This is a genomic window from Sphingobacterium sp. LRF_L2 (assembly GCF_965644235.1).
Lineage (GTDB): Bacteria > Bacteroidota > Bacteroidia > Sphingobacteriales > Sphingobacteriaceae > Sphingobacterium.
On record NZ_CBFFRI010000007.1, the window covers coordinates 310,119 to 367,789 of the forward strand.

A 57,671-nucleotide genomic window follows, 5' to 3' on the forward strand; every position below is an offset into this window, starting at 1 on the left:
CTCCTTCGTATTGTATAAAAGACTCAAATAAGGTAGTGCCGTTTCGTATCCCAGATCATTTACGGAGTTCCAAACCGCATCTTGAACCATTGCCACATATTGTCCGCCATTCAACATCGGAATTGTTTCCGCTTCCTTCTTCACATCAATTTTACTGGAAAAAGCAAATTGTGTTTTACCCTTACGTCCTTTCTTCGTTGTAAACAACAAGACACCGTTTGCTCCTTTAGACCCCCAGATTGCCGTAGCTGCAGCATCTTTTAATACCTCTATGGATTCGATATCATTTGGAGAAATATTTACAAGTGCTCCGAAATCCTCATCATTGGCCGTTGAAAAATTGAAGTCGTCGCCAATAGACGTTGGGTAAGGCACACCATCCACCACAATAAGCGGTTCGGAATTTCCATTCAACGAAGATGTACCACGGATCCGGATAGAGCTCCGTGCACCGGGATCTGCACTCGATATGATATCCACATTCGCGAGACGTCCTTGAAGACCACTTTCGATAGAAGCAAATGGCATTGTTTCCAACTCTTTCATTTCAAACTTCTCGGTGGCGGAGACCTGATTCCGGTAGGATATCCCCATACTATTTTTCGTGTTTGCGCCTTCACGTGTGATGACAACTTCTTCAATAGATTTGTCGTCACGGACTAACACTACATTCACACTCGGCTGTCCCGTATAACTAATACGTGTTGACTTATAGCCTATACAAGCAATAACAATAGTCAGATCTTTCTCTGCAGGAACTTCCACGCTATATTGCCCAACGTTATCCGTTGATGCTCCTTTTAAGTTTCTATTGTCTTTGTTTTCCACAAACACAGAGGCTCCGTGCAGTGGTTGATTGTTCTCCCCCTTAACCAAGCCTATCAATACCTTCGATTGTTGACCAAAGGCAGAGAAAAAGACTCCAAAACAGGCAATTAGGGTTAATAGATGTCGCCTCATTTACTCTTCTTTTTAAATGATATTTCTAATAATTTAGTTCTAATGGTTTACTTTTTCAGCAACGTACTAATCTGATAAACAGCCCCATCAGCAAACACCTGAGGCAATACGCTTTGCACTGGAATAACGGTATCATCCTTGTCTTTTATCGTTAGATTGGTACCATTATCCGTCAAGGTAAGCTGTCGATATTCATTGTAACCGGTTCGTAGTGCGGTATTCCACGTCCCCTGCACGCCAAATCCAGGAAATGGGTAATCGCCTAAGGAGTTATCAGGTACAGATACAAAATAGGACTTTAGATACTCGGCCAGTGCCGCATTATCTGTAGGAATACTGCCGTTGGACAGACCATCCAACACTGTTTGATTATCCGGCGCAAACAAAAGAAAACGGTTACCAAATAAGAACGATAGCGAGTTGCCGGTTACCATCAATCCCGCCTTTGCCAACAGTTTCGAAAACTCGGCATATTTATTCAACGGATTACTCGCTGTCTCTGCACCGAGAAGAGTAAACTTAATTGTTCCTGTCTCTCCTATCAAACTAACTGCAGTTTCATAACTGCTACCATTGTACCAGTTGCCACTGATGTTAGTCACATTCACTCCTTCACCTGTATTAAATGCGGCTGTTGAATAAACTTTTCCATTGCGGACGTAGAGATATGAATAATTATTCCGCGTACGGTATACGTCGGTTCCCTGCAATGATGTTATTTTGCCGTAAGCAATATGATCGGATACAAATAGTTCTTGCTGTCTTTGCGATAGTTCGACATAAACCCCATCTGTATTTAGGATAAGAACAGATTCATCCCCAAAAATCAGTGGGTTACCTTCTGTCCAAAACATGTAGCTATCAGCATACAAGGTATTTAAAATCACCTCGTCGGAGGGTATAAACAAAGTAAAGTCAATATTCTCACTGGCTAACGTTTGATACAATCCAGATTTATACAACATATACATAAACATCTTGTATTTTGGATTGCGAAATGCAGGTCCGGTGACACTGTTAAACATCTGTGGTACCAATACCCTATCCAATCCATAAAAGGCACCATTAGAGGCTAAGGCTTTACTTTTGACATCTGCTTGTGGGTCAAATACGATCGGTGAACCAAACGACGTTTTAATATCTGGATTCTTTCCTATTTCCGATGGAAAAACAACACTACCGGTATACACGTGATTATACATCAACATGGCCAAGGGCAGCAGATCGACATCGTGCAACGATTTGTAATAGGGCGAAAAATATGTATTAAAGAATGCCTGCAAGGCCTGATTGCTTGGTGCAAAGACATTAAATGCACGATAAGTTAATCCTGCAAGATCAAAATAATCATAGGACCCTGTAAATCCAAATGTTGTCCATTCGGAAGCAATACTTGGCAAAATGCCGTGACTCACGTTAAATAAAGAGTCGCCCACTGCCGCATAGTTCGCACTGGTCTGTTCATCGTAGGTAAACGTGCGATAACGATCATAAACACCTAGAAAGTCCCGGTATTCCGCATTTGCATTAAGCGTTTCATAAACTGTCTGCAAAGGTTGTAACACCTGATCTATAACATAGACATAGCCATTATCTGCAGGAATAGCATATTCCGAAACAGCAGCATTTGCCACATTAAACCCACCACTTCCCTTCCAACTGCCTGCTCCAAAGAAATATTCATAGTTCGATGTAGCGTCAATGCCTTTGGTCTGAAAATGTATATTCGACAATACAGGAACAAATCGATCTTTATGATAGACTTTTTTGGTTTTTCCATCCGATTTATCTAATTCCAACGAAATACTATCTTGACTTCTTGAGCGGTGCTTGTAATAAAGTCCCGCTAAATTAGGTTCTACATTATCGCTTCCTTTTGGCTGATAATCTTGTAGCTTTAGCTTGTCATAAGAGTAATAGATCAAATGATAACCTATTAATTTCTTGAGCTGTCTTAGGGGTAGTTGGTCGATATCGGTAGCGCTATTTTTGGAAAGATACTGTAAAAAAGCATCATCAGTAGGGGCAAAAATCGTGGTGATTGTTTTTCCATCCAATACTTCTCTAAAACCGGCGCGCTCCACCCCCTTCAAAAACTGCGTAAAATTCCCCCGGCCTTCCAGCACTTCCCAGGCATTACCTTTGAGCCAATCGGGACGTTCGTAATGGGAAACCAGCTCTTTTTTAGAACACGATACGAAACCGGCCAAAAATACACCGATAATGTATATAAAGAGTCTTTTCATACAATTGATTAGTTTATCTAACTTGGTTAGCTATTTATTTTAATTTCTTTAGATTTCTCTATGGTTATGACAATAATACGAAACGCAACCGGTTTCATTATCCTGTACTATCCTGCTTTTACTGTTAGGTTTATTTACTTCCAACTGTAGCGAAGTCCCACATCTATACCTTGGCTACCTATGCGGCTGACGCGCGATGTAGGTGTCATATAGCCTACCTGGAGCTGGAAGCGGTGAACACGGGTTGACAAACCTAGACTTAGCATATTTTCCGTATTATATACAGCATATAAAGCGAATAAGTCATTCCAAGAAACAGAGGTTCCAAAGTCGTATACATCGCCGGTCCCTTTCATCCGCCGGTACGCAGCCATCGGTGTTATTGCAAGATCCTGAACAGGGATTACATATTTCATATTCGCATACCAGGAAGGCGTAAGTTGCAATAGGTAGTCATCCTTCGCGGTAAATAAGTTATTTGCAGCGACATTCACAGCAAACCTTTCGGAGGTATAAGCCAATCCCAAGTTTAGATCAAAACGATCTCCTTTACTATTGTAATAGGCAATCATTGGGTCGTTTACATCACCAACGATTTTGTTCATATCAATTTGATCCTTTTCATATTGTGCAGCAGTACCAAAGCTCAACAGTTTCTTTTCACCATCTAAAGGTAAATGTAATGCATAGGCCATGCCTACCTCTGTGTGTTTGAACGCACCGTTTGCATTTGTATTGAAGCCCAATCCTACACCATGTCGGTTAAATCCATACATACCATATATGTAGTTCTCCCGCATAATATCTTTATTCTGTCCGATAGGCCTCCGTAATGAAGCATCCACCGCTTTCAATTGCCGATTACCAACCAACGCCGGATTAAAAAGGTATTCTTGTTGAAAGAAGCGTGATACGATAGGTGCGTGTTGACCATAGCTCTTTAGCAGTAAACAGCAGAAAACAAACACACAAACAACCCTAAGTTTAACGATTTTCATAATTTTTTTAGATTTAATCTATCCAATGGTGTATACACGAGGTAACATACTCAGAAAACAGTTACCCCGTGTGCTATACGCCTCTCCCAATTAATTCACAATATTTAATGTTCCGGAATATTGCTGTCCATCCACCACGACACGGTAGAGATAAACGCCGGTCGCTAATCTGTTGCCCGATGTCGTTCCATTCCAATCATTTAGATAGTTCCGTTTCTGAAACAAAAGTTGTCCAGATTGATTGTAGATAAACACCTCATTTTCATTGAAGAGCTCTAAATTTTCAATCATCCATACGTCATTGACTCCATCGTGATTTGGTGTCAAAAGATTACCCACCTTGATCGCTATATCTTCGTCGCTAGTTATAGCAGTAAGTTTTGTAGAGGCCATCACTGTGCACCCAAGAGGCGAACTTACCTCCACACTATACAGTGCATCTTGTTGCGCCTGAACCACAACAAAAGCTTGCTCTCCAATCAACTGACTATCTTTATACCATTTATAGCTATAATTCGCTGGGAATGCTTCTTCCAAGGATAAAGTAACTTCTTTACCTGCCATAGTTCGTGGTCGACCATTCTTGCTAATATGAACTGTTGGAAGAGAATTTACATTTAAGATTAAATCTGTACTATAGGAATCTACGCCATCATTTTGCACACCACCATTGTCCTGCGCTTTTATAACAAATTTGACTAATCCCTGTACATTGTCCATTAAGCGGTATCGTACGCGTCGCTCTGTCGCACTTACCGAATCGAGCTCCAACAAGTTGAACAAAAATGGTTGGACGGTGCTGAGCGTAATTTTCACTTTTTGTTCGCTTTCTCGTCCAGGGTTGACATTAGTAATCAAAAATTCCTGCTCTTCACCTGTATTACAAATGGCTAAACTTGATGGCAACTCAAAAGATGGTGCTGTATTGACGGCAAGTATATGGATGGAAAGTGTGGTACTATCGCTCCAATTATCTCCATTGGCCACTTGTACATCAAATGTAAATGTATTCCCTAAGAGGTGATCAAAATCTTCCCGATCCTCTACATACAGCGTACCGTCTACTGGATCTATTCGGAGAGGAGAAACACCATTTCCATTCGGATCATCAAATCGGACGATTCTCCAATTTTCCAACACACCTCCAGTGATAACGTCAGCATGTACCTGACCAAGTAAGGCCCCCAATGCGACATCTTCACGTACCGACAAAGCGAGATCTTGGATCAATGGTTTTTCTCTATCCTTACTAGCCGTTTGGAAAGACCATACATCACCTTTAGCTACTTCCCCATCACGAATAGCATCAACACGCCAGTAATACGTCGTTTGCCCTTCCATTCCACTCATAGTATAACTGCTCGCCTCCGAAAAATCCTGCTTATGAAGCATCTGATCGGCCGTATTTCCGACATACAAGCTATATCCATCTTCTTCTCCTTCCCAAGAAAGTACTGTTTCTGGGTATTCAATCCCCGTTGATTGATGAGCAGGGTTCGGATTTGTCGCTTTGAAAGCAGGTACCTCTTGCTGAAAGACATTTTTCACTTCATCATCGGTAAGCGCATAATTATACAGCTTGAATTCGTCCAATTGATCGCGATACGATTTATTCTCAGCCGAGTTCCCTATAACGAGTGGTTTAGAAGCATCTCCTATCACAGTCGTTATGACACCTGTTTTTGTTGCAGCCCTTACACCATTTACATACAATAATATAGACTGCGAATCCGCATCACGAATAGCGACAAAGTGATTCCAGCTGTTATTAAAAATATTATTGGTTGCGATACTTGCGCTGACATCCGTCTTTGTCACGTTATCATCGATCGCAAATACCAAGTTTCCATTGTGACTGACCTGTAGCCCATACCATAAGCCCGGATTGCTAAATGTTCCTTTGTGGAAAATATAGGTATTGTTGGCTGAGGTTGTGTAGGTGTTACTCGCGCCCTTCATCCAGAAAGAAACAGAGAACGACTTCTGATCGAACAGGTTTTGTTCCGTGGCTGGAATTTCCAATCGTTTCGTCGTGAGAGTAGCATCTGTTGCGTAATTAATCGCACCACCTTTCTTTCCACTTGCTAAATAGGGCGTTGCCGGAAAATCATACACCGTTCCATGATTTGCATATTTACTAGCATCTTCTCCGATACGATCCGGATTGTTAAAATGATAATGACCAACCAACTGCCGGTCTGCAAATTTGGTCGTGAACGACCACACATCCCCACGTACAGCCTCCCCATCACGAAGAGCGTCCACGCGCCAATAATATACTTTGCCAGACGACAAGCCGCTTAAAGAATAGCTATTGGTCAGAAAGTCCTCTTGTACCAAAGTCAATTGATCGACACTTTCACCAACATATACATTGTAACTTTCTTCACTACCTTCCCAAGCCAAATCGACGTTCTTGTAATCAAGATCAACCGCCTGATTTAAGGGGCTAACATTGACTACTTTAAATGCAGGAACTTCTTGGCTATATACATTCTTTACCTCTTCATCCGATAATGCGTAATTATATAATTTCAACTCATCCAGTTGGTCTCTATACGACTTATTCTCAGCTGAATTACCGATCACTAAGGGCTTAGAAGCATCTCCAATGGCTTCTGTAATTACATTCGTTTTCGTTGCAACACGGACTCCATTCACATAAATAACCAACGATTTGCTTTCTAGATCACGTACAGCAACTACATGGTTCCAAACATTGTTAAAAATAGTATTTGTAGCAATATTCGCGCTAACGTCAGTCTTGGTCACGTTATCATCTACTGCAAATACCAAGTTACCGTTATGACTTACCTGTAAACCATACCATAATCCCGGGTTACTAAAAGTACCTTTATGGAAAATATAACTGTTCACATCCGATGCCGTGTACGTATTACTCGCTCCTTTCATCCAGAAGGAAACCGAGAAAGAGTTTTTGTCGAAGAGATTATTGTCTTTTGCGGGAATTTCCAAACGTTTTGTTGTGATAACGGTTCCCGTTGCGTAGTTGATACTTCCATTATATTTGCCCGATTCGGCATAAGGCGTACTCGGGAAGTCCAATGCCGTGCCGTGATTCGCATATTTACTCAAGTCTTCACCAATATTTGCAGCATTGTTGAACGGATAGTATCCAACTAATTCACGTTTTGCGGCAGTCGTTGTAAATGACCAAACTTCACTAGATTTCGTTTCCGTACCGCTTATAGCATCCACACGCCAGAAGTAGGTTGTACCAGCTGTTAATCCTTCAAAAAGATAAGACGTAACACTTGTTGACAGTTCTGCAACCTGCGAAAGCGCCGTCGCATCTGTTCCTTTGAAAACGCGAAATTGAGTTGCCTTTTCCCCACCTTGCCAAGAAACCTGCATTTCGCTATCCTTACTGGAGACAGCACCACTTGAAGGCGTAGGGGTATGCGGCGCTGTTAACCCCATTTCGCCCATATACTCAGCCTGAATCTGCTCTGCTGTTAAGGCATAATTGAAAAGCTTGACTTCATCAAGCTGCCCCTTATAGGGTGCAGATGTTGTTCCCTGTTTTAGGAACTCCAATGAGCCTATATTCCCGAGGACCAAATCAGAAGCTTCACCTATACCAGATAGCGCTTTTGTTATAGTCGCTTCTTTATCCAGCTGTCCATTGCGGTATATTTTTAGCTTCTTATTTTCCGTATCTCGAACAATAGTCAAATAGGTCCACTCTCCATTATAGTAAGGTATAGAAGACGTAGACAGTTCATCTTTACCCAAGGCATCATTATCTATAGCAAAACGCAACGCATCTCCCTTAACCTCAATATTAAACCTATTGCCCGTTGCTCCGGTTTCTGTATTTTTAGTGATCGAACCTTTACAAACGATGTAAGCACTTTCATTCGTACCAGGCTTTAATTCAGCAGCAGCTTTCATCCAAAGCCCCATCGTAAACGAAGAATTATTCAACAGCATGTGGTCGCCGTGTGGAACGCTGGCCGCATAAGATGAAAAATCTGCCTGTGCTAAATCAATCGCTCCACCCGATATACCGGCATTGTTTCTTAAGTTGGCACCCTCTGCTGGCCTGTGGAGCAATTCGCCATTCATATGAAAAGTTGACTGGTCAATTAATACCGTTTGATCCTCATCCAACGTCTCGTCAAATTTCCAATGCCCTATAAGTTGGGGTGGGTAGATTTTCTCCGTCTTGAAGCTCCATACTGTACCTGTTGCTATCCCCTTATCATTTATAGCGTCAACACGCCAATAATAAGTTCTATCATCTGTTAACGAAGGAATTGTCAGGCTTCGCGCGGTCAACTGTCCCGTGGATATTTTGCTGAGATTTGCAGCATCTTCTCCAAAGAAAACCTCATAATATGCGGTATTGTCACTTCCTGTCCAACTCAACAACAGACTTCCTGCATTTAATGTGACAGAGGAAGCTTGATGAGCAGGGGCAGGTTGACTCGTTGCCACAGGCGCAGTTGGTATTGCTGGAGTGCGGAATGATAACTGTGCGTACACAGACTCTCCCTCTTCGTTTTTAGCTTTCAGTCGGTAGTAATATAATGTATTCGGCACCAAACTTTGTTCATCCGTATATTCCACAGCATTTTGTGCCGTAGTTGTCAACAACAACCACGTCTGTTGGTCGGAAGATCGTTCAATAACAACTGTATTTTCCTGTGCATTTTTCCAGCTAAGCTTTACATGACTGTAGGGCGTCTCTGTTTCAAAAGACTCGCCTGTCGCTGTCAAGCCCGTCACAGGGCGTACGAGCGCATCCTCTTGTTCGCCAGCCAGTAAATTTAAATAAACCTCGATATTTAAGTAACCGCTATACTGCGGATCTTGACTCAATTGTAGGGCATCGCTTGCATTCGACTTATCCAAACCAAGCCTTTCTTCCCAACTATCGGGAATACCATCGCTATCTGTATCATCCTCCAAAGGAGCGGCATCCATTCGACCGAGACCTCCATTGATTAAAGGGAGATCAGACTCACGATAGGTGTAAAACCCTGCCGTACCTTTGCTTGCCAGTTCCGTTACAAAGAACTGGTCGACCTCATCTCGTCTTGGGCGGGTAGCACCAACATTGTCGATAAGATATTGGTAAGCCTGAGTTGCACTCATGCTAGGCGAAATGCTGGGGTAATCGGAATAATCGGCCGCTGTTTTGAAGTTAGACAACTCCAATCCGGGATACCAGGAATCGGTAGGCTGAATTAATGTTCCATCCAATTGTCCATTTTGGTTATTATCGTAGTAATTCCCACCTTCATACAAATTGAAATTGCCATTCCCTCGAGAGAAAGGAGTAGACTTCGACTGTGGTGTGGAAGGCCCACCGACAAAATAATTATTAAGAATAATCACATTCGACTCGCCACTGGATTCACCCCCTAAGATATAGGCATCAGCTGAAATGGCATGATCGGGATACGTGGTGTTTGCATTGCCAAAATTATACACAACGTTATTCACAAACTCGTTGATTCCCTTCACTTTGGGATTACGGGTTTTGTTACTGTGGTACAACGATTTAATAATCGAGATCTTTCCACTAGTCTGAATAAGCCCTCCTGCCGAGTGATTATGCCTATGCAAACCTTGACCTATAATACTATTTTGGATAGTGATATTATCAGGCTCATTCCCCTTGTTATCCCAATTGATCGAAAACACTTCATCAAGTCCCCATGTAAAAGACATGTGGTCCAATATGATGTTTTGACCATTTGAAATACCCGAAGCATCATCATTTTTTCCTGCACCTGCATTGACTCCCAAACGAAGTCGTAAAAAACGAGCAATGGTTTCATTGGCACCACTAAATGACACCTTTCTTCCATAGAGTACCACGCCATCTCCAGGCGCAGTATGCCCAGCAATTGTGGTATTGGCGGCAATTGCTAAATTGCTCTGTAAGTTAATAATACCGCCTACTTTGAAAATGATAAATCGCCCAGGCTGACTAACGGCGTCACGAAAGGATCCCGGACCGCTATCGGCCAACGTCGTTACAAAATATACACTAGGACTGGCATGTCCTCGCGCACCTTTTGCATAGCGGCCAAAGCCTTCCGCACCAGGGAACGACAAGAGTGCTTGTGCTTGTACAGAACAGTTGAATACAACTAATAATAGGATAATAATCCCTCGAATTAGGTTTAATTGTTTCATTTTGGTTAGCTAAAATTTCTTAGGTTACATCAATTCGAAAACAGGAAGTCCTACCTTCATTAACTGACTTAAACAAATATCTAAATTGCAACCGGTTTCATTATCCTGTACTGTCCTGCTTCACAACCAGTTAAAATCTATTAACACGTTTTAGCAAGATGTTTTTTAAGCATCCCAAAGTAAAATTTTATTGATTTTTTTTCTTTATCAGCTCACTATATACATTGCGTTATTTTGAAACAAAGTATGGTAATTATTCGTATGTGAGTAATTATCTAGGAATGTTAGATTCGAACAAAATTCCCTATAAAACAAACAAGCCTGTGTCTCTTTACAAGAAATACACAGGCTTAAAAAAAGAATTTTCTGATTAATTAGTGCACGAGCTGAAATATTTCACTTCCAGCCAATAGCACACACCCCAAGCCATAGTCCTCAAAATCGGGGACTTTGTCTACAGTAACAGGCTGACCGTCTTTCGGCTCTTTACCCGTAGACTGTACATATCCTAAGAATCCATTCGCCTGGATTGCCTCCTCCACAATTGCTTCCCATCCTTTTGCGATAATTGGCTTATACTGTTTGGCATCCAGAATACCATGATTTACTCCCCAACTCATTCCGTAAACAAATAATGCTGTTCCTGAGGTTTCCTTTCCACCATAGTTGTTGGGATCATGTAAACTCACATTCCAAAAGCCGTCAGTCCGCTGTAAAGGTGCGAGAGCTGCAGCCAAACTTTTAAAATCGTTCAGGTATTCTGCATAGTGAGGATCAGATTTTGGAAGCTCTTGCAGAACCAGCGCTAAAGCCGCCAACACCCAACCGTTGCCTCGTGACCAATAACAATCCTCACCATTCGGTTCTTGATAAGGTGGAACAAAATCCTTATCTCGCCACCATAAACTGTCTTTGGGATTATAAAGACCATTTCCACCTTCAACATATTTAATGTGCTGATACATTTTGTACATATGATTAAAATAGGTCGTATCTTTTAACGTTACACCTAATTTCACATAGATAGGCATCGCCATTTGTATGGCATCAATCCAAGTCCAATCAGTCGATCGCCCGCTTTTTATGACAGATGTTATGTTTTTTTGCACCGCTTCCAACCTTACGGGCTGTGGATCTATACGATACAAATCAATATAGGTCATCCCGCAATTTTGATTGTCCGCGTGACGGGTATAAATTTCTCCTCGAACAGGTTTCCAATCGTGCTTCTCAGCCCATTCTACAGCATAATCATAATATTTTTTTTGGGGGTCAATGTGATAAAACGCCATCAATCCTTCATAGTAAACCCCACGTGTCCATATATTAGCAGGCCGTTCTTTGTTTGTTACGATTGTTTTGGAAGGATCAGGCCATTTTTTCATGAAGTAATCGTTGACAAGCCGCAGCTGTTTTAACACGTCTTGTTTTGTCGTAAAATCTTGTGCATAGGCAGCAGTTCCCAAACTTACCGCCAATATGAATACCAGTAATTTCTTCATGCTAATCGATTAAGGCATTTTTTTAAATCCTTCTTTCTTGATCGTCCAACTTCCATCTTTTGGAAAACCAGGACATTCCCCCTCAGATGCATCCCAACCTTCCAACATCATGGCAACAGCGGTAAGTATCCCTCCGTTTCCGGGTAAATAAATACGTAATCGGCCATCTTGATAATTATGCCCATTCTTCAGATAAGTATTGGTCTGAATATCCATAAATAAAGCATCTAATGCTTTCTCTGGTAAATTCAACCGTGCAGCATTCATTGCCGTCATCGGAAAATCCCATCCCCAGGTATGATCCCAAGTCCATTTTGCCCAAACGGTGTCCAATGTATTGCGCATGATGGCTTTGTCCAATTTCGGAGATTCGGGTACCATTCCTAAAGCGCCCAGTACTGCTGGGTGATCTGTCATCCACTTCGGAAAAGTATAGGAATCTGTCGCTGTCTCTGTTGCTAAATACACATCGCCCTGTACAGGCAGAGGAGCCAACTTCTGAATAACATCATCCCATTTATCAACTCTTGTCTCACCTAACCGCTCTTTCCATTCTTGTGCAATACGGAGAGCCCAGTCCCAATACGCCACTTCATACGTCGGATTTCTCGTTTCAGCAGCCTTGAAAACCTCCTGTGCAGGAATAACGCCCAAGCCTAGATTATAGCGATCTTTTGTTTTATCATAGTAAGCATAGTCTGCCATGAACTCGGCTGTAGCAAAAACCAAATCTTTATATTTCTCCAGCACCTTCTTATCTTTTTTATCCCGATAAGCAAGTTCTGTCATGTAGATAATATGTGGCTGTTGCCAAATCAGAAATGCAGCAACAGATGAAGGGCTTTCATTACCTTCATTATCGGACATTTTAATCCACCTCACACCTTTGTATCCTTGTCTTTCAGCCAATGCTTTTGCTTTTTCAAATGTTCGAAAGTAATACGTTAACGTTTGTTCCATAATTTCAGGACGTCCCCAAAGCGCATAATGTACACCATGCCACCAATGCATCTCGGTATGAGGCTTTCCATACCAACTGTTAAATGTCAAACCCGTTTCCTGCGGAGGGTTACTTCCCCCACATTGTACTTTTGTCAAATATTGAGACAACACAATCCGGCGTTCCAGTTCATTCGCTCTGGGGTCTGTACTACCAGCAAAATCAACCGCAGCACCACTTTTCCAAAAATGCTCCCATGCCAGAGTATTCTCTTTTTGTACATCAGCAAAAGCTGTGCTGTTTCCAAATTTATCTTCAGGCGCAAAAGCAAAGGAAAATTCGACACTTTTCAAGTCCTTTGAAGGGACATAAGTAAAGTAGTGCTTTGCTGCTTCCTTTACAACTCCTGGCGAGTAATGTAAACTCGTAAAATAGGTACTACCCGGTAATGTATGTTTAATTAAAGCCGACGCATTGTTTGATTTTGTAAGGACAGTTTGGTGTTTGTCCTCTTCACCAAAATAAGCAGCTTCGTCTAGAAACTTACCCGTAGGAAAAGGATAACGCACGAAGACTTTTATCCGTTCTTTTGCCATCAATGCTGATGTGATTTTAACAGAAACCCGATCCTGCGTTGGGCTTGCAACAGTCCAGACTTCAATAGGTTCATTCTCTATCGTAAATTTACTGTGAATCATCCCAGACCATAACTCCAACGTTTGGTCCACATTTTTAATATCTTCAATGCCAGCGCGTTCTCCATTTGCCAACAAAATCTCCAGTCCTACATTTCCCAACTGTAAACGATGCGGATTGACGCGATAATACTCGGTAGCTCCCTTATGCCGATCCCCTTCTTTATATTGAATGCTGTATTTCGCGTCTCTTCCCTCGTGATTAAAATCATAAGATCGCAATGTCTCATCAAACCGGTAATGTTCATCATTTGGAAAGCTGTTCCATCCCCATTCCGATTGGGTCCCCAATGAGACACCATTTTTATAATATGCTGCAAAAGATTGCATTCCTGTAGCATCCACAGTGTACGCAAACACACCGTTACCCACGGTGAGGGAAGCTAAAGTATCCATCGTATGGTTGACCACATTGTGTCTACTGACAACAGCCTGTCGATCAATCTTACTCGTTTGCTGTGCTTGGCAGGAAGCCAAGACCAACAATGCAAAGCCTAAAATCAGATTTATATCTCTTCTCATCATTTGTAATTAGTTAAAATACATATTCAGCCACTTACCTTGCCCATAAAGTCGCAGCAATAAGCCCTACAACGACATCATTTGCTTCGGTCATCAGCGTAAGCGATTGGAGTGTTTTTGTAGCATCGAGCGGAAGGTCTACTATGGTAGCTGCCCCACCATCTACTCCACGATTGGAAAAACCTTTAATATCGCTATATTTAGCGAGTTGTCCTCCTTTATACAATTCCCCCGTTTTCAATTTCACCCGATACGGAACAAGATCATCCGGAATCTCAAAAGCATAATTATCATCCAGGTAATCCTGTTCAATTGGCCACCAGTTTGTAGGATTTTTCAACGGCAGAAGCGATTCCTCGCCATCCGTATAGCGCACCCGAACATAAGCATTGACCAATTGTGACTGCATAGGATTGGTAGAACCAGCCATTAACAGATACACTTTCTCTGCCTTTCCCTGCAATGGTACCGTTATAGACGTTGGGTAATTGTCCCATTGACTTGTGAACAGCACATTTTTGCTATTACCAGAGATTAAAAATGGGATCTCCAAATAAGTGACGACATCCTTCTTACGAGCGGCCATCAATCCCGAATCGTCTATAGACGCTGTAACCAGCGGATAACACCAGTTTCCAATGCCCTGCCAAGGCAGTTGTAAAGTAGGGCCTTCTGGACGAGGAGAGAGATACCGCTGTTCAAAAATCTGTTGGACACGCGCATTATAAAACGACGATAAATCGGTCTGTATATACCCCTCATCCTGTGCAATATCCCAACTGTAGTAATCTACTGTCCACCTGATTCCATCAACGCCAAGCTCGTACCTATTTGTTCCCTTCGATAAGGTATGCGTTGGTATTTCAATCTCGGCAGAATCGCGTGAAGATAACGTGATATCCTCCTTCAATCGAGGCGCCTGCACCTGTACTACGATAGATCTATCGGTATTGTTTTTCAGGCAGAGCAGGTGCTTGTTTTCCTTTCGTTCGAAACGATGCGAAACAGGCTCCACAAGTTCCATATTCACCGGATGCCACCAATTCATCTGTCCTTCCTTCAATTTCAAGAAAAAGGTTCCAGTATGTTTTTTTGGAGCGAATCGAAATTGATTTCCTTCTTGACTTTGCACCATTTTTTGAGGATCATACACATCCAATAGCTCCTGTCCATCTTTTAAAGAGAACACCCAAGGTTCGGTATAACGCTGTACTACAGCATCGGACGACGCTAATTCCAACTGTCCTTCACCAGCAATCTCAATCGAAAAATCATGTTCCACAGCCCCTTCAAAGACAAGAATCGGCTGATGGATAGATTGTTCCTTTATGGCCCAATCGATCTGTTTTCCATTAATTTTAACAGATCGAATACGTGTATAACTGATAGGCACTTCCATCTTCAATTTGACAGGATTTTGGTAGCTCGTATGAATATCAAATTGCACCCTGTCTTTCTTCTTTTTATAGGCATAGCGCCATTCCGGTAATGCTATTTCTGCGAAATCCCAAGATGCAGGAAATCCAGGTTTAACCAGAATTTCCTTGTCCAACAGCTGCGGATACATACCAAACAGGCCTTCTACTAATGTACGGGAGGCAACGCCAATAGGATCCGCAAAATCCCGATAAAGTTCACCTCTGAAAGCGTCGTAGTGAGACAGCTGTTGAAAATTCCCGGGACTGATCCCATGGTACATACTTTCAATAAGATTGCTCTTCCACAATACATAAGCATCCTCATTGCGGCCCGATTGCCAATATGCGAGGGCTGTCTGCAGATTCTCAGCCAAAGCCACATTATTGACGGACCAAGTGTACGGTTGCCAGTTTGTCGTTGCAAGCGTATACAGTCCTTCATGTTGCATACCGGTAACACTGATCGGTATTTTGGGTGAGTGATTTTGCACATATTGAAGATTTTGATAACTCTCAAATTCATCCAATAGAAAGGCATCCGCTACATGATAGATCGTCCAGAGTCCGGGTTTATCATGCAATAATCTATTCCCTAGTGCATCCTGATATTCGGCAAAATAGCCTTTCTCCGCCAGCCATAGTCTATCCCGTAGTGCCCGACCTATTTTTTCTGCCTCCACTTGATAAGGAGTACTGTCCTCGCCTAGTAAATCTGCTATTTTTGCAGCAGCCCTATTTGCTCTATAATTATAAGCACTGGTATGTGCCACATCACCACCTGCATATTGCAGCCCATCACTCGCCCAGATAGCACAATAGGCATCATAGAGACCATCCGCATCGCGATCAAAATTTCTTTTCTCCCAATCCAAATGTCGCACAATTGTCGGCCACATCTTCTTCAAGTAAATCCGATCACCTGTATAATCAAAATGAGAAAACAGCTGATCAAAAAAGACCAGATTCATGTCGTAGTGATGCGGTACGGTATTGTTGTTCGGATTGCGGGAGATATAACCACTTGTAAATACGGAAGTCCCCATTTTCTCCAGATGACGTGCTAAATGGAGTGCTGTATCCATTACCACAGGTCCTTGGACAGGCTCAAGTACCTGCGAATTTGCGTAACTACTAAAATGTGCTTTTGCACGCTCATGCCAACCGAGAGCATCCGCAGTATAAGCACCACGCCAAGCATTTAACCGCATTCGCCAAGCGACAGCACCATGCAGAAACGTTGGATTTTCCCAAATTCCATCGGCTGCAATGGCTAAAGCCGCTCCAAAATTATTGATGTAACGGTCGGGGGTACGTAATTTTATCCGGTTACTTATTGCCAATCGAGCCTGATCAGCTTCAGCGTATAAAGCTGATAAATCTGCTGATGAAGCATTGTTGTTATAGCCCTTAGACACTTGCATGTAAATCGGCTTATCAAAACGGGTGTATTTCGCATAAACAATAGGACTCCCTTGTTTGTTCGCATTTTCCAACGTAGACAGGGCAGAAAGGGCATGTGCATCACTCAACCCTACGGTTCCCCCTGAGGTAAAGCTTCCATTGACATAGAGCTCTTCTTCACGTTTACCGAGATAGCGTAGCGAAAAATTATTCCTATCGAGCGTAAAACTATTGTATATAGCATAGGCCGGCAGCAGGTAGAATCCAGATTCTGGATCAGCACCAATATCGCCGTTTCTACTAAAGGTTTTTCCACTTGCTCCTCCATAAATACAATACACAGCAGTCGATTTTGGGAGCCCTTTAGCCTCCAATTTAACCACCATCCCTTCATTGTTTGCCTGTGCGAGCACCGTTAAATGAAGGTATCCTTTTCCAAGAACAGGATCCTGAATTTTATACAACATCGCACCAGGCCTGTAACGTGTTTCGATATGCTTTGCTTCGATAAGTTTTCGAAACACATCGCCTTGTTGAACAACAAACTGAAGATTACCGGCCATTCCGGGGAGATAGAGTGCAAATTCTGGCAAATCTCCTGCTTCAACACGAGAAGCTCTATTATCACCATAGAGCGCACGATTAAACCTGTACTTTCCATCCACTAACAGAAAATCACCTTGATCTTCTGTGTAATGCAATTGGCGATCATTTTTTTGCCAATGCCGAGATTGTGCTGTTAATAACCCAATGGAAAGGTAAAAAAGTAAACAACAAGAAAATAGACTTTTACCACGCATAATTAGTCAAATGAAGTCGTATTCTTACCATTGATAACGACATTTTTGAGGGTTACATTCTTTAAATAATCTACACGGTAAGGTTCTTTAACACCGTTAATCTGGCAATTTATCATGGTAAAATTCGTAACTGGAGACGATTCATAGGCGTTGGATAAAACCGCGTATTTCCCTCCCCCTTCGACCTTTAGGTTCTCTACCCAGATATTACGAATGGTAGGGATATGATTTCCTGGCTTTTCATAAAACATATTAAATCGGACAGCCGCTTCTTTGTATTGTCCTACCTTCGTATTGTAGAAAAAGACATTTTCGATTATTCCGCCACGACTTGAGCTCGTCTTAATACGCAGCGCTCGATCTAAATTAGGACTATCCATCACATTATTCAGCGAATAAATATTCCTTGCCCCACCTGCAATTTCACTACCTATAACGACACCTCCATGTCCATCCTTCATGATGCAGTTTTCGATAATATGATTTTCAGCAGGCCTACCGATATTTCGTCCATCCTCATCGCGTCCCGATTTAATCGCAATACAATCATCGCCAGTGTCGAAATAACAGTCTTTAATCCAAACGTTCTTACAAGCTTCTGGATCGCAACCATCATTATTCGGCCCATGACTAATGACACGAACCCTTTCAATCAGTACGTTTTCACAAAGAACGGGGTTTAAGTTCCACATAGGCGAATTCACCATCTTTACATCGGCAATCCATACGTTCTTACAGAGATAGGGTTGTACAAAATTAGGCCGTAAAAAATGGCCATCACCATAAATTCTTGTCTTTGCGTCTACCTCATCTGCCATTTGTTGGTGTAAAACGGCCCGTGCAGGCTTCTGCTCGCCTGGGCGATTTTCATTCCAGCCGTATTTACGCGCCCCACACCAGTACCACCAATGATCGTTATCCGAATTGCCATCTAGCGTTCCTTTACCAGTAATCGCAATATTCTCTTCGCCATAGGCGTAGATAAATGGAGAGAAATTCATACATTCCATTCCTTCCCAACGGGTAAAAACCATCGGATAGTCCGAGCTATCGCGACTAAACAGAATAGTTGCCCCTTCGCTGACGTGTAGGTTCACATTGCTCTTCAGGTAAATAGCTCCTGTTAAGAATACACCAGCGGGTACGACTACACGGCCTCCACCCTCAGCATGACACTGTGCAATCGCTTGCGTAAATGCATCCGAGTTTTTTGTTGTACCGTCACCCTTTGCACCAAAAGCTGTTACCAGATAGTCTTTCTTACGGAATTCAGGTTTTACAATTTGCTTTTTTAAAGCTGCGATTTCTGCTAATGGTTGCTTCGAACTATTCCATGGGCTACTTTGTCCTTTTGCGATCGCAAACAGACAACAGGATAATAGACATACAATTAATTTCTTCATCATTTTGGTTATTACTAAAATCAAAGTTTATACGTTAATATATCAAATACGAAAGTTGTGGAGGTTCCAAAAGAGCCTCCCTGTGTCGCCCCAAACAGAAAACGGGGTTTGCCCGTCTGTTGATCCAACAGTAGCATGGGCCGTTCTAAGCGACCGAACCTTTTTAAATAAGAGGGCGGCGGTGCTTCTTGGACATAACTCTTTAATCCCAAATACGACACCGTAGGTTCTGACCACTGTATGCCATCGGTAGACGTCAACAGTAAGCCAAATTCATGATTATAAAAGCCCATATCGCGGGCAATCATATAATATATATCACCTTCTTTCCACACAAAAGCATCTTCCAATTGTGCATTATTGGGGCGTTGGGAAAAATCGATAACCGGCTTTTCCGATACTTTCACATAAGGCCCCGCTGGATGTTTCGCCTTTGCCAATCCGTACTTTCTGTTGCCCCGAACGGGACCTTTTTCCGATTGATAGTCGGCAGTATTCCAAGACTTGTAAAAGAGCCAATACAACCCGTCATCTCCACATACAAATGCAGGGTTAGTGGTGCAGTGATCATCCCAAGCCCCTTCATCACCAGGCAGTAAAAGGGGGGTATCGGTACGCTTCCATGGTCCAAATAAGCTTGATGAGCTGGCGAGACCGATTCGCTTAGTATCTGTCTTGCCATTGGAATTTCCCATGTAAAAGAGATAATAGGTATCCTCCACCTTTTTGATCAAGGGATTGTGACAGGTGGTACTATCCCAAGATTCGGGTCTAGGTGCAAGCACAACAGATTGATGTTTGAAGGAGCTATATGGCGTGTCAGCGATGGCATGAGCAATCTCGGAACCGTGAAGCCATCCGCTCATCCCTTTCTCTTTTCGCCAACGGGAGTAAAAAAGATGCACCTTACCATCCTCTCCCCAGATGGGCGACGAACACCAAATATAATAATCCGCTAACTCGAGCGATCGACCGATAGGTTTTAACGAAAAAACAGGCTTGATATCAGGCGAGAAAGTCTTTCCAAAAAGGAATGGAGCCACACACATGCCCGACAATAGAGAAATTCCCGATTGAATAAAAAATCGTCTCGAATACTTTTCATCTTCCCCTTGTGTAGATATCATGGTTCACTATCTGTGATTGTTAGCATTGTAGGTTTACTCCGCAAGATATTAAAAACGTATTCCATAGGTATCCTGCGCTGTCCTGCAAAAGAAGAAAAAACGGCAAAAGACTGCATTTAAGCCTATAAAAAAAGCTTATCTAACATCTTTATTACAAACAAGAGGGCTTAGTCTAAAGAAAAAAGCCGACTATCCTTATGGACGGTCGGCTTTTTAAGCTAACAATTTATTTTTAGTAACCTGGATTTTGCATCGCTTGTTTTTCGGCAGCATTTAATGCATTCCCATTCTCGTCTGTCGTAGCATCTAGGAAAGATTGCGGAATCGGACGATAATAATGCTTGGTCGCACTAAAAACCGTATTTCCTCGCACATAACCATCATTAAAAGTCTTCCAACGAGATTCCAATGTCTTCGTACGTGCAAGATCTTCCCAGCGATACAATTCCCCACACAATTCACGAGTACGCTCATTCAAAAGGAAACACATCATCTTTTGTGTATTCGATGTTGCACCAAGAGCCGTGTATATTGGCGCGTCAACAGGGGAATTATAAACATCATTTACAGAGTTTAAAATAATGGACGTTGCAGCTGTTGTCACTGCCATATCACTATTAGACTCATAATAAGAGTTACCCTCCCAATAAATAGCACCATCCGCAGAATATCCACCACCTTTACCAGTAGCATACGAATTGTTTTTATAGGCTTGACCTCCATCTACATTCTTTGCTCTGTCTTCTCCAGCTTTATAGCCAGCCCTTGTGCGCAACTTATTAATCCAAGTAATCGCATTCGCATATTCGCCTTCACCTTTGCGGATATAGGCTTCCGCGATCATCAATACGTCTTCTGCCGAACGAGCCATGATGACGTCTCTTGTTCCAAACTGAGAAGCTATACTAATTCTATAACCATCTCTAAACTTCGACAAAGCGACTGATCTAGATTGAACACCATAATAACCGTTATTGCCATGTTGTCCAACCCATGCTTGCCCTTCGCCGTTAAAGTAACGAACAAAGGTGTGTGTATTTTGCATAATACCGTCTTTTAATACACCTGTATTATCACTGGCTACCTTGGTATACCTAGTATCTCCTGAATTATTGACAATATATTTAATAGCCAACTCACCTCCTTTAAACCTTTTTGTATTTGCAACGGTTCCTGCTGGACCTAGAGAAGCATTTGCTGCTGTCCAAGCAGGTGCTCCACTGCTGTTATTACAGCCATACATCGTAACAAAAGATTTCCAGAAACGGGAGTCATTGACACGATCAAAAACATCCATTGTATAATTGGTCGCTCGAGCATAAGAGAATTCTCTTCCACCCGAGATATCACGACTCGTACCCGCTAAATCTTGATATACAGCGGGGTAATACAAATGGATTTGATTTCCATAACGTCCCCAAGTCGCCTGATCGTCTGAAAACTGTGCAGCCAACACAACTTCTGATACTTTTTCATTTGCACCGTTGGCTTTTTCGTAATCCCACAATTCCACGAAATCATCAACCAATGGATGTGCACTCACAACTTCACTACCATATTTGATAACCGCGTCCAAATCATCCGCAACATAGGATGTATTCCAACCAGCGTAAAGTTCACTCGCCCGTGTAAGATGTGCTTTTGCTAAGTAATGTGCAGAAGCCCATTTTGTTACTCGTCCAAATTCAGATACCGAAGTAGGCAACAAATTATAGGCCTGTTCCAAATCCGATATAATCTGCGCAAACACCTCTTCCTCAGAAGCCCTTACGAAGTAGGATTCTACTCCAGTAGAAGGTGTCAATTTTAATGGCACACCACCGAATTGCACTAATAATTGTAAATAGAAATAGCCTCGCATAAAATAACCCTCTCCCAAGCGCGTATTATAACTGCTATTAGCTTGGTCGTAATAAAGCGGTATATTCTGAATCAACGTATTGGCTGATTCTATTCCAGAATACATATTATCAAATAAAGGTTGGATATTTCCTCCTCCATAAGTAACCTCATTAGAATTCAAATCAGCACTATAACTGTTAAAACTTGGCGACGGATTATTGGCATCTGTAAACTCATCTACACCGAGATTAAACAAGGCCATTCCCCAAGTGTAATTAAACTTAAATTTTAATTTGGAATATACACCTGTAGCTAAATCATCTAAACCCGCTTGCGTTTTAAAATAATCCGTATCAGGTATGGTAATTTGCTCTTCCTTTATAAAATCTTTGCTACACGAGTTCATGCCTACTAAACTCGCGCCTGCCAACAATGAAGCAACTAATATTTTATAGTTTTTCTTTTTCATTTTTTCAAATTTCAATCGTGACATCCTACTAAAAGCCTATACTTAAACCTAGAACTGCACCCCTAGTCGTGATAGCCGAACCTGGCTGTGTCGTGTTATTATTGTATGTCGACAAATCCGTATCTAAGAAATCGGTCTTAGAATATAACATTGCAGGATTCATCAACTGTCCATATATTTTCAGGTTACTGATACCTAAACGTTCCAACTTTGAAGAGGGAAAACTATAACCGAAACTGACATTTCTTAATTTAATAAAAGAACCATCCTGATAATTCATAGAAGACGAGTAAGTGTCAGCTGCTTCACCATTAGAACCAGGCTGGTAATATTCAGCATCTTCGTTCACTCCAGGAATAAAATAATCCAATTTTCGTTGCATATAACGCCCATCCAAGGTAGCAGCACCTGCATTGACTAAGAATTTCCATCGCGAAAAGATAAAAAATGACAATTCAAAATTCTTATACGTGAACGTGTTGGATATACCTCCAGACCATTTAGGCCGATAAGACCCTATTATTTGCTTGTCATAGTTCGCATCAATTGCACCATCAGGAGCACCATCTACTCCACCGAGATCTTTGACACGTATCTGTCCTGGATTACGACCATATTTAGCAGCTTCTTCAGCTTCTGACGTTTTCCAGATACCATCATACACAAAGTCATATGCAACTGAAATATCTTGTCCTACAAACCAATTATTGGAAAGGTCTTCGGAACGACCATTGTTTAGAGCGACAATCTTACTTCTATCCTTAGACCAAGTAAATGAAGTCAACCACTGGAAGTTTTCCTTTTGAATATTAACCGTATTTAGCTGAAAATCGATACCCCAACCTTCTGTTTTCCCCACATTGGCCCAAGTTGATGGATATCCCGTAACGGGATTGAGTCCCATGACCATTAATAGATCTTTCGTCTTCGTTTTATATAAATCGAATGATCCACTTACACGATTCTTCAACACACCAAAATCAAGGGCAATGTTATACTGTGTTGTACGCTCCCATGTCAATCCAGGGTTAGCCATCTTTTGCGGGCTGGAAGCTGATGGATCTGACGCCACATAACCTGAAGATGAAGACGTAGAACTCCAGTTATAGAAATTTTGTGTCAAACCACCCTTCGTTTGATAAGCATCAATAGCCGCATTTCCCACGACACCGTACCCGAGACGTAACTTTAAATTATTCACAAAATTCACATTTTGCATAAACGATTCCTGATCAATACGCCAAGCTCCTGATATTGAAGGAAAAGAAGCCCATTTATTCCCCTCTGCCAATACGGACGAAGCATCCCAACGTATAAAAGCCGTTAAAAGGTAACGATCTTTGAAACTGTAATTACCTCGTACCATATAAGACTCCATCTGTCTCTCTTCCAAGGTAGTCCCATAATCTCCATTAAAACCTCCTGATTTGATATTATACCACAATTCTTCCGCACTTGCCACATCCGTACCTTTCATAGTACTCGTTTCCTGATTGTATGTAGATGCCGATTGCAATAAAGTCAATCCTAAACGATGATCCATCCCGAATTGACGATCGTAATATATCAAGTTATCTAAGGTCCAGGCTAATCTGCGATCTGTATTGTAGGTTACCGCGTTATTACCGTCTCCGTTAATTCCTTCTGCAGCATTAGCCAATCCTAAACGGTAATGTTTAAATTCCGGACCAAATTGAATACGATAACGTAGTCCCTTTAGAGGGCTGTACATCTCTCCCAAGTCAAACTCTCCAAAAAAGCTTCCATTGGCAACAAATGTTTGGCGTTGATTTGTATTATAATCTAGCTCATTTATAGGATTAACAATATTGATATCTCCTGCTGCTGGATTTCGAATATAATCACCATTTTCATCGTAAGGAACTGTCCATGGCAACATACCTCTTAGAGCAGAATAATAATCTCCAGCACCTGTCACAGATTTTGAAAAATTATAACCATAATCTTGGTTGCTGTAAGCTAAGTTTACTGCTGTTCCCATTTTAAACCATTTAGTAGGCGAAGCTTCAAAACTAATTTTAGTATTAAAACGGTCATATAACTGCCCTGGCTGTGTCGCGTCTTGTTTCAGATAACCAAAGGAACCATAGCCTTGAGATTTTTCATTTCCCCCGCCAATACTTAATGTATGTTCGGTAGAAAGAGCATCTTGCCTGCCATAATCTGCCCAATCAAAGTTTCCTACCAAGGATGGATCCCATTTTGTATTTCCTTCCGTCCAGCCTTTTGCGATATTAGCCCAAGAAGCTGCTACAGATCCCCAACGGGAATAATCAGAAGCATAATCGGGTGTAGTCGTTCCATTTTTCGCTAAGCGTGCATAATCAAGCCATTCAGCAGCATCCATATATTCCGTGACGTCATACATCCTTTCCATCGTAGCCGTCCCGGCATAATTCAAGGTTAATCTGCCCGCCTTACCTTTTTTTGTGGTAACTAGTACAACTCCATTTGCACCACGTGAACCGTAAACAGCTGTTGCGGAAGCGTCTTTCAAGACATCAATGCTTTCTATATCGCTGGGATTTATGTTCTCTATTCCCCCAGTTTGCAGGATCATCCCATCAACAACATACAAAGGGTCTTGATCCGCATTTAACGATCGTACGCCTCTAATCTTAATTGATCCAGTAGTACCAGGCCGTTGATTGGACGTGATATCGACACCTGCCGTTTTTCCTTGCATCGCCTGTAGCGCATCTTTAACCGGCATAGCTTTCAGCTCTTTCGTTCCAATACTAGCAACAGCACCTGTAACGTCCGATTTCTTCACCACATTATACCCCACAACCACAACTTCTTCTACCAGTTCACTTTCCGAGGCTAAAGTAACCACTACTGCCGTTTTATTGGCCACGGCTAATTCTTGTGACGTATACCCAATCATCGTAAAAACCAATGTACCGTTGCCCGGAGCACTCACTTTAAATGTACCCGTAGCATCTGTTGTCGTAGCAATAGTTGTCCCTTTAACCGACACGGTTACGCCAGGCAAAGGATTTCCTTCTTGGTCCTTTACACTTCCCGAAATGTTTGTTTGCGCCCACGCTGGGATCGCTAACAACAAAAACAAGCCTATGAATACGAGCTGTTTCGTTAGCCCATAGGAAAAGCTTGATTCTCTAATTTTTTTCATTTGCATTTTTTCTGGAATTCTTCAAAATAATACACTATTCTATTGATTATGGGATTTTCTTTATGACGACAGCAGATAGACATAACCGATAAAAACTCGTATTCCTCAACAATAGCATTTTTTGCAAGCGATTGCAAACTTCTTTTGTGCACTTTCGGATTATTGGATACTATCGTTGTTATGACCGACTTATCCTAACGAATACATAAATAATTATTGTGGTTTATCTCCTTCCCTCGTTTTGTTAGCAAAACACCTTTCTCAATACAGCAGCAAGTTATAGAAAGCTCTTAGATACAGCAACCTGCCGTATCCTGTGCAGGATAGTTCTGAAAATAGCAATAGAATAGGTAAAAAAACTCTTACGCCCTATAGTAAGGGTTTACGTATCTGCACTATAAGAAAAAAAGGAAATAATTAGATAGAAGGTCTAATATTTACATAGAAAGGAACCTCCACTTGTGCCTTTTCATTTGTTTTAATAATCTGAGCAGCATATTTACCCATCAGCTCAAAATCCGTAGAAATGGTCGTGATACCGTTCAAAATGAATTTTTTCAACGGTGTTTCATTATAGGAAATTACACCAATATCATCTCCAACAACAAATTCCTTATCAATACATTTTTCCAAAATCAAGACCAAATCATCCTCTGCTAGGTTGATATAGCAATCACCCTTACGCAATGTTTCTTTTGACAGGTTGCCCACCAAGAGGTGATCAAATGCATATTGTTGACAGAACTTATAAAAGCCTTTAATAATCGCTTTAGGATAATCGCTATTATCCGGGAACACCAACTTAAGGGTACGATACCGCGATAAGGGTTCTAGCGCAGTCTCTAGTGCCTCGTAAATATCTTTTTCATAATTCTCATACACCGCATCGAAACTACCATCTACACCTTCAACCATTTTCCCCAGTAGCATCAGCTTCTCTAATGGAATAAGCGCCAATACCTCAGGGGCTTGATCTCTGCCTTCTTTAAAATGAGGAAAAACCACATAACGATCATAATGCTTGGTCAAGTTTAGCAGCAAACTTCGAAGATGAGATATATCACTGTTATACACGAAAAGATCCAAGGAGGCATGATGACCAAGTTCACGAGCGAACGCATCATACACGATTTTTTTATGTGCACTGAGTTTATTCAAGAACAAGGCAATTTTCTGCTTGCTGACAACATCAGACTTTGCTACAAAATATCCTTTTCCGGGTGTAGAAGAGATCACATCTAAGCTCTTCAAGTGCTTGTATCCTTTCTCTACTGTATCGCGCGAAATATCAAGATGCACACTCAATTCATTTATAGAAGGCAAGATATCGCCTTGTTTTAGCTGGCTATTCTTCACGCCATCCATAACAGCATCCGCCAATTGTAAATATTTCGGTGTAGACGAAAAATCACTAATTTGGATACTTTTTATAAATTCTAGATTGTTCATGGCTAATTCAGCTAAAATTGACCTAAAGAAACGGTTTTTTCGGGGAAAAAGCAATTATTCAGAAGGAAAGCTCCATACGATAGAACCATTGTATAACGACTTAAAGAACGAATAAGCCTAATTATACAATGGTTCTATAGCTAAAAAATATTGAATTTAATACCCCTTGTTCTGTTCGTATAAACCAGGCGTCGTATTAAATTCGGACTGTGGCACTGGATAAAGAACATAGTCTACAATAAAGTCCTCCATCTGTCCGCCCACATCTTCTGCAGCAATCCAACTCTTCATCGTTGCTTCCACGGTACCCGAACGGATAAGATCGAACCAACGCGTACCTTCCCCGATCAATTCTCTTCTTCTTTCTTCCAAAAGCTGTGCCTTGGTAACACCTACCAAAGCTGTACCAGTGAGCCCCGCTCTTGTTCGCACGGCATTAACCACTGCGTCTACATCGGTCGTCGTACTTCCGCTTGCACCATTCAGCACACATTCGGCCTTCAACAACAAGAGGTCAGTATAACGAAAAACAATAAAGTTTATTGGCCAATCCAACCTACTGCTGGTCGGAACTTTTGTTATATCAACAAATTTCTTAATAAAGGATCTAGTCTCTACGACATTCGCATTGGTATATCCACTCTGGATGCTAAACGTTTTCCGAACATCCTCACTCGTATACTTATCTAATAGATCTTCTGCCACTGGCCGAATCGTTAGCCCTCCTTGCGCACCATATCCATAAGATTGAAACCAAGTATCAGGAACCAATACCCAAGGAAATGTTGCACCCACAACAGGATTCGCACCACTGGAGTACTCAATATTAAAGATCACTTCAGCATTATGTTCATTACTATAATTGAAAATAGCATCATAACTTGATAGCATACTAAACTCATTTCCGGCAATAATGTCGTTAAATTGTTCAATAGCCTTGCCCCATTCATTACTATTTAAACCGCTCCCTTCGACATCCAAATCTGGTCCAGACTTTGTCATATACACCAATCCTAAAAGCATTTTTGCCGCATATTTATTTGCTCTTCCTTTATCGGCAGTCGCATAACTACTCAGTACAGGAAGATAATTTATGGCTGTAGTCAAATCTTCTTCAATAAAGTTGTAGATATCGGCTACCGCACTCCTTGGGATGGTCTTTGCTTCTGCTGCAGTAACGGGCCGGTCAATTAAAGGAAGCTTTCCAAAATACCTGACCAAATCAAAATAGAAAAAAGCACGCAAAAATCTAGCTTCGCCTTCCATTCGCTGACGAACATCGGCATCTATAATGACAGTCTCACCCTTGGTTGCCAATTGTTCCAAAAAGTTATTCGCCCTAAATATTCCCGTAAAATTACTTTGCCAGGCCTCCACAACATATGTATTCGCATCTATCGTTTTATGAAAACTGTTAATCCCCTCCCAGTCGCGTACACCTCCATCCGAAACAGCGTATAGATTGTCTGAACGCGTCTCCGATAAGTTCAACAGCCGATCTGGATACCCTCGGGTAGCGCTATATACGGCATTCAATCCTTGAGTAAAATCATTAACAGTTTGAAAATAAGTCTCTGAGGAAGCGTTTGATATGGGTTGTTGATCTAAATCCATATCACAAGAATTTAACAACATTACGCTTAGCGCTAAATATAAAATCTTCTTCATTGTATTAGAATGTTAAATTAATACCAAAAGTAATCGTCTTAGGCAGAGCCAATCCCCCATAATCACCAGCTTCTGGATAGGTAGTACTACCACTGAGGTTGGTATTTGCAGATTCCGGGTTTAGCCCACCATCATACTTATCGTGTCCCCAAAAATTTTCTAGTGTCACATAGATTCGTCCTGTATTCAACTTCGACTGGCCTCCAAGACGAAGGTCTTTAAAATTATAACCTACAGTCACGTTTCTCAGTCGCCAATAATCAGAAGAATAAAGCCAATCCGTATTTTTAATACGCCCAAAGGTGGAATATGCCTTACCTACACGCCCTTCGCCAGGATCCTCTTCCGAGCGCCAGCGATCCCGATAAAAGCCTAGTGCATTATCCGTAGATCCCTGTCCTGTTCTTCCTAAGGCTCTTCCCAGCAAAGAATAGAGATGACCTCCGTTTTGTCCTTGAAATAAAAAACTGAGATCAAATTTTTTATACTTAAAATCATTTGTGATTCCCCATACATAATCGGGATTAGGATGCCCTACAATAACGCGGTCATCCGCATTAATGACACCATCGCCATTAGCATCCACATATCTTGGATCCCCCGCTCGTTGACTGCCATACAATGCCGCTCCATTATCGATGTCCGACTGACTTAAAATTCCGTTTTGTTGTACAACATAGATACTATACATAGGTTCACCTACTCGAAGAATGCTGTGTTCAATATCAAAAGATGAAGGAATCAGAATTTCTTGTTGATCTCCTACCAACTTCGTGACCTTGTTACTATTATTGCTTAGGTTAAAGGATGTTGACCAAGAAAAGTTTTCTTTTTGAATATTTCTTGACGTCAGTTCCAAATCCCATCCTCTACTTTTCACTTCACCCGCATTATCCAAATACGAAGAAAAACCAGAAGCAAGCATCGCTGGCACGTTCAATAAAAGGTTACTACTGGTACGTCTATACCAATCAAAAGATCCGGAGAGGCGTGATCCGAAAAGGGCAAAATCTACCCCAAGATCGAATGTCTTTGATTTTTCCCAGGTTAGATTCGGGTTAATAATATTACTAGGACCCTGTCCTGATGCCGTTGCACCATTCCACGAATAATTATAAAAGCCCAATGTCGCAATACTGCTGTAATCACCAATATTATTATTACCGGATTCCCCATAACTTCCCCTGATTTTCAAATCTTGTATAAAATCAACCGACTTCATCAGGGATTCCTCAGATATGCGCCATCCCGCAGACAGGGAGGGAAACCAGCCCCATTTTGTGTTTGCTCCAAAACGAGAAGAACCATCGCGACGCATACTCGCCGAAAACAAATATTTGTTATCATACGCATACTGAAAACGCCCGAAATAGGATAGCATCAAATTTTTTGTAGCTGTAGTCGTCGATACCGTTGCGACAGCGGCATTTAAGGTTTTTATCGAACTATTGGTGTAGCCCCCTTGCGAACTTATCGTTGAAATATCCAATCGATCGTAATTGTACGCATGCCCAAGTAATGCATTTATGCTATGTTTGCTGATCTCCAAATTATAAGTCAGCGTATTTTCATTCACAAAGGTTTGTTTACGATAACTACCACTCGACCCCGATGTACTTTGATTAGGATTATTTACACGATTGGCTAATGTTCCTGCAACTGTATAAGGAACGAAGCTGAATCCTTGCCGATCCGTGTGATCCACATTTAACGTGGATTTGAAAATCAAATTATCCAATATACTGTACTGCCCATACATTGTAGCCAAAACACGTGCTATTTTATTTTCGCCAATGTAATTTTCCAATTTTGCAATCGGATCGTTCGTTGATGTACTCCAAGCATATTTTTCATTTTCAAAAACATTCACGGTTCCCGCGGGATGATCTTGAACAGGTGACATAGAGTAGATTTGGTGCATGATATTATCTTTCCCTTCGAGTCCAGGATCATTCATAATGGAATAAGTAGGCGCTAAATTAAGACCAAAAGCAACTTTTTTTGTGGGTTTGACATCAACGTTCGCGCGAAGCGTATAATTCTTATAGTCCAGGCCTTTCACGATTCCTTTTTGATCCAGATAATTACCTGATATATAATAATTCACATAATCTGTTCCTCCAGAGGCCGAAAGTTGATAATTCTGAACCATGCCTCGACGATAAGCCTCGTCTTGCCAATTAATCAGATATAACCCCGGATGTCCATCTTCCAACCATCTATCATCGTACATATAGGAATTGTTGACACTTTCGCCAGTCAGCCCTAGAATTGCTCTTCGTTCAGCAGTAGTCTGACTTGCCATCCGTCCCGTTCCCGAAGCGACCCATTGGGCGTTGATCATTTCAACCGCACGGTCGATCCACTCCTCACCATTCAACATATCAAGCTTCTTGTATGCTTCAGATGCCCCCAGATAGGTGTTAAAGGACAATTTCGGTTGCCCTGATTTTCCACGTTTCGTAGTGATCAACACGACGCCATTAGCAGCCCTTGAACCATATATTGCTGCCGCTGACGCATCCTTCAAGACTTCAATAGACTCAATATCGTTCGGATTGATATTATCTAAAGGGTTTCCCGAAGCGTAATTGCCAGAACCATTTGGTGCCGCTGTCGCTAAAGGAAATCCATCGATTACATAAAGAGGTTCGCTACCTGCCGTAACGGACCCCGAACCCCGAACCTGTACACTCAAACCCTTTCCAGGAACACCCGTTGTTTGCTTTACACGCACCCCAGACATCTGGCCGACCAAAGCTTGATCCACTCGAACAACCGGACGCTCTTCCAACCCCTGTGCATTAAACTTAGAAACTGGCGCAATTAAATTAGATCTTTTCTGTGATCCATAGCCGATCACAACAACCTCATCTAAAATTTCATCTTTAGACTTCATTGTAACAAGGAGGTCGCCCAAACTCGTCAATGTAATCTCTTGTGAAGCATACTCTACTGATGAAAAGATCAGGGTTTCACCTATCTTTGCCTGAAGCGTAAAATTTCCTTCACCATCCGAAGATGTTATTCGAGCAGCATCCTCCTTGACACGGACTGAAACGCCCGCAATAGGCCGTTGTGATGCATCGACCACTTTTCCTTTCCATTGCTCTTGCCCCATAGTTTCTTGAACAAAACCAAGTAAGACCGCAAGGAAACAACTTAACCAAATTGTAGTTCTCATAGATTTATAAATGTTAGTCCTCAAAAGATTTATAAGGTTCTCTATTTCCAATGTAATCAGTATCCTCGAATGAACTGTCATGCACTCTCATGTCGAATGACGAAAATTCATTCGGTTTGCAATCATGGACATTTCATATCGTCATAGTAAAAAAAACGGCTGTCTGGAGCAGACAGCCGTTTCAATAAAGAACCTTCAAAATCTATTAGTAACGAAGTAGTTTTACAGGGCCTTTTAAACCACTGTCCATGATCTTCCACTGACTTGCATCAAAATCTTTATAATCGATATTAACAAAATTAATTTCATGATAATTCCGCCAAGAGAATTTTTGTTGGTCTAAATCCCTCATGCGGTTTGCCATTAAGTTGGCAACTTCTATGCGAATAGTATTATTACCCTCTTGCAGCAAATCTCCAATTTCGACCTCAAACGGACTCGCCCAAACAATTCCTGCCTCTTTTCCGTTGATAGATACGCGCGCACTTTCCGCTACCCTCCCCAATTGCAAGAGATACGATTTACCTACTGCCTTTTGTAAAACAAAAGACGTCTCGTAACAGCCAGTGCCAGCAAATTTATCTGCAGCTTTGTCATTCCAGTTTGTCCAAAAATCTAATGTAGAAAGCGTTCGTGATTTTGGTAAGCCAGGCCCTCCCTGCTGAAAACTAACGTTCCATGGATTCGTAAAAACAGTTTCTTCCTTGGCTTGATCGAAATAATGGAAAGGTGTCGTCGCCTTCTTTTGATCAGAGGCCAATACAATCCAAGAATAACCCGAAGGAACCTGTAATCTTAAAAGTCCATCCTCCTGCAGTGGGAGCGAAAAAATCTTACCCGTCTGCGGATCCAGTAAAGTATAATATTTTGCGTTCGTATTCAGTTTAAAATGGCCATCAACCGCAGCCTTGCCATGGTTCACAAAGTAGTAGTAAGTATCAGCACCGTCTACTCTTCTAGAAAATTTCAATCCAGAGCGCACCACACGTTCTGCAAAAACTGCTTCTGTTTCCAAGGCCGAAAACACATCCTTCGTCAAATACACCTTTCCTTTACCGAGACGTATATATTGGTTGTCTTTGTCCTTCTGAAAATTTAATTTCGCCAGCGTTTTATTGAACAATGATCTACGTTCCTCTAACCGATCAAAGCCCGCGACATCTTTAGGCAGGGTCTCAAAAATAAGCGTTGCACCATTTTCTGCTAAATCCAAGAGCTTAATTAGGGTCTCTTCGGAAAAATAGTGTGCCGTCGGAATATAGATTACTTTATAAGGTCTAGCCCCTTTAGCTGTCAAAATATCAGATCCCTGTACGGCGGCATTTGCAATGATACGATCCGTTCCAAAATCAAAGCTATAACCTGCACGTTGTAAGGCTATACTGCGTTTATAAAACGCTGTAGGGTGTAACCAGTCATCAACATGATGCACACTCAACTGTTTAAAACTAGATGTCGTATCGTGCCATATGTCGTAAATAGGCCAATAAATCAACAACTCGTTATCTGCTTGCGTTGTCTGTAGAACCGACTGCACCCTTGTAACATAGTTATTTAACCCTGGCAGATGCGCCCAAAACGAATTATTAGGCGTAAAATTAACGGATGCATAAAACAACCAACCCGGATAAGGTGCATCTTGCGGAGAATAAGTCGTACCATGATAAAACACGTGATTGACACCTGCCAAAAAGAGCTGCTCTACCTCTGGTTTTGCCTGTCCAAGCGAGGTCCTAAAATGTTCTGTGAGCCATGTAAATGTTTCGGATGAAGTATACTTCTTGCCGCTTGTGTGTGTAGCAGAGGATGCAAATTTAAACATCATCGGATCGGGATCCACATTCCGAATATCGGCACTGTCGCGACGAAGACCAGGTATATCGAAGAAACTGGAGCCGAAAGTCTCACACTCAGCAATATCTGTACTTGCGTACAAATCAATCAAATTCCCTGGTGATCCATGCGCTTGATTTCGAGATAAAGCACCATTTCGATGCGCAAAGTCCGTAAAAGGAATCAGGAAATTATCCCGAAGTATGGCACTGACCACTTCACGATAATCAGATTTTACGCGCCCCTCCCTCTCTTTATTTTTTCCAAGACCTGCAAAATCTAACAAATGATCCTCTAACTTATATGCTTTTCTTTTCTCGAATTCTTTCAGAAACCCATCCGTCCAATTGGCGCCATAGACTTCATAACTATCATTGAAAAATGAGCGCACTTGAGGAGCACCACGCTGAAATTTCCCCTGAAAATAAGAAAGATATTGCTGTACAGCAGATGCGCCGAGATGATCTAAGGTGAAACCCTCACCACCAGGAGCAGCACGTTTCACTTTTTGCCGTGTACGACCTGTAAAAAGTGCGACAAGACGAACATCTTCAGGAGCCTGCCAACTGCCACTCGATTGACCAATGAAATGATCTAAGTTAACTTCTTCACCTTGAAGATTAAAAGCACGTAGTGCCTGCAATTGACTAAAGGATTGCTTGGCATCACTGACCTTTAAAGGGAAAGAAAGTTTTTCGCCCTTTTTTAAGCCTAACTCATCTAAAAAAAAACGTGTAGCGGCATATTGTTCTTCGACTTGAGGACCTCCAAAGGGCCATCCCGTACCCAGATTCATGTCAACTCCCATATCCAAATCATGGGCTTTCTTTGTTGTAAATCCCAACATTTCCATCCAATCAGTGGATAAATAAGGGATATAACGTTTCTCGAAGCCCTTTGCTCCGTAGATCGGTGTCACCTCAACTCCGCCGAAACCGGCTTCATGCAAGAGTTTCAACTCCCGGTCCAGATTTGGTTTATCAACAGCCGACCCGAGCCACCACCAACGCGTCCAAGGTTTCATTTCCTTGGTTACTGTGGGCCACAATTCCTGCGCATAGGAACTTGACAACAATAACCCACTACAGAGTAATCCAATCCATCTTTTCTTCATGCAAGCTTAGTCTAAATGAAAAACCTTCGTTAATGGAATCGATACAGGTGAAAAATCGGCATTGGTCTCCATAATATCAGCCATATACTTCCACCAACGCTGTACTATCTCAGTTTTCCCAAGATCTTGAGAAGAGCTCCCTGTCAATTGTTGAACAGCAAACAATGTGTCCGAATCCTCATCGAAGAATATCGTATAATCCGATATCCCGTTTTCTTTCAACAGATCCACTAACGCTGGCCAGATCTCGGCATGTCTCTTTTCATACTCTTCTTTCATCTCTGGCTTCAACTTCATTTTAAAAGCTATCTTCTGCATGATTATAATTTTTTATGGATATCTATTTCAATAATACTTAATGTTCCTTTAGTATGGGCATCATCGCGTGCCACACCATCATCTAATTTTTTTCCACCGACCTCTAGATGTTCGTTTACCTGACTTACATAGGAGCTCCCCTGCAATTGTATTTTTACACGACGTCCTTTTGTCCGAGGTACAGGCAAGCTATAATAGCCTAAACTTGTTTTTGTAACTCCTTCATAAATTAGCTTATCGTCAACAAAGATCTGCAAAGGGTAAACGCGCGATCTAAAATTATTCAACTTTAAATCGATCTCATCAATGTCCGAACGTTTGGCCAATGTATATTCGATCCAAGCTGTTTCCAGCTTACCATCGTTTACCCAATCTGAAAGTTCATTATCATCAAATGAAGCCGTAGCATTCGCTTGATTCGATCCAGCAACAGCTTTCTGTATGACCAAGGTTTCCCGGCTTGCTTGTAAAACAGGTTCTTGCAATCCTTCACCTCGGTCCAAATTACTAGGCAAAGCCATCGAAGAAGCCTTTGTAAATAAGCCCTGTATATCTTCTACAGGCGAAACCTCCCAGTGTAAACTGTCAGCTAAAAGACCATTCGCCGTTGCTTTTACTTTTACGTTGCCAGACTCACCGTATCTTGTACGCAGCAACACTCTGTTAATACCACATTCCACGGGTAACGATTCCGACAACACAAAGTTATTTGGTCCTTGTGCAATGCCGCCACGCCAATCCATAGGTCCGCTCCATTGGAAATCTATCATATCAGTCGCTGTAGGGCAACGCTGTCCATTTTTATCAAGCACTTCCACCTCAACGAGCACCATATCATGACCGTCTGCAAATAAACCATTTTCGCCATGTTTATAATTTAGCTTGAGTCTATAGGGGATCCCTGCCGTTTGGATAGTTTTTTCGTTAAGCAACCCGCCATCCATCGCGTAAGAACGAGCCTTCAATTCTCCCGCTTCAAAACGAATATTGGGAAAAGTAAATAGAAAATGAGACGATCGTTCACCAAAGCCCAAACTTTTACCGTTAACAAGTAGCTCCACTTTCTCACCAGCAGCAATAACCTGTATATCCTTTGTTACTTCCGGTTCATAGTTCCAGTGTCCAATGATATGCAGCCCCCTTGGATCGGGATCAACCCAACCATTCCACATCACCTGATGAGCATAGAAAGCGTCTTTTGGAATACGCATCGCATCAACTTCGCCACTACGGCGATAATTTTCCTTACCTCGAAAATGAGTGTTTGAATCTGAAAAAATAATATTAACACCCCCAGAGCTGACGCGCTTTCCCGTACCTGGCCTAACTTTCCAATATTCCCACCAACGGCGAACTGCCTCAACAGCATGCTGGTCTTGATTCCTATTGTAATCACTAGCGTCATTCCCTTTATAAAGAGGTCCCTCTCCCTCTTGATGAAAAGGGTAAGTATATTCATCCCAATACTTCCTTAACCCCTCATCACGCATATATTCCGTTGCAATCATGGGGTGTTTTGCACTTTTGTTAATATACAACATCTCACCACCATATTCGGCGAGTTTACTATCCAACATTTCTCTCGATCCTATCGCTCTACCACCATGTGGATCGAAACGATCACGAATAGCCTTCATTTCGGCCATATGGGATTCAGATATGGATTCATTGCCACTTTCATAAAATAGCACACTAGGGCTATTTCGGTAGTAAATAATGGCATCGCGCATCAATTCCTTTCTTTGCTCCCATCGTCGTCCCTCAACATCCTTCTCGGCATCACCAGCAGGCAACATCTGCATAATTCCTACACGATCACAAGATTCTACATCTTGACGCCAAGGTGTAACATGCATCCAACGAACTAGGTTTGCATTACTTTCCACCATCAGCTTATTGCTAAAATCGCTTAACCAAGGCGCTATCGAAAGCCCCACTGCAGGCCATTCATTACTTGTTCGTTGCGCGTATCCCTTCATCATAAGCACCTGATCATTTAGAACCACCTGCCCTTCTTTAAAGGCGGTCTTTCTAAACCCGGTACGCGTACTGACCACATCCAAAACATCTCCAGCACTCAACAACGTTGTTTTTACTGTATATAAATAGCCATATCCCCAATTCCAAAAATGTACCTGAGCTAGGGTACTGCTGACCGACAGCACGTCTGTGGCTCCCGCCGCGACGGTATACGCTTTTCGAAAGGTCTTGACTAAATTTCCCGATGCATCTAATACTTCGACCACAAACTCTCCTTTTTGTTCCTTTCCCGTCTCATTACGCACTTGCGACTCGACATGAAGCTGTAGGCTTTTTTTAGGGATGTCAATAGCCGTTGCATAAATATAAACCCCAGTAGTACCTAGGTTTGAAAACAGCGGTAACGTTTGATACAGACTACCCGCAAAATGTATCCAAACATTTTTAGGTATACCTCCATAATTTGCGTTGAAATTTTTATCATTCCATTGATAGGTACTATTTGTTTCCTTTTCTCTATAAGACCAACTGTTATCTGTCCGCACTGCAACAAGATTCTCTCCCTCTTTTAGCAGTTCTTGTGATATATCCAACCCCACCGCCATCACTCCGTTCTCGTGACGGCCAACGAATTTTCCATTCACATAGAACTCTGCCCCCATGCGCACGCCTTCAAACTCCAGAAAAACTTTTTCATGAGGAACATCTTTTGGCAAAAAAAACTTCTTCCGATACCAAACAACCGCCGTACTATGTTCGTGAATTGGTTTAAGAAAAGCCTCATCCTCGTTCCAAGCGTGAGGTAAGGTAACAGCTTGCCATGCACTATCGTCAAAAGACGACGACGATGCATCCGTAACATCACCAACATGCATCCGCCAGGATGCATTGAAACTATAGCTTTGTCGCTCCTGTCCTTGAAGAAGGATTGCCCAGCAACATAAAACAAGAATTAAAAGACTCCCTCTGTACATGTGATCGACGGTTATGAGATTTTACTTTTTATCTAGCATTTTATAAATTTCTGTGCCTGCAAGTAGGAAACAGCCCAATCCATAATCTTCAAAATCTGGCACACTAGAAAAACTCACGGGCTGTCCATCTTTAGGTTCTTTTCCTGTTCCTTGTAAATAGCCCAAGAAACCAGAAGGGTGGACCGCTTCCTTTACCATAGCGTTCCAAGCTTTATCCAGAGCTGGACGATAGATATTGGCATCCAAAAGTCCTTGATTTATGCCCCAAGCCATTCCATAAGCAAATAATGCAGTGCCCGAAGTTTCTCTTCCTCCGAAATTTGTAGGATCATGGAGACTTACATCCCAAAAGCCATCTGCTCGCTGTACAGCCAACGCTCCTTCCATCAACTCCCGATAATCTTGTAAATACTCATTTCTATGTTTCTCGTCGGCAGGGATAAGTTCCAAAACGCGGACCAAGGCCGCAACAACCCAACCATTACCGCGGGACCAATAACAATCTTCTCCGTTCGGCTCTTTATAAGGAGGAACAAAATCCTTATCCCGCCACCACAGCTTGTCCTCTTTATTGTATAAACCACCGCCCTCAACATTTTTGGAATGTACATACATTTTGTACATATAGTCAAAATATTGGGGTTCCTTAAACATAACACCAAGTTTCGCATAGATAGGCATGGCCATTTGAATAGCATCGATCCATGTCCAATCATCAACCTTCCCGGAAGCTATCACATAATCTATATTTTTCTTAATATCATGAAGACGCTCCGGTTGTGGGTCGATCTCATAAAGATCAAGATAGGTTTGTCCACAAGCCTGGTCATCGGCATTACGTGTTTCAATGCCATTACGCAATCCCCATTTATGTTGCGTCCCCCAATCCACTGCATAATCGTAGTACCTTTTATCGGCATCAATGCCGTACAATGCCATCAGTCCTTCATAGTATACAGCTCTTGTCCAAATATTACTAGGACGCCAACGATTGGTGTAGATAGGCTTACCCGTATCAGGCCATTTATTCATAAAGTATGCATTGGTAGAGCGCAACACAGCCAATACCTCTTGCTTACTTGTTGATTTTGTTTCCGATTGTCTCTTCGTGGCACACGCACCAAAGACAACAAACACCAATGCCATAACAAAACTATACGTAATTCTTCTTCCTCTAATCATACTTTTTTGGATAATTCATTTATTCACCGAAAGAAACTGCCCAACTGCCCTTTTAATTTGGCCGACAAGCACTGTTCCATCAGCTATAATACCATTATATTTTACAGTGAGCAACCTGTCGTATCCTGCGACGACAAGGAACTTCCTACAAATCATGAAGACTTTTCTTCGCGTTTGCTATTTTTTCAGATAGCTTTTTAAACCGATTTCACGATGGTTCGCAATGTAGGTTGCGACCAATGATGCGTTGAGCTCCGCTCCATCTTTAATGGTGTGCGTAGCGTCTGTAGCTCCGAAAAATTTCGTCTCCACTTCCGCTTTCCCCAATTTTTCATATTGTTGGATCACGAGATCTTGCAACGGAATAAACGACACACCCACTTGTTGTGCTGCTGCTTCTGCCCATTTGGCGTAGTCGGACCGGCGGACGAGATTACCTTCCCAAGCATTCCGAGGAATAGGAGAACATATAATAGCCGTCGCTCCCTTGTCTTGTATATTTTTCACAAATCGACGTAGATAAAAACCATAGCTATATACCATTTCCTGTTGTTTTAACAGCGGATTATTTACCTCTTGGAATTCATCGCCATTTCCTCGAATAGTCCCCCGGGCGCGGGTGGTATCAACGATCGGACTAGAATCGTTATGTCCAAATTGCATGATTACATAATCCCCTGGCCTTATACTATCTAGCACTTTTTGCCAAAGTTTTGGATTATTGTAGAACGTACGCGTGCTTGTTCCCCCTAAGGCATGGTTCTTAACAGCAATCTTATTCGTGTCAAAGTAACCTGCGATAAAACTTCCCCAGCCCCACTGTCCGTTACCACCATCTCCTCGTCCATTTTTGACCGTGGAATCACCTATAACAAATAATGTAGGCTTATCCCCCTTCCACATGAAGGAACATAAAGCTACCACAGCGGCACAAGCGACAAGTTGCCACACAAAACTTTTCTTATTTTTCATTATCTGATGTAATTTGCTAGAGGATGTTTTATCTGTTGTAGACCTTCGACAACGGAAGCCGCATTTTCCATGGCTCCATCATAATTGGTGTGCGTATGGTCTCCCGGGAAATATTTTTTCTTCACTTTATCGGCGCCCAATTGATCATATTTATTTGCCGTTATGGCATTGAGATCCACAAAGGCAACTTGTTCTTCTTTCGCAATCTGCTGCGCCCAAAGACCAAAATCCTTATCGGCACGTTTCACATGCCCTTTATCGTCCCACTGATTTCTGGGAATCATCGAAAGAATGACAGGCGTCACGCCTTTCTCTTTTGCTGCACGAACAAAACGCCGTAAATTTTCTCCATAGCTACGCACTGTCTCGTGATTACCATTCCCCCAATCGAGCACCACCGAATCTTTCCCTATTCCGGGCAACACCCCTCTATATCCCTGTTTCGAGGTATCGGGTTTACTTCCTTCATTATGCCCAAACTGAATTAATAGATAGTCACCCTTCTTCAGGAGTGAGTCAACCTTATCCCATCGTCCTTCCTTACGAAAAGTTCGTGTGCTCCGTCCTGCCATTGCATGATTCGCAACGCTTATTCTTGCCGTATCCAAAAAATCGGAAAGAAGAGATCCCCATCCCCAATATTGTTCATTACTATTTCGCACGGTTGAATCCCCAATTAGATAAACCGTTGGTTTCCTTTCTACACCAAAAGCAAGTAGACAAATTCCTACTGCAATTAACAGCAAATTTCTTATCATTTTTTTATTCATTTCCTAGTCTATCGTTAAATTAGCAAACTGCACAACATCTCTATCACAGGAAATGATGCCATCTGTATCGTGCAATTCCACAAGTTGTATACTGCTGCGGCGCTGCTCATAACTATCCTTTCCCTGATTTTGTATCGTGCGCCCTGGATGGGTAAAGTAGTACAAATAAGCACGGTCGTGGAGAACCAAAACATCGGGATGCCCTCCAATCACCTGATCGTCTGTCCCTTTACCCGGTTTATCCAATAACAAATCCGGTTGCTTTTCCCAATTTTTTAAGTCCACGGAACGATAAACCGCAAGACCTTTCCAGGTGTCAACAATCATACGGTAACTGCCTCGCCAGAAAAACACCTTTGGTCCCTCTCCTCGGGTGGCCACAGCCTTCCCTTTATCTTCCCAATGGTACAGATCTTTACTATCCGCATAATAAACAGATTTACCATCTTTTTCATTATTGTACCACATGCGCCATCCCCCATCTGGAAGTTGTAGCACCGAAGCATCGATTACTTTATCGGACGACAAATTCAGCGTAGACTGATATTTCCAATGCAATAAATCCTTACTTGTGAAATGTTCAATCGTACGTTCATGCTTCCAATCATCAAAAATACCAGGTACAACTGTCACATACATATGATAAACACCCTTATGTTCAATGACATCAGGAGCCCAGAGTGTTGCTGTACTCCTTGGCGAGCTAAACTTTGCGGTATCAAGATACTGCCAATGGACACCATCTGTCGATTTTGCAATCCCTATAGCCGTTCCATGAACCCAAGTAACTCCTTGCAATCCTTCCGACTTTGCCCTTCTATTGGTATAGAACATATACCATTGTTTTTCTTGCTTATTCCAAACAATAACGGGATCCGCAGCACCATCTTCCAGAGGATCTCTATACAAAGGCTTTGGTACTGCAATAGCATTCCCACGCTCTGGCCGAACGATTTGCACATCCGGTTTGGTCGGCTCTTCCATACCTGTTCCCAAGTAATAGCCCGTATGTGGTGGCTGATTATACGCCACATTTTGCCAAGCTACACTTAAGCGATATTGTGGATCATGCATGAGCGTATAAAGGCGATGTTCGGTGGGAATAGTGGTCGTATATATGCGTAAGGATTGATTATCGTCCGAACGTAGAATCAACTCCTCTCTCCAATCGCCCAATATATCTGCACTAAGATTTGGCGTACTTTTCGTTCCATTGATAGAAGAGGCTCCCGCTGCTTTAAAAATTAGCCCCTGTTGGTATTTCTCAATGGAATTGCCATTGAGTAACTCTCTGCTTAAATCAGCATCCCACCAAATCAAAAAATTTGTAGATCGAGGCGCTTGGCCAACCACATTCCCTTTCATATCAAAAAGAGACTTCGATCCCAAATACCACATGTACGCTCCCTTATGATTGGGATCAATATTTGCAGCAACTCCACGCGGAACATCTTGATCAATTGCTCCTTTAAATAAGATCTCTCCTGTTCGCGCATCGAGTAGAGCAGCTCCAATACCTTTTCTTCCCCCCTTCAACTCATGTATTCCAAAAATTTCAAGACCGGGGCGATCTGGATCTAAATCTGTGACATGCAGCGCGTCACCGTGTCCCAGTCCTGTACTATATAATCCCTTTCCATTATCATCAATAACCATAGACCCAAAAACAATCTCATCTCTTCCATCCTGATCCACATCTGCAACCGTCAGGTTATGATACCCTTGGCCTGAGTAGGTATTATTACGGGTCTTGCTATCAAAAACCCATCGGCTGACTAATTTTTTATCTTTAAAATCCCAGGCCGCCAATGCTGTACGCTCATAGTAACCTCGCGTCATAACAACGCTAGGGTGTACGCCATCCAAATAAGCCACACAGGCCAAAAAGCGATCAGAGCGATTTGCATTTGTATCGCCCCAGCTGCGCAGATCTCCGCGCTCAGGCAGATAATCAACCGTACTCAACGCCTCTCCGGTGAGGCCATCAAAAACCGTAAGGAATTCCGGCCCCTCTAAAATACGGCCTAGGGTACGAGAATTTGGAATCGTATCTCGCCAATCCGCTTTGCTATCTCCAATAATCTTACCCAAGCCATCACGTGTTCCATCGGCGGTCTTGCATACAAACTCTGCGCGGCCATCTCCATCAAGATCGTATACCATAAACTGTGTATAATGAGCCCCCTCACGGATATTTTTCCCTAAATTGATTTCCCAAAGCAAGGTTCCGTCTAATTTATAAGCCTGAAAAATTGGCTCATCCGTGATTCCATTATGTGCATTATCGTGTCCTTTACCGGTTTGATGCACGATAATTTCATAAATACCATCTCCGTCCAAGTCACCTACGGAAGCATCACCGGGTGTATATCCTGCAGGAGTCTTTAAAGGGAGTTCCAAATAAGGTTGCACCGCTGCATCCGACGAAAGTGTTATCTGCCCTTCTGCTCGCTCTTTTTTACCATCTATACGCGTCAAGAAATAGGTAACATTTTGCTTCAAATCGACCTGCTTGTCTTCAAAATTCGTACCCTGTAGCAACGGTTTGTCCGTCAGACGAACTTTTTTGTTTCCCTCATACTGCCTGTATATATGAAACGGCGTTTCATAGGCATCAGATGCCAGAAGACGCCAACTCAAAAATGCAGCATGCTCATTTGCTTTCATTGCTACGAGCCCACGATCAAGAAACTCAACCTGACGTTGTGCATAGGTAGCCATTGCTGCGAGCATACACATGCCAAGCAATAACAACTTCTTAATAGCGTCTATATGCAGTCGATAAACACGTTTCATATCTGTAAATAATTAATTAGGAGTGTTAGATTTCATTGGAATAAATGAGCTCGTTTCACTCGGTTTGACTTTTAAAGGCCATATGGAATGTCCAGGTTACTTTCATTTGTGCTTGTGCTTTGCAAGCATAGACATTTCATAGGAAAATTATTTCATGACCACTTTCTTTCCATTAACAACTACATTTTTCAGCTGAAAATTTTGAATATACTCTTGTTGAATATAGGACTTTTTCTTCGCCGTAATATTCATATTCTCAAATGTAAAATCAGACAATTTATATTGATCTGAATTATTCACATCAAACAATATATCGCATTCTAAGGTCACATTGCGTAAAGTAATGTTTTTAGCGTAAGACATCTTGATCTCCTTTTCACCTTTCAGATCAAAAAATTGCGTCCAAGGTTTAACAAACAATAGACTTGACGCATTACCTTTCACATTTTCGATAAGGATATTTTCATATTCCTGTGGGGTATCCGGACGCATTTTTAACTGCAACAGTTTCTTCGCTTTATCCAGCGTATTATTTCTAAATATGACGTTATAGCTGTGAATAGACTCACTACCGCAAGTAAGTGCACTATGGCAAAAACCAAATTCACAATCCTCAATAATAATATTGAAGTTTTCCCCATTATTTGGATCCTTATCTGATTGTGGTCCTTTACCACCTTTTAACGCAATTGCATCGTCGTTTACCGACATGTAACAGTTCTTAATCAATACGTTTTTGCAAACATCCAAATCTACTGCATCTGAGCTCGGTGCTTTAACCGGTTTTTCCGGAGCAGTAATCCTCAAGTTAAGCAGCTTTAGGTTTTCAACTTTATAGTAATGGGAAGTCCAAAAAGGAGAATTTTTCATATGTATTCCTGATACCTGCACGTTTTTACTATTCGATATATATAGTATTCGTGGGCGCATTTCATCCATATTGGTACAGTTGGGATTGAATCCACGACGTAACCAAAACGATTTCCAATAACGAAGTCCATTTCCATCCAATGTTCCTTTTCCAGAAACCGTAAAGCCATCCACTTTATCCGCATTTACCAATGCTGCAAAATACTTCACTGTTTGACCTTCCATACGTGTTGTCAACAATGAAAAATGACTAATATCGTCGCTCCCTTTTAATACAGCTCCTTCTTCAAGATGTAAATGCGTCTTTGCTTTAAAAAACAACGATCCACTCAGAAAAATACCTCGCGGCACAATAACAACACCACCGCCAGCTTGAGCAGCTTTGTCGATTACGGCCTGAATCTTCTCCGTCTGTAAAATAGTACTGTCAGACAGCACTCCAAAATCGGTAATACGAAACGATTTACCCAGTGAGGAAATTGCAGCAACATCCGTCTTTTTAAACCACTCAGATATCGGGGTACCATCAGGAAATCGTTCTTGAGCCAACAATGCTTGTTGAAAAAAAAGGGTGGCAGTCACCAACGTAAATAGTATAAATATTCTCTTCATTCTTAATAATTTCAATTAAATAGGGTGGAACATGAGTTCATCAACCTTGGTCAGCGTAATTACTTTCAATTGATGTTCTAAACTATCAACTAAAGCGCTCAAAGGCAACCTGTAGTGTCCTGTCCTGCTTTTGAAACCGACAAATTATCCCCTTCTATGATGCATAGGTTAACAGATTGAAGTTTGTAAAATGTTTGTTATGCCGATCTTGATAAGGACCGATGCAACGTTTTTCAGCAAGTACATCAATAGCGCAACCTGCACAGTCCTGCATCCCAAAATTCGCAAGAAGATACTATTATCCTTATTTTTATAAACCTATAAACCCTATAATCATGACATATAAATCTATTTTTACATTAAGCTTCATTTTTTTACTTGTCAGCACAGGCTTTGCGCAGGAAACGAAAATTAAAACGAAGAAAATTAAAGTAGAGGCCCCATTCTCCATGCCCGATATCACGATTCCTGATTTCAGCGCGGCACCAACATTTGATATTACAGAATTTGGAGCCACTATCGGAGACAAAGAGCGTATTTCTAACGCAATCTCAAACGCTATTGCCGCAGCAAGTAAACAAGGGGGTACGGTTGTTATCCCGGCCGGAGAGTGGCTCACAAAAAAAATACACCTCAGGAGCAATGTGAACTTGCATCTCGCAAAAGGAGCTACACTTTTATTTTCGGGCGATCCTGAAGATTACCTTCCAGCTGTTTTTAGCTCTTGGGAGGGCTTAGAATGTTACAATTATTCTCCACTTATCTATGCTTTTGAAGCCAAAAATGTAGCTATCACCGGCGAAGGAGAAATAAAAGCTGAAATGGAGGTTTGGAAAAAATGGTTTCCACGGCCACAAGCACATATGGAGAGCATCAAACGACTCTATAACTGGGCACAAGATGGCCTCCCTGTAACGGAGAGAAACATGGTAAACGATACATCGAACTTACGTCCACAGTTTGTACAGTTCAATCGCTGTGAGCAAGTATTGGTGGAGAATATTAAAATTAGAAACAGCCCCTTTTGGACCGTTCACCTGTATCTATCTAAAGATATCGTTGTACGAAATATCGATGTATATGCACATGGTCATAACAACGATGGAATAGACCCGGAAATGAGTCAAAACATCCTTATCGAAAACTGTATCTTTGATCAGGGCGACGATGCTGTAGCTATCAAATCGGGGCGAAATCCAGAAGGATGGCGTCTAAAAACTCCCTCTAAAAATATTGTAATCAGAAACTGCATCATGAATGATGGTCATCAACTGGTAGCAATTGGTAGCGAATTGTCTGGAGGCATCGAAAATGTATCCGTACAGCATTGCGAAGCTGGTCCAAAAGCGAATCTTATGCATCTGCTTTTTATTAAAACAAATGAACGTATGGGCGGATATGTCAATGGGATTTACTTCAATGATGTAAAAGCGCATAATTTGAAAGACGGCATTTTAGGCATCGATACGGACGTATTGTACCAATGGAGAACATTGGTGCCTACAAAAGTTAAAAAACTTACGCCCATTCAAAACATCCAGTTGACCAACATCCATGCTGAACAGGGAAAATTCATCGTCAAAATAAATGGCAATGCTGCGCTTCCTGTAAAAAATGTATTCTTAGAAAACGTGACTTTAAAGAAGGCAACAGAAAAAGAAGTGCAGAACAGCTATGTGGATGATTTTCGATTTTAACACCTAACAGAAGAAACCCGATTATGAATAAAAATAGCATTGTATTTTTCTTATTTCTAACCCACAGTATACTTCTAGGGCCACATGTAGCCTTAGCCGCAATGCCCGGTTCTCCCTTCCATCTTCGAACCAGCGATAAAATACATCCTGTAGGAACGGATAACACGCCTTACTTCGGTTGGCATATCAAAGATGATGACGAAAACGAAATCCAATCCGCCTATCAACTCTTGGTTTCTGAAGAACCGACAAGCTTAACAGAGCATCAGGCTAAACAGTGGAATTCTGGGAAGGTCATTTCCAGAAAACAAAACTACGTATATTATGGAGGCAAGGCGCTAGATGCTGGAAAACGTTATTATTGGAAAGTACGTACTTGGGATAAAGATGGGCAGGTTGGAGCCTGGTCTGAGACACATCATTTCGATACCGGTCTTTTGACAAATGTCGATTGGAAAGGTGCTCATTGGATTAAAAGAGATAACGATGAAGCCAATGACTACACTTATTTCCGAAAACAAGCAACATTGAAAGACAAACCTATTAAACGAGCTATTGCATATATCAGTGCGTACCACAGCTATTCACTTTATATCAACGGCGAAGCGGTGGGTAAAGGCGCTGCTTTCCACTATCCGCAGTACGCTTATTATAAAGGTTACGATGTAACAACGAAGCTAAAAAACGGAGCCAACAGCATCGCGTCGATGACCCATTGGTACGGAGGGGGGCAAGGGCGTCCCAAAGGAGAGCGAGGTTTTATACTTAAACTCATCGTCGACTACACAGATGGTACACAGACCGTCATAGGAACAGATGAAACCTGGCGACAACATGCTGTAGATCATATTCTTCCAGGAACAAAACGACGTAATGGTGAGGGAATAGGCTTTATCGACATAATAGATAGCAGAAAAACCATAGAAAACTGGCAATCAACACAATTTAACGACAACGACTGGAAGAACGCAAAGCTTATAGGAGCTCAACCGTCCGCCTCCTTTAACGGCATATTGCAACCCGATTTAACGGATTTAAAAGAACAAGAAATAACGCCAGTTTCGGTAAAAAAAATCGGATCAGGGAGTTACATCATCGACTTGGGAAAAATTTATGCGGGTGTTCCTCAAATCTCTTTTGAGGGTGGAAACGCAGGAGATACCGTGCAGATGCGGGGAGGTTTTGTATTAGAACCGACGGGAGAGGTTTCTAAAAAAATGAACCAAAGTACCGACCTGTCCTATCAATTTATATTAAATGGTAACAAAGCGACCTTCCAACCTGTTGTTTATCTCGGTTACCGTTATTTACAAGTTGATCACTCTCCAATCGAACTTAATGTAGCAAACGTCCATTTTATAACGAGACATTTTGAACTCGAACCTGAACAGGCATCTTTTACTTCTTCTAATTCTATGCTCAATGAGGTTTGGGCATTGATGCAGCACTCTCTGGTCCTCGGCGCCCAGGAAAGCTTTGTTGATACCCCCACTAGAGAAAAGGGGGCCTTCCTTGGTGATGCATGGAGCCAAAGTGTAGTCACGATGTCCTGTATGGGTGAGCGTGCCCTAACATTACGAACCTTGTTGGAATTTCTTGATTCACAAGATCAATATTGGTCTGAAGAAGGTGCTTTGAATTCTGTTTACCCTAATGTAGACGGAAAAAGAGATATTCCAGATTACACACAACAGTACTTGATATGGGTATGGGATTATTTCCTGCAAACAGGTAATTTGGATTTTTTACATGACAACTATAAGAAATTACGCAAGGTTGCGATGTATGTTTCCAATTGCCAAAACGAAACAACGGGACTTATCCACCACTTGAAAGGTGGTAGCGGTGCTTATAAATATGGTATTATCGATTGGCCCGCAGTTATGCGTTTCGGATACGATATGAATACTGAAGCGCGCACCGTGATTAATGCCTATGCATACGCCGACTTCGATATTATGTCGAAAATAGCGCATGTGGTAGGCAACAAAGAAGATCAATCTTTTTTTCATACCAAAGCCATTCAATTGAAAGATGCATTTAATCGCTTACTCCTGCAAGAAGATGGACTGTACATTGATGGCTTACTTGAGAACAACCAGCAAAGTCTCCACATATCACAACATGCGAACATGCTTCCGCTGGCATTAAATATGACTCCCGCTACGTCGGTAGAAAAAGTAACCGCACAAGTCAAAGAAGGAAAAATGAGTGTCGGTATGGTTACCGTCAGATTTCTTTTGGAAGCCTTAGGCGAACAGAAAGAAGGCCCGCACCTTCTTGAACTGTTGACAAATCCCAATTGGAACGGTTGGGCACAAACTGTCAGCAAAGGGGGAACAGCAACATGGGAATCTTGGGATGCTGATCAACGTAATGAAAGTATGTGCCACCCTTGGGGAGCCGTTGGATTAATGGGGATCCAACGCTATGTACTCGGTATTAAACCATTGAGTGCACAACACGATCAAATACAAATCAAACCTCTAGATTTTAAAGGCCAACTTCAACGAGCTTCTGGCAAATATACCACAGATAAAGGTGATGTCGCGGTCGCTTGGCAACAGGATGAGTCGACCTACCTATTAAAAGTCACGATCCCGGTCAACATCAGTGCACATATCGCCGTACCCAAAGGGAACGGGCAAAGTGGACAACTCAGCATCAATGGAAACAAAATAGATGCCACGATCAATGGTGATTATTTGGAAATTCCGAATCTTGGTTCAGGAACGTACACCATCATCCGATCCTTGTAAATAGGCTCTTTACGTAAAAAGTAGTTAATAAAAAAAGCATATCGCCCCTCAACCTTAGGTCACAAAATAAACGGGTTGAGGGGCTTCTTATTTCCATCATTTTACACCACAAGCAACAGTTATGCTGCGGGCAAAAAGCGGCATCTGTATATCATACCTATCTAAATTGCATAATACAGCTTTATCGTAAGAGACATAATATGGAAACCTGAAAGGTAAGCAGCAAGAACATAGATCCCGTAGACTTCATCAAAAAAAGGATGGTAGACCAGGCGGCCACCATCCCAAGACATAAACTAACTAAACTAAAGGATTTTTTATAGGATTAAAATGGAATTTAATCCGTGAGTATATTTTCTTTCGGCATCACAAATTGTGTATTTTCTTTTTCTCCTTTTGGCAATCCAAAATAGAAATAAAGTGTTCTTTTAAGCGGCTTGTCGAAGGTACTGAGTTCACCCGCAGGACCATTTACTTCTGCTTTGCTATTAATTCCCATCGCTAATTTTGTTCCAATGGGTGGAATGGCATCTAGAAAAGATATATTTCCCTGTGGCAGCTTTGGATAGCCTTGAGGCCCTGATATTCCGTAAAAATCAAACAGGCGGACATACATATCGTCTTGCGGCGTGACAACAAGGAATTTTCCCTGTGTGGTATTAAATTGTATCCAACTGACATCAGAGAAATACCCCTTAAATTCTGGAAACACCCAAGGACCAATACCTGCTTTAGAATCGTTGTACATATTTTCCCAGGTATTCAGGCTCACCCCTTGTAACCTATTTTTCCAAACGCGATAAGGTCCATTCCCCAACCATTTCGCCGTGATAGCGTAGTTTTCTGGAAAATCAAAACTTACACCAGCAAAAGAAACAGGCCCCTGAAGCTGATAAGCGTAATCCAATTTCAACCAGCCATCGGGCTGCATACTCCAACGGATAAAAGATAAACTACCTTGGTAAGAAAATTCAACGACAGGAAGATCTCCCTCTTGAAACGCTTTCACCGCTTGGAGGGCCGATTCGCCATTGACCAATTGCGGTCCATTATTAAAGGAAAGCTTCATACTATAGTCGTTGGCAAGATCAGCCAACAATCCTGTTTTCTTCGAGATAAAAGCTGTTATACCATTCGCCTTAAAGATGTAATGTACAGAATCTTCTTTTAGTTCTACCGCTGTTTTCGTCTTCACAGGCAGAACGGATGCCGCAATTGCAGCATTATTTCTAACACGCCAAGACCAAGTGTAAATTTCTTCTCCATACGGATCTATAGCCGTCAATAACAACGCATCAAATGTTTGCCAATTACTAGGAAGGGCCAAATTGATCTTACCTTGCTGTGTAGGGTCAATATTAGGGCTCGTCACTTTGCCTACCAATACCGAATCCATTCCCGAACGATCCGCATAAGGTTTCTCAAAATTAACCAACTTGTATTCAAATTGACATGACGCTAAATTGGTGTGGTGGTATCTATTTTCGACATCAATCGTACCATCAAAATCGGCAGTCAGTTTCTTCAAGGTAATATGTACAGGTGAAAAGATCTCCCGAATCGCATAAAAACTTCCTTCTTTCTCCCGATGAGGCCCTAGGATACCGTCGGGAGCATTCACTCTGTTCACATCAATTACACCATTAAAATCTGTACGGACAATTCCTTCGTCAGCAAAATCCCAAATAAATCCCCCTGCACCCAACTTTGAATTCCAATGCAACTCCCAAATATCAGCCAACCCTGCTGCTGCTCCCCCATCGTCCTGAGCATGTAAGAACTCCGTAGGCATATAGATATTTGGTCCTTCTAATATTTTCTTTGTTGAATAAAAATCTTCGTAATGATTACAATCTATTCCATTGATTTCATTTCCGGGCCGATGATGAGCATGTATAACTTTGCGGGCGGAGAGATCATATTTCTCATATTCGCCCACCAATTCTTTGTTATGTCCACCTTCATTTCCGTTACTCCACAAGATGATGGACGGATGGTTCGCATCACGAACGACCATTTCTTTGACTAATTTCTTTCCTACGGATGTACCATAAGCTTTTTGCCAACCCGCCAATTCATCAAGAACATAAAGGCCTAGCGAGTCACAAAGCTCTAAAAACGACTTATCAGGCGGATAATGCGAACATCTTACCGCATTCATATTCATTTGCTTGATAAGACGAACGTCATTCAAATCAAGTTGTTTATTGACTGTTCTACCCGTTTCAGGCCACCATACGTGACGATTTACACCTTTCATTTTAACTTTTGTGCCATTCACAAAGATTCCGTCACCTTCGCGGACTTCCACTGTGCGAAAACCAAAGCGCTCCTTGGTTTGGAACCCGTCCTTTGATTTTGGATCTAATGAAAATACAGCATGATATAAGTGCGGCGTTTCTGCCGTCCATAAAAGTGGATTTTTGACTTTTAAAGAAACATTTTTTAAGGTATCCGCTGCGTTGACTGTAACGGTTTCCGTAGCGACAACTCTCCCTGCATTATCCTTGAGTTCGACTTGTAAAAGTCCTTTCTTTTTAATCCCCTCTAAGTAAACATTGGCACGAAAAGTACCGTCTGCTTTCGCATCAATAGCAGTCCATGTGATATGTGCAACAGGTGTTGCCTCTAAATACACTGGTCTGTATATTCCGCCTAGAATCCAATAATCAGCTAAGCGTTCCGCATTGTTAACGGTATTATCTTCCGACATTTTAGCAACTGTGGCTTCTAATAAATTGTCTTTCCCAAAAACTACGTTGTCGGTAATATCATATTTAAAACGGTAGAAAGATCCTTGGTGTTTGGGACCTGCTGTGCGAGAATTAATTTTAACCTCTGTATCGGTCATTGCTCCCTCAAAAACTATAGCGATCTTCTTTCCTTTCCAACTGTTGGGGATGGAAAAAGTATGCTTGTAGAGCCCCTTTTCATCATGAAACTGAAAGTTCTTCCCATAGGTGACATAATCGCGTCCGTAGTTATAGGCCCCATACCCTTGTTGCTCCCAATGGCTCGGCACAGCAATTTTACCCCATTTACCAGCATTTCGCCCACCTGTTACCCAAAAATCCCAGTCGACAGTGTGCTCATTATCTGTTCCAGATAGATACTGTACCTGCTTCGTTACCTGTGCATTTGCACAAATAGCATAAAACATTGTTAATAAGCAAAAAGCACAGAAACGTAATGGAACCATAGGTTTTTTTCTATTGATTTATAATACGGCGAAACTAATAAATATATCTAAGAATGGCATCCTGAACCATCCTGTCAAATCTGGTCTATTTACACTAAAAATATTAGACAGAAGCGCGTAAAACGGTATAAAAAGGCACTTCTAGACGACTTTTCAGGTTATTTGTGATGCAAGCAGCAGCATATTCACCCATCAGTTTGAAATCAGTAGATAATGTCGTTATACCATTCAAAATAAACTTCTTTAAAGGGGTCTCATTGTACGAAATAATGCCCACGTCTTTTCCAATATCCATCCCCTTCGAGCTTACTTTATCCAAAAGGTAAACAAGATCATCCTCCGCCAAATTGATATAACAGGTCCCTTTCTTAATAGATTCTCTTTTAACATTATCCACAAGGATATGTTCAAAAGCATAATCTTGACAAAACTTATAGAAACCTTTGATGATTGCTTTCGGATAATCGCTGTTGTCCGGAAAAGCAAGTTTTAATACATCGTATTTAGATAGTGGTTCGCGGATACTTTCTAAAGCTTCATAAATATCTTTTTCATAGTTTTCGCATACGATTGGAAATACCCCTTCCAGCCCTTCAACCTCACGGCCTAACAGCAGTAGCTTATCTGCAGGAATCGTTGATAGTACTTCAGGAGCCTTATCTTTTCCTTCCTTGAAATAAGGAAATACAACATAATGGTCATAAGGCTGAGGTAATCCCTGTAGTAAGTTACGTAAATGAGTGATATCACTATTGTACACGAATAGATCTAGCGAAGCTTGATCACCAAGTTCTCCAGCCAAGGCATCATAAACAATTTTCTTATGCGCACTGAGTTTGTTTAAAAATACAGCTATACGCAAACGAAATACATGTTCCTTCGCAACAAAATATCCTTTACCTGGAGACGAGGATATCACCTCCTCCATCCGCAATTTACGATAGCCCTTTTCTACCGTATCTCTTGCGATTTGCAAGTGGTAACTTAAGTCGTTAATGGAAGGTAGTGCATCCCCCACTTCAACAACTTTATTCTTTATTGCCTCTACAATAGCATCCGCTAATTGTACATACTTTGGAGTTGATGAAAAATCATTGATTTTAATCGATTTGATTAGATCAACATTCGTGACCGTCCGCGCATTGGAAGAAATAACTAAAGTTTCCATACAAAAATAAATAGGTTTAACACAGGTAATTTGACTAGCTTAATCTTGAATGTGATTCAAGTGATGACCTCATACCTGTTGGTCAACATTCAAAACTAGAAAGGACAAGCAAACATTACCCCGTAAAAAAGCGTCATACATCCCGTAAATTTGATTCATCCACTTTTTTTTCTACATTTAACACGATCAAAAAAGGCTAACATGCTAACCCGGGGAAGAATATATACTTGTATTATCGTTGCACTTTCAGTTTTGCTACTGACAAGTCGCCCCCTTGCTATCCAAGCACAATTTCTACAATTAAAATTTGACCACATCACTTCCGAAAACGGACTTCCTCACAGTACGATCCATGGAATAGCGAAAGACAAATACGGTTTTATGTGGTTTGGGACATGGTCAGGTCTATGCCGCTACGATGGATACAGTATTCGTGTTTATCGTTATGATGTCAATAACCCGAAGAGCATTATCAACAATCGCATTCACAATGTACTAAAGGATGTTGATGGTAATATTTGGATTTCCACTTTTGATGAGAATTCGCTTTGTAGATACAACTATGAAACCGATGATTTTGAACGTATACCGCTCACGGAAATACCACAAGGACTAAAAGGCAAAATCAATAGACGGGATCATCGACTGCAAGTAAACTACACCTATAAAGATGCACATTGGTCATTAGACAATGTGAGTACGACACTTGTCGAGACGCATATCCCTTCGAATAAAAAGAAAACCTATACTGTAGACCCTTCGAATCCTTGGTCGATTAATGATTCGTATGTGAGCGACATCTTTCTCGATGACAACAAAGTGTTATGGGTGGGTACCTACAGCAACGGCATAAATAGGAGTTATCTCGACGCTACTCCCTTTCGTTATTTATACCATCACCCCTATCGTCATAACTCGTTGCTTGAAAACACGATCCGGTCAATTTGTGAAGACAAAGCTGGTAATCTGTGGATCGGCACACGCAGCAAAGGAATTACACGAATATCTCCAACAGGAGAATATACGCACTTCAAACACCATCCAGACGATCCAAAATCTATAAAAAGCGATTACATCAAGCGTATTTTTTGCGATTCTGAAGGAATGATATGGATTGGACACCAGCGAGGTATGGATCGCTTCAATCCAAAAACAAATCAAATCGAACATTTTGAAGCTCTTGCTATTGCGGGGACGGCAGTATTTAGCTTTGTTGAAGATGCAAAACGTAACATCTGGATAGCGAGTTGGAATGGTCTTCTTAAATACGACCGCAGCAGGGACAGTCTGATCCACTTTGGTGTCGAAAACCTCCTTCCTCATGCGCATGTATGGTACATGTATCTTGACAGTAAGCAACAACTTTGGGTAGGAACTGAAGGGGGCGGAATAGTCGTCCTAAAAGAAAAGGAAGATGGCAAGCTTGTGGTGCAAAAGCAACTAAAACATGGCACAAATGCGCAAAAGTCGCTAAGTGACAACAGAATCTATAGTATCTTCGAAGACAACTCCGGAAATTTATGGATAGGAACAGGAAATGGGTTGGACTACTATAATCCAAAAATCGATAGTATACAACACCTATCACAGCAATCTGATCTTTGGCCTAAAGGCACGATAGCAGGCATAACACAGGATCAGAGTGGCTTTATATGGGTTAGTCATAAACAAGGTATCTCCCGGATTGCGAAGAAAGACTTCTCTATACGGACATTTTCAAAACAAGATGGACTTCAGAACAATGAATTCGCAGAGGGGGCTATTTACCGTAGTTCATTTTCGAATCGACTTTATTTTGGTGGCAACAAAGGCGTGAGTTTTTTTTCTCCAGATAGTATACGAACAAACCCTACACCGCCTAACATTGTATTTACGGAGTTACGTATTCTCAATCAAGCTGTCGAAGTAAACCAAAATGTAAATGGTCGTGTTGTTCTTCATCAACCCTTGTACCTTAGTCCAAATATTGAATTGACCCACGAAGATAAAAGCATTAGTATTGAGTTTGCAGCTTTACATTATGCAAATCCTGCGGGAAACAAATATGCGTATATGCTGGAAGGATTCGACAAAGATTGGATTTATACCGATGCAAGCAAAAGAGTTGCCAGTTATTCCAATCTTAATCCGGGCAACTATGTTTTTAAGGTAAAAGCTTCCAATAGCGATGGCATTTGGACCGCAACAGCGACAACACTCCCTATCACGGTCGCACCGGCCATCTGGGCAAGCACTGGCGCATATGTTATCTATTTTCTAATTTTCTTGGCACTTTTATATGCTTTCTACTACTATATAACAAGGTACACAAATTTAAAATCGAAGCTGGCCTATGAAGCTATCCTTCATGAAAAAGAACGCGAGCTACACGAAAGTAAGGTCCAATTCTTTACCAATATTTCCCATGAGATAAAGACGCCATTATCCTTGATCTTATCTCCCATACAGCAGATGAAAACCTGGAGCAAGGAAGATACAAACATCCGGGAGCAGCTACAGACCATGGAAAACAATGGAAATAGGCTGCTAAAAACGGTGAATCAACTTCTAGATATTCGACGTTTCGAAACAGGACACGAAAGGCTTCATCTGGAAAAAACAGACATCAATCTGCTTGTACAAAAAGTCGTCGATTCATTTTCGCAAGAAGCCCGACAGAAGAGAATACGTTTGGCGACAAATTTTAGAAATACCATTTCTTTTACTGAAATTGATGCAGATAAAATCGAGAAAGTACTGTATAATTTACTTTCCAACGCCTTCAAGTTTACGCCTTCCGGCGGCACGATTAAGGTGAAACTTTCTGAAAGAGATCAAACACTATTTATCGATGTATTCGACAATGGGACAGGAATTTCTACGGGTGATCTGGAAAAGATATTCAAACCTTTTTTACAAGGTGAAGCGACAGTGCCTGGTGGAACGGGATTAGGGTTAACCTACAGCAAGTCATTAGTAGAAATGCATGGTGGCAATCTTACTGTTGAAAGCCGACAATCAACGGCACAATTCAAATTAACCATCTTTCGAATTGCGCTTCCTATTGATTTTGGGCCGGCAAGTGCTCCTGCGGATTCTCTTCCAGCCCCGAGTGTATTCATGTCCGAAAACGAACGAGAGGAACTCCTTCCTAGCGAGCAAAGTCCTCTGCTTCCGCGAAAATGCACCCTCCTATTGGTGGAGGATAACGATGAACTTCGCAGCTATTTGGCTCAATTTTTCGCCAAGGAATATACCGTTCTTGAAGCTCAAAATGGATACTTGGGCATTCAACTCGCCCAGGAGAAAATTCCAGATTTGATTATAAGTGATGTGATGATGCCTCAGGTCGATGGAATTTCTTTTACCAGACAGATCAAAGCAAACTTGTTGACCTGTCACATCCCGGTCATTCTACTAACAGCACGCACCCTTGTTGAATATGAAATCGAAGGTTTGGAGACAGGCGCAGAAGATTACCTAGTCAAACCCTTCC

The 57,671-nt window shown here is 41.7% G+C and carries 27 protein-coding genes (2 of these 27 cut by a window edge); 3 read left to right on the forward strand and 24 right to left on the reverse strand.

From position 1 onward, the window contains the following. The 22 genes from ACSZOX_RS15925 to ACSZOX_RS16030 form a co-directional block, all read right to left on the reverse strand. Positions 1-960: the beginning of a SusC/RagA family TonB-linked outer membrane protein gene (locus ACSZOX_RS15925; RefSeq protein ID WP_437921063.1), read on the reverse strand. It extends 2,289 nt beyond the left edge of the window; 960 of the gene's 3,249 nt are visible here — the first part of the coding sequence; its start codon is at positions 958-960; the stop codon falls past the left edge of the window. A 47-nt stretch (positions 961-1,007) separates the two neighbouring features. After that, the gene (locus ACSZOX_RS15930) at positions 1,008-3,206 is read right to left on the reverse strand and encodes a fasciclin domain-containing protein (RefSeq protein WP_437921064.1); all 2,199 of its coding nucleotides are present in this window, start codon (positions 3,204-3,206) and stop codon (positions 1,008-1,010) included. 134 nt (positions 3,207-3,340) lie between these two features. After that, positions 3,341-4,204 carry a PorP/SprF family type IX secretion system membrane protein gene (locus ACSZOX_RS15935; RefSeq protein ID WP_437921065.1) on the reverse strand — a complete coding sequence of 288 codons (864 nt, stop codon included), beginning with the start codon at positions 4,202-4,204 and terminating at the stop codon, positions 3,341-3,343. Positions 4,205-4,294: 90 nt separating this feature from the next. After that, positions 4,295-10,375: a LamG-like jellyroll fold domain-containing protein gene (locus ACSZOX_RS15940; protein ID WP_437921066.1), complete on the reverse strand. Its 6,081-nt coding sequence runs from the start codon at positions 10,373-10,375 to the stop codon at positions 4,295-4,297. A gap of 374 nt (positions 10,376-10,749) precedes the next feature. Next, positions 10,750-11,877 (reverse strand): glycoside hydrolase family 88/105 protein, encoded by a 1,128-nt coding sequence (locus ACSZOX_RS15945; RefSeq protein ID WP_437921067.1) that lies wholly within the window; start codon positions 11,875-11,877, stop codon positions 10,750-10,752. A gap of 9 nt (positions 11,878-11,886) precedes the next feature. Then, complete coding sequence (locus ACSZOX_RS15950) at positions 11,887-14,037, reverse strand: hypothetical protein (protein WP_437921068.1); 2,151 nt, start codon at positions 14,035-14,037, stop codon at positions 11,887-11,889. A 31-nt stretch (positions 14,038-14,068) separates the two neighbouring features. Then, positions 14,069-17,653 carry a DUF4450 domain-containing protein gene (locus tag ACSZOX_RS15955; protein ID WP_437921069.1) on the reverse strand — a complete coding sequence of 1,195 codons (3,585 nt, stop codon included), beginning with the start codon at positions 17,651-17,653 and terminating at the stop codon, positions 14,069-14,071. A 2-nt stretch (positions 17,654-17,655) separates the two neighbouring features. Next, positions 17,656-19,059, reverse strand: coding sequence for a glycoside hydrolase family 28 protein (locus ACSZOX_RS15960; RefSeq protein WP_437921070.1), 1,404 nt, complete (start codon positions 19,057-19,059; stop codon positions 17,656-17,658). A gap of 17 nt (positions 19,060-19,076) precedes the next feature. Beyond that, a complete protein-coding gene (locus ACSZOX_RS15965; protein ID WP_437921071.1) occupies positions 19,077-20,183 on the reverse strand; it encodes a glycoside hydrolase family protein in 1,107 nt (368 codons plus the stop codon). Positions 20,184-20,415: 232 nt separating this feature from the next. Continuing rightward, positions 20,416-22,494: a RagB/SusD family nutrient uptake outer membrane protein gene (locus ACSZOX_RS15970; RefSeq protein WP_437921072.1), complete on the reverse strand. Its 2,079-nt coding sequence runs from the start codon at positions 22,492-22,494 to the stop codon at positions 20,416-20,418. A 28-nt stretch (positions 22,495-22,522) separates the two neighbouring features. Then, positions 22,523-25,651: a SusC/RagA family TonB-linked outer membrane protein gene (locus ACSZOX_RS15975; protein ID WP_437921073.1), complete on the reverse strand. Its 3,129-nt coding sequence runs from the start codon at positions 25,649-25,651 to the stop codon at positions 22,523-22,525. Positions 25,652-26,068: 417 nt separating this feature from the next. Next, positions 26,069-27,100 carry a GntR family transcriptional regulator gene (locus ACSZOX_RS15980; protein ID WP_437921074.1) on the reverse strand — a complete coding sequence of 344 codons (1,032 nt, stop codon included), beginning with the start codon at positions 27,098-27,100 and terminating at the stop codon, positions 26,069-26,071. A gap of 156 nt (positions 27,101-27,256) precedes the next feature. Then, complete coding sequence (locus ACSZOX_RS15985) at positions 27,257-28,768, reverse strand: RagB/SusD family nutrient uptake outer membrane protein (RefSeq protein ID WP_437921075.1); 1,512 nt, start codon at positions 28,766-28,768, stop codon at positions 27,257-27,259. Positions 28,769-28,772: 4 nt separating this feature from the next. Then, positions 28,773-31,952 carry a SusC/RagA family TonB-linked outer membrane protein gene (locus tag ACSZOX_RS15990; RefSeq protein WP_437921076.1) on the reverse strand — a complete coding sequence of 1,060 codons (3,180 nt, stop codon included), beginning with the start codon at positions 31,950-31,952 and terminating at the stop codon, positions 28,773-28,775. Positions 31,953-32,157: 205 nt separating this feature from the next. Further along, positions 32,158-34,899 (reverse strand): glycosyl hydrolase, encoded by a 2,742-nt coding sequence (locus ACSZOX_RS15995; protein WP_437921077.1) that lies wholly within the window; start codon positions 34,897-34,899, stop codon positions 32,158-32,160. Positions 34,900-34,905: 6 nt separating this feature from the next. Continuing rightward, the gene (rhaM, locus tag ACSZOX_RS16000) at positions 34,906-35,217 is read right to left on the reverse strand and encodes an L-rhamnose mutarotase (protein ID WP_437921078.1); all 312 of its coding nucleotides are present in this window, start codon (positions 35,215-35,217) and stop codon (positions 34,906-34,908) included. A gap of 2 nt (positions 35,218-35,219) precedes the next feature. Further along, a complete protein-coding gene (locus tag ACSZOX_RS16005; RefSeq protein WP_437921079.1) occupies positions 35,220-38,171 on the reverse strand; it encodes a sugar-binding domain-containing protein in 2,952 nt (983 codons plus the stop codon). A gap of 21 nt (positions 38,172-38,192) precedes the next feature. Then, the gene (locus ACSZOX_RS16010; protein WP_437921081.1) at positions 38,193-39,353 is read right to left on the reverse strand and encodes a glycoside hydrolase family 88/105 protein; all 1,161 of its coding nucleotides are present in this window, start codon (positions 39,351-39,353) and stop codon (positions 38,193-38,195) included. A 177-nt stretch (positions 39,354-39,530) separates the two neighbouring features. After that, complete coding sequence (locus tag ACSZOX_RS16015) at positions 39,531-40,325, reverse strand: rhamnogalacturonan acetylesterase (protein ID WP_437921082.1); 795 nt, start codon at positions 40,323-40,325, stop codon at positions 39,531-39,533. Beyond that, complete coding sequence (locus ACSZOX_RS16020; RefSeq protein WP_437921083.1) at positions 40,325-41,083, reverse strand: rhamnogalacturonan acetylesterase; 759 nt, start codon at positions 41,081-41,083, stop codon at positions 40,325-40,327. Before ACSZOX_RS16020 ends, ACSZOX_RS16015 begins: the two co-directional genes overlap by 1 nt. Before the next feature lie 15 nt (positions 41,084-41,098). Continuing rightward, on the reverse strand, positions 41,099-43,891 hold the full coding sequence (locus ACSZOX_RS16025) for a hypothetical protein (RefSeq protein ID WP_437921084.1): 2,793 nt from the start codon (positions 43,889-43,891) through the stop codon (positions 41,099-41,101). Positions 43,892-44,038: 147 nt separating this feature from the next. Next, a complete protein-coding gene (locus tag ACSZOX_RS16030) occupies positions 44,039-45,373 on the reverse strand; it encodes a rhamnogalacturonidase (RefSeq protein WP_437921085.1) in 1,335 nt (444 codons plus the stop codon). Between the two features lie 335 nt (positions 45,374-45,708). Between ACSZOX_RS16030 and ACSZOX_RS16035 the strand changes: the two genes are divergently transcribed. Further along, entirely contained in the window at positions 45,709-47,070 is a 1,362-nt protein-coding gene (locus tag ACSZOX_RS16035; protein WP_437921086.1) for a glycoside hydrolase family 28 protein, read from the forward strand. A 23-nt stretch (positions 47,071-47,093) separates the two neighbouring features. Beyond that, entirely contained in the window at positions 47,094-49,829 is a 2,736-nt protein-coding gene (locus ACSZOX_RS16040) for a family 78 glycoside hydrolase catalytic domain (protein ID WP_437921087.1), read from the forward strand. A 337-nt stretch (positions 49,830-50,166) separates the two neighbouring features. On the opposite strand, the gene ACSZOX_RS16045 is transcribed toward ACSZOX_RS16040, so the two are convergent. After that, the gene (locus tag ACSZOX_RS16045) at positions 50,167-52,989 is read right to left on the reverse strand and encodes a glycoside hydrolase family 2 TIM barrel-domain containing protein (RefSeq protein ID WP_437921088.1); all 2,823 of its coding nucleotides are present in this window, start codon (positions 52,987-52,989) and stop codon (positions 50,167-50,169) included. Between the two features lie 142 nt (positions 52,990-53,131). Further along, positions 53,132-54,196, reverse strand: a complete 1,065-nt coding sequence (locus tag ACSZOX_RS16050; protein WP_437921089.1) for a GntR family transcriptional regulator — start codon at positions 54,194-54,196, stop codon at positions 53,132-53,134. Between the two features lie 201 nt (positions 54,197-54,397). Here ACSZOX_RS16050 and ACSZOX_RS16055 point away from each other — a divergent pair, with 201 nt between their 5' ends. Continuing rightward, positions 54,398-57,671, forward strand: the 5' portion of a protein-coding gene (locus ACSZOX_RS16055; protein ID WP_437921090.1) for a two-component regulator propeller domain-containing protein. 437 nt of this gene lie beyond the right edge of the window; 3,274 of the gene's 3,711 nt are visible here — the first part of the coding sequence; it begins with the start codon at positions 54,398-54,400; its stop codon lies off the right edge, out of view.

Bases quoted from the DNA above. Each gene is read 5' to 3' on its own strand.
- ACSZOX_RS15980 (WP_437921074.1), bottom strand. From the start codon at position 27,100: ATGAACAATCTAGAATTTATAAAAAGTATCCAAATTAGTGATTTTTCG.
- rhaM (WP_437921078.1), bottom strand. From the start codon at position 35,217: ATGCAGAAGATAGCTTTTAAAATGAAGTTGAAGCCAGAGATGAAAGAA.
- ACSZOX_RS15990 (WP_437921076.1), bottom strand. From the start codon at position 31,952: ATGAGAACTACAATTTGGTTAAGTTGTTTCCTTGCGGTCTTACTTGGT.
- ACSZOX_RS15970 (WP_437921072.1), bottom strand. From the start codon at position 22,494: ATGAAAAAGAAAAACTATAAAATATTAGTTGCTTCATTGTTGGCAGGC.
- ACSZOX_RS15950 (WP_437921068.1), bottom strand. From the start codon at position 14,037: ATGATGAGAAGAGATATAAATCTGATTTTAGGCTTTGCATTGTTGGTC.
- ACSZOX_RS16010 (WP_437921081.1), bottom strand. From the start codon at position 39,353: ATGATTAGAGGAAGAAGAATTACGTATAGTTTTGTTATGGCATTGGTG.
- ACSZOX_RS15995 (WP_437921077.1), bottom strand. From the start codon at position 34,899: ATGAAGAAAAGATGGATTGGATTACTCTGTAGTGGGTTATTGTTGTCA.
- ACSZOX_RS15955 (WP_437921069.1), bottom strand. From the start codon at position 17,653: ATGCGTGGTAAAAGTCTATTTTCTTGTTGTTTACTTTTTTACCTTTCC.
- ACSZOX_RS15965 (WP_437921071.1), bottom strand. From the start codon at position 20,183: ATGATATCTACACAAGGGGAAGATGAAAAGTATTCGAGACGATTTTTT.
- ACSZOX_RS16020 (WP_437921083.1), bottom strand. From the start codon at position 41,083: ATGATAAGAAATTTGCTGTTAATTGCAGTAGGAATTTGTCTACTTGCT.
- ACSZOX_RS16025 (WP_437921084.1), bottom strand. From the start codon at position 43,891: ATGAAACGTGTTTATCGACTGCATATAGACGCTATTAAGAAGTTGTTA.
- ACSZOX_RS15935 (WP_437921065.1), bottom strand. From the start codon at position 4,204: ATGAAAATCGTTAAACTTAGGGTTGTTTGTGTGTTTGTTTTCTGCTGT.
- ACSZOX_RS16050 (WP_437921089.1), bottom strand. From the start codon at position 54,196: ATGGAAACTTTAGTTATTTCTTCCAATGCGCGGACGGTCACGAATGTT.
- ACSZOX_RS15985 (WP_437921075.1), bottom strand. From the start codon at position 28,768: ATGAAGAAGATTTTATATTTAGCGCTAAGCGTAATGTTGTTAAATTCT.
- ACSZOX_RS16015 (WP_437921082.1), bottom strand. From the start codon at position 40,325: ATGAAAAATAAGAAAAGTTTTGTGTGGCAACTTGTCGCTTGTGCCGCT.
- ACSZOX_RS15945 (WP_437921067.1), bottom strand. From the start codon at position 11,877: ATGAAGAAATTACTGGTATTCATATTGGCGGTAAGTTTGGGAACTGCT.
- ACSZOX_RS15930 (WP_437921064.1), bottom strand. From the start codon at position 3,206: ATGAAAAGACTCTTTATATACATTATCGGTGTATTTTTGGCCGGTTTC.
- ACSZOX_RS16005 (WP_437921079.1), bottom strand. From the start codon at position 38,171: ATGTACAGAGGGAGTCTTTTAATTCTTGTTTTATGTTGCTGGGCAATC.
- ACSZOX_RS16030 (WP_437921085.1), bottom strand. From the start codon at position 45,373: ATGAAGAGAATATTTATACTATTTACGTTGGTGACTGCCACCCTTTTT.
- ACSZOX_RS15940 (WP_437921066.1), bottom strand. From the start codon at position 10,375: ATGAAACAATTAAACCTAATTCGAGGGATTATTATCCTATTATTAGTT.
- ACSZOX_RS16040 (WP_437921087.1), top strand. From the start codon at position 47,094: ATGAATAAAAATAGCATTGTATTTTTCTTATTTCTAACCCACAGTATA.
- ACSZOX_RS16045 (WP_437921088.1), bottom strand. From the start codon at position 52,989: ATGTTTTATGCTATTTGTGCAAATGCACAGGTAACGAAGCAGGTACAG.
- ACSZOX_RS15960 (WP_437921070.1), bottom strand. From the start codon at position 19,059: ATGATGAAGAAATTAATTGTATGTCTATTATCCTGTTGTCTGTTTGCG.
- ACSZOX_RS15975 (WP_437921073.1), bottom strand. From the start codon at position 25,651: ATGAAAAAAATTAGAGAATCAAGCTTTTCCTATGGGCTAACGAAACAG.
- ACSZOX_RS16035 (WP_437921086.1), top strand. From the start codon at position 45,709: ATGACATATAAATCTATTTTTACATTAAGCTTCATTTTTTTACTTGTC.